The 57,671-nt window shown below is 36.7% G+C and carries 56 protein-coding genes and 2 pseudogenes (1 of these 58 running past the window's edge); 19 read left to right on the plus strand and 39 right to left on the minus strand.

Annotation, left to right across the window (positions count from 1 at the left end; all coding sequences use genetic code 11):
• From N0M92_RS06955 to N0M92_RS06965, 3 genes are all read right to left on the minus strand, one after another.
• Positions 1 to 346: IS110 family transposase (locus N0M92_RS06955; protein WP_260285078.1), on the minus strand; the 346-nt coding region annotated here is incomplete at its 3' end.
• A gap of 478 nt (positions 347 to 824) precedes the next feature.
• On the minus strand, positions 825 to 1,574 hold the full coding sequence (locus tag N0M92_RS06960; protein WP_260285079.1) for a DUF3888 domain-containing protein: 750 nt from the start codon (positions 1,572 to 1,574) through the stop codon (positions 825 to 827).
• A 181-nt stretch (positions 1,575 to 1,755) separates the two neighbouring features.
• Positions 1,756 to 2,364, minus strand: a complete 609-nt coding sequence (locus N0M92_RS06965; protein ID WP_260285080.1) for a DedA family protein — start codon at positions 2,362 to 2,364, stop codon at positions 1,756 to 1,758.
• 928 nt (positions 2,365 to 3,292) lie between these two features.
• On the opposite strand from N0M92_RS06965, the gene N0M92_RS06970 reads away from it, so the two are divergent.
• Positions 3,293 to 4,720, plus strand: a complete 1,428-nt coding sequence (locus N0M92_RS06970) for a PQQ-dependent sugar dehydrogenase (protein WP_260285081.1) — start codon at positions 3,293 to 3,295, stop codon at positions 4,718 to 4,720.
• Positions 4,721 to 5,020: 300 nt separating this feature from the next.
• Here N0M92_RS06970 and N0M92_RS06975 read toward each other — a convergent pair whose 3' ends face one another.
• The 4 genes from N0M92_RS06975 to N0M92_RS06990 form a co-directional block, all read right to left on the minus strand.
• A complete protein-coding gene (locus N0M92_RS06975) occupies positions 5,021 to 5,572 on the minus strand; it encodes a hypothetical protein (protein WP_260285082.1) in 552 nt (183 codons plus the stop codon).
• A 450-nt stretch (positions 5,573 to 6,022) separates the two neighbouring features.
• Positions 6,023 to 6,412, minus strand: coding sequence for a cupredoxin domain-containing protein (locus tag N0M92_RS06980; RefSeq protein WP_260285084.1), 390 nt, complete (start codon positions 6,410 to 6,412; stop codon positions 6,023 to 6,025).
• Positions 6,413 to 6,783: 371 nt separating this feature from the next.
• Positions 6,784 to 8,373, minus strand: a complete 1,590-nt coding sequence (locus N0M92_RS06985; RefSeq protein WP_260285085.1) for a bifunctional metallophosphatase/5'-nucleotidase — start codon at positions 8,371 to 8,373, stop codon at positions 6,784 to 6,786.
• A gap of 307 nt (positions 8,374 to 8,680) precedes the next feature.
• Positions 8,681 to 9,286, minus strand: a complete 606-nt coding sequence (locus tag N0M92_RS06990) for an FMN-binding negative transcriptional regulator (RefSeq protein WP_260285086.1) — start codon at positions 9,284 to 9,286, stop codon at positions 8,681 to 8,683.
• Positions 9,287 to 9,451: 165 nt separating this feature from the next.
• On the opposite strand from N0M92_RS06990, the gene pdxR reads away from it, so the two are divergent.
• On the plus strand, positions 9,452 to 10,831 hold the full coding sequence (gene pdxR, locus N0M92_RS06995; RefSeq protein WP_260285087.1) for a MocR-like pyridoxine biosynthesis transcription factor PdxR: 1,380 nt from the start codon (positions 9,452 to 9,454) through the stop codon (positions 10,829 to 10,831).
• 297 nt (positions 10,832 to 11,128) lie between these two features.
• Here pdxR and N0M92_RS07000 read toward each other — a convergent pair whose 3' ends face one another.
• Entirely contained in the window at positions 11,129 to 11,647 is a 519-nt protein-coding gene (locus N0M92_RS07000) for a GNAT family N-acetyltransferase (RefSeq protein WP_260285088.1), read from the minus strand.
• A 48-nt stretch (positions 11,648 to 11,695) separates the two neighbouring features.
• A pseudogene (locus N0M92_RS29430) lies at positions 11,696 to 11,779 on the minus strand (MarR family transcriptional regulator); the annotation flags it as partial.
• Positions 11,780 to 11,893: 114 nt separating this feature from the next.
• Between N0M92_RS29430 and N0M92_RS07010 the strand changes: the two are divergent.
• A complete protein-coding gene (locus N0M92_RS07010) occupies positions 11,894 to 12,538 on the plus strand; it encodes a YczE/YyaS/YitT family protein (protein WP_260285090.1) in 645 nt (214 codons plus the stop codon).
• Positions 12,539 to 12,846: 308 nt separating this feature from the next.
• Here N0M92_RS07010 and N0M92_RS07015 read toward each other — a convergent pair whose 3' ends face one another.
• On the minus strand, positions 12,847 to 13,320 hold the full coding sequence (locus N0M92_RS07015) for a MarR family winged helix-turn-helix transcriptional regulator (RefSeq protein ID WP_260285091.1): 474 nt from the start codon (positions 13,318 to 13,320) through the stop codon (positions 12,847 to 12,849).
• A gap of 150 nt (positions 13,321 to 13,470) precedes the next feature.
• On the opposite strand from N0M92_RS07015, the gene N0M92_RS07020 reads away from it, so the two are divergent.
• The 3 genes from N0M92_RS07020 to N0M92_RS07030 all read left to right on the plus strand — a co-directional run bounded on the left by N0M92_RS07020 (position 13,471) and on the right by N0M92_RS07030 (position 15,486).
• The gene (locus N0M92_RS07020; RefSeq protein ID WP_260285092.1) at positions 13,471 to 14,055 is read left to right on the plus strand and encodes a DUF3238 domain-containing protein; all 585 of its coding nucleotides are present in this window, start codon (positions 13,471 to 13,473) and stop codon (positions 14,053 to 14,055) included.
• A gap of 148 nt (positions 14,056 to 14,203) precedes the next feature.
• Positions 14,204 to 14,788 carry a DUF3238 domain-containing protein gene (locus N0M92_RS07025; protein ID WP_260285093.1) on the plus strand — a complete coding sequence of 195 codons (585 nt, stop codon included), beginning with the start codon at positions 14,204 to 14,206 and terminating at the stop codon, positions 14,786 to 14,788.
• A gap of 71 nt (positions 14,789 to 14,859) precedes the next feature.
• Positions 14,860 to 15,486: an FMN-dependent NADH-azoreductase gene (locus tag N0M92_RS07030; RefSeq protein WP_260285094.1), complete on the plus strand. Its 627-nt coding sequence runs from the start codon at positions 14,860 to 14,862 to the stop codon at positions 15,484 to 15,486.
• Positions 15,487 to 15,893: 407 nt separating this feature from the next.
• Here N0M92_RS07030 and N0M92_RS07035 read toward each other — a convergent pair whose 3' ends face one another.
• Together N0M92_RS07035 and N0M92_RS07040 are read right to left on the minus strand one after the other, a co-directional pair.
• Positions 15,894 to 16,277 carry a YkvA family protein gene (locus tag N0M92_RS07035; protein WP_260285095.1) on the minus strand — a complete coding sequence of 128 codons (384 nt, stop codon included), beginning with the start codon at positions 16,275 to 16,277 and terminating at the stop codon, positions 15,894 to 15,896.
• A gap of 286 nt (positions 16,278 to 16,563) precedes the next feature.
• A complete protein-coding gene (locus N0M92_RS07040) occupies positions 16,564 to 16,968 on the minus strand; it encodes a DUF1259 domain-containing protein (protein WP_260285096.1) in 405 nt (134 codons plus the stop codon).
• Between the two features lie 846 nt (positions 16,969 to 17,814).
• Between N0M92_RS07040 and N0M92_RS07045 the strand changes: the two genes are divergently transcribed.
• Both N0M92_RS07045 and brnQ read left to right on the plus strand, forming a co-directional pair.
• On the plus strand, positions 17,815 to 19,494 hold the full coding sequence (locus N0M92_RS07045; RefSeq protein ID WP_260285097.1) for a NucA/NucB deoxyribonuclease domain-containing protein: 1,680 nt from the start codon (positions 17,815 to 17,817) through the stop codon (positions 19,492 to 19,494).
• Positions 19,495 to 20,231: 737 nt separating this feature from the next.
• Positions 20,232 to 21,575, plus strand: coding sequence for a branched-chain amino acid transport system II carrier protein (brnQ, locus tag N0M92_RS07050; protein ID WP_260285261.1), 1,344 nt, complete (start codon positions 20,232 to 20,234; stop codon positions 21,573 to 21,575).
• 134 nt (positions 21,576 to 21,709) lie between these two features.
• Here the strand turns inward: brnQ and bla are convergent, their stop codons facing one another.
• Entirely contained in the window at positions 21,710 to 22,642 is a 933-nt protein-coding gene (bla, locus tag N0M92_RS07055; protein ID WP_260285098.1) for a class A beta-lactamase, read from the minus strand.
• Between the two features lie 316 nt (positions 22,643 to 22,958).
• Here bla and N0M92_RS07060 point away from each other — a divergent pair, with 316 nt between their 5' ends.
• Together N0M92_RS07060 and blaI are read left to right on the plus strand one after the other, a co-directional pair.
• Positions 22,959 to 24,770 carry a BlaR1 family beta-lactam sensor/signal transducer gene (locus tag N0M92_RS07060; RefSeq protein WP_260285262.1) on the plus strand — a complete coding sequence of 604 codons (1,812 nt, stop codon included), beginning with the start codon at positions 22,959 to 22,961 and terminating at the stop codon, positions 24,768 to 24,770.
• Positions 24,751 to 25,131, plus strand: coding sequence for a penicillinase repressor BlaI (blaI, locus tag N0M92_RS07065; RefSeq protein ID WP_260285099.1), 381 nt, complete (start codon positions 24,751 to 24,753; stop codon positions 25,129 to 25,131). The genes N0M92_RS07060 and blaI overlap by 20 nt, the downstream gene beginning before the upstream one ends.
• A 329-nt stretch (positions 25,132 to 25,460) precedes the next feature.
• Here the strand turns inward: blaI and N0M92_RS07070 are convergent, their stop codons facing one another.
• The 4 genes from N0M92_RS07070 to N0M92_RS07085 all read right to left on the minus strand — a co-directional run bounded on the left by N0M92_RS07070 (position 25,461) and on the right by N0M92_RS07085 (position 30,341).
• Positions 25,461 to 26,294 carry a class I SAM-dependent methyltransferase gene (locus N0M92_RS07070; RefSeq protein WP_260285100.1) on the minus strand — a complete coding sequence of 278 codons (834 nt, stop codon included), beginning with the start codon at positions 26,292 to 26,294 and terminating at the stop codon, positions 25,461 to 25,463.
• Between the two features lie 773 nt (positions 26,295 to 27,067).
• Complete coding sequence (locus N0M92_RS07075) at positions 27,068 to 28,342, minus strand: IS110 family RNA-guided transposase (RefSeq protein ID WP_260285102.1); 1,275 nt, start codon at positions 28,340 to 28,342, stop codon at positions 27,068 to 27,070.
• 809 nt (positions 28,343 to 29,151) lie between these two features.
• The gene (locus tag N0M92_RS07080; RefSeq protein WP_260285103.1) at positions 29,152 to 29,832 is read right to left on the minus strand and encodes a hypothetical protein; all 681 of its coding nucleotides are present in this window, start codon (positions 29,830 to 29,832) and stop codon (positions 29,152 to 29,154) included.
• 263 nt (positions 29,833 to 30,095) lie between these two features.
• Positions 30,096 to 30,341 carry a DUF5412 domain-containing protein gene (locus N0M92_RS07085; RefSeq protein WP_260285263.1) on the minus strand — a complete coding sequence of 82 codons (246 nt, stop codon included), beginning with the start codon at positions 30,339 to 30,341 and terminating at the stop codon, positions 30,096 to 30,098.
• A gap of 371 nt (positions 30,342 to 30,712) precedes the next feature.
• On the opposite strand from N0M92_RS07085, the gene N0M92_RS07090 reads away from it, so the two are divergent.
• Both N0M92_RS07090 and N0M92_RS07095 read left to right on the plus strand, forming a co-directional pair.
• Entirely contained in the window at positions 30,713 to 31,324 is a 612-nt protein-coding gene (locus N0M92_RS07090; RefSeq protein ID WP_260285104.1) for an undecaprenyl-diphosphatase, read from the plus strand.
• A gap of 406 nt (positions 31,325 to 31,730) precedes the next feature.
• A complete protein-coding gene (locus N0M92_RS07095) occupies positions 31,731 to 33,248 on the plus strand; it encodes a COG4705 family protein (protein WP_260285105.1) in 1,518 nt (505 codons plus the stop codon).
• A 406-nt stretch (positions 33,249 to 33,654) separates the two neighbouring features.
• Here N0M92_RS07095 and N0M92_RS07100 read toward each other — a convergent pair whose 3' ends face one another.
• Together N0M92_RS07100 and yeiL are read right to left on the minus strand one after the other, a co-directional pair.
• Positions 33,655 to 33,804, minus strand: a complete 150-nt coding sequence (locus N0M92_RS07100; RefSeq protein ID WP_260285106.1) for a hypothetical protein — start codon at positions 33,802 to 33,804, stop codon at positions 33,655 to 33,657.
• Positions 33,805 to 34,078: 274 nt separating this feature from the next.
• The gene (yeiL, locus tag N0M92_RS07105) at positions 34,079 to 34,750 is read right to left on the minus strand and encodes a transcriptional regulator YeiL (RefSeq protein ID WP_260285107.1); all 672 of its coding nucleotides are present in this window, start codon (positions 34,748 to 34,750) and stop codon (positions 34,079 to 34,081) included.
• Positions 34,751 to 34,827: 77 nt separating this feature from the next.
• Here yeiL and N0M92_RS07110 point away from each other — a divergent pair, with 77 nt between their 5' ends.
• Together N0M92_RS07110 and N0M92_RS07115 are read left to right on the plus strand one after the other, a co-directional pair.
• Positions 34,828 to 35,523 (plus strand): YjjG family noncanonical pyrimidine nucleotidase, encoded by a 696-nt coding sequence (locus N0M92_RS07110; protein WP_260285108.1) that lies wholly within the window; start codon positions 34,828 to 34,830, stop codon positions 35,521 to 35,523.
• A gap of 2 nt (positions 35,524 to 35,525) precedes the next feature.
• Positions 35,526 to 36,155, plus strand: a complete 630-nt coding sequence (locus N0M92_RS07115; protein ID WP_260285109.1) for a YczE/YyaS/YitT family protein — start codon at positions 35,526 to 35,528, stop codon at positions 36,153 to 36,155.
• A gap of 503 nt (positions 36,156 to 36,658) precedes the next feature.
• Here the strand turns inward: N0M92_RS07115 and N0M92_RS07120 are convergent.
• Both N0M92_RS07120 and N0M92_RS07125 read right to left on the minus strand, forming a co-directional pair.
• A complete protein-coding gene (locus N0M92_RS07120; protein ID WP_260285110.1) occupies positions 36,659 to 37,495 on the minus strand; it encodes an alpha/beta fold hydrolase in 837 nt (278 codons plus the stop codon).
• A 124-nt stretch (positions 37,496 to 37,619) separates the two neighbouring features.
• Positions 37,620 to 37,745: a hypothetical protein gene (locus N0M92_RS07125; RefSeq protein ID WP_260285111.1), complete on the minus strand. Its 126-nt coding sequence runs from the start codon at positions 37,743 to 37,745 to the stop codon at positions 37,620 to 37,622.
• Between the two features lie 301 nt (positions 37,746 to 38,046).
• On the opposite strand from N0M92_RS07125, the gene N0M92_RS07130 reads away from it, so the two are divergent.
• A complete protein-coding gene (locus tag N0M92_RS07130) occupies positions 38,047 to 38,205 on the plus strand; it encodes a hypothetical protein (protein WP_214792004.1) in 159 nt (52 codons plus the stop codon).
• Between the two features lie 360 nt (positions 38,206 to 38,565).
• Here N0M92_RS07130 and N0M92_RS07135 read toward each other — a convergent pair whose 3' ends face one another.
• The 3 genes from N0M92_RS07135 to N0M92_RS07145 all read right to left on the minus strand — a co-directional run bounded on the left by N0M92_RS07135 (position 38,566) and on the right by N0M92_RS07145 (position 42,554).
• Entirely contained in the window at positions 38,566 to 39,060 is a 495-nt protein-coding gene (locus N0M92_RS07135) for a hypothetical protein (RefSeq protein WP_260285112.1), read from the minus strand.
• Positions 39,061 to 39,618: 558 nt separating this feature from the next.
• Positions 39,619 to 40,872, minus strand: a complete 1,254-nt coding sequence (locus N0M92_RS07140) for a cytochrome P450 family protein (RefSeq protein ID WP_260285113.1) — start codon at positions 40,870 to 40,872, stop codon at positions 39,619 to 39,621.
• 173 nt (positions 40,873 to 41,045) lie between these two features.
• Entirely contained in the window at positions 41,046 to 42,554 is a 1,509-nt protein-coding gene (locus N0M92_RS07145; protein WP_397443820.1) for a DHA2 family efflux MFS transporter permease subunit, read from the minus strand.
• A 221-nt stretch (positions 42,555 to 42,775) separates the two neighbouring features.
• On the opposite strand from N0M92_RS07145, the gene N0M92_RS07150 reads away from it, so the two are divergent.
• Complete coding sequence (locus tag N0M92_RS07150; protein ID WP_260285265.1) at positions 42,776 to 43,375, plus strand: TetR/AcrR family transcriptional regulator; 600 nt, start codon at positions 42,776 to 42,778, stop codon at positions 43,373 to 43,375.
• A gap of 351 nt (positions 43,376 to 43,726) precedes the next feature.
• On the opposite strand, the gene N0M92_RS07155 is transcribed toward N0M92_RS07150, so the two are convergent.
• From N0M92_RS07155 to N0M92_RS07205, 11 genes are all read right to left on the minus strand, one after another.
• Positions 43,727 to 43,903, minus strand: coding sequence for a DUF4083 domain-containing protein (locus N0M92_RS07155; RefSeq protein WP_260285114.1), 177 nt, complete (start codon positions 43,901 to 43,903; stop codon positions 43,727 to 43,729).
• Between the two features lie 326 nt (positions 43,904 to 44,229).
• Positions 44,230 to 45,030, minus strand: a complete 801-nt coding sequence (locus tag N0M92_RS07160) for a CPBP family intramembrane glutamic endopeptidase (RefSeq protein WP_260285115.1) — start codon at positions 45,028 to 45,030, stop codon at positions 44,230 to 44,232.
• Positions 45,031 to 45,538: 508 nt separating this feature from the next.
• The gene (locus N0M92_RS07165) at positions 45,539 to 45,883 is read right to left on the minus strand and encodes a hypothetical protein (RefSeq protein ID WP_125163626.1); all 345 of its coding nucleotides are present in this window, start codon (positions 45,881 to 45,883) and stop codon (positions 45,539 to 45,541) included.
• Positions 45,884 to 46,071: 188 nt separating this feature from the next.
• The gene (locus tag N0M92_RS07170) at positions 46,072 to 46,239 is read right to left on the minus strand and encodes a hypothetical protein (protein WP_260285116.1); all 168 of its coding nucleotides are present in this window, start codon (positions 46,237 to 46,239) and stop codon (positions 46,072 to 46,074) included.
• 156 nt (positions 46,240 to 46,395) lie between these two features.
• Complete coding sequence (locus tag N0M92_RS07175) at positions 46,396 to 46,512, minus strand: biofilm-forming protein (protein WP_260285266.1); 117 nt, start codon at positions 46,510 to 46,512, stop codon at positions 46,396 to 46,398.
• 298 nt (positions 46,513 to 46,810) lie between these two features.
• A complete protein-coding gene (locus N0M92_RS07180) occupies positions 46,811 to 47,245 on the minus strand; it encodes a hypothetical protein (protein ID WP_260285117.1) in 435 nt (144 codons plus the stop codon).
• A 169-nt stretch (positions 47,246 to 47,414) separates the two neighbouring features.
• Positions 47,415 to 48,206 (minus strand): phosphotransferase, encoded by a 792-nt coding sequence (locus N0M92_RS07185; protein ID WP_260285118.1) that lies wholly within the window; start codon positions 48,204 to 48,206, stop codon positions 47,415 to 47,417.
• Between the two features lie 170 nt (positions 48,207 to 48,376).
• Positions 48,377 to 48,865, minus strand: coding sequence for a DUF6584 family protein (locus N0M92_RS07190; protein ID WP_260285267.1), 489 nt, complete (start codon positions 48,863 to 48,865; stop codon positions 48,377 to 48,379).
• Positions 48,866 to 49,009: 144 nt separating this feature from the next.
• Positions 49,010 to 49,870, minus strand: a complete 861-nt coding sequence (locus tag N0M92_RS07195; protein ID WP_260285119.1) for a transporter substrate-binding domain-containing protein — start codon at positions 49,868 to 49,870, stop codon at positions 49,010 to 49,012.
• A gap of 152 nt (positions 49,871 to 50,022) precedes the next feature.
• Positions 50,023 to 50,847 (minus strand): SAM-dependent methyltransferase, encoded by an 825-nt coding sequence (locus N0M92_RS07200; RefSeq protein WP_260285120.1) that lies wholly within the window; start codon positions 50,845 to 50,847, stop codon positions 50,023 to 50,025.
• 437 nt (positions 50,848 to 51,284) lie between these two features.
• Positions 51,285 to 52,376, minus strand: coding sequence for a GerAB/ArcD/ProY family transporter (locus N0M92_RS07205; protein ID WP_260285121.1), 1,092 nt, complete (start codon positions 52,374 to 52,376; stop codon positions 51,285 to 51,287).
• Positions 52,377 to 52,905: 529 nt separating this feature from the next.
• Here N0M92_RS07205 and N0M92_RS07210 point away from each other — a divergent pair.
• Complete coding sequence (locus tag N0M92_RS07210; protein ID WP_260285122.1) at positions 52,906 to 53,268, plus strand: hypothetical protein; 363 nt, start codon at positions 52,906 to 52,908, stop codon at positions 53,266 to 53,268.
• 112 nt (positions 53,269 to 53,380) lie between these two features.
• Here N0M92_RS07210 and N0M92_RS07215 read toward each other — a convergent pair whose 3' ends face one another.
• Together N0M92_RS07215 and N0M92_RS07220 are read right to left on the minus strand one after the other, a co-directional pair.
• On the minus strand, positions 53,381 to 53,554 hold the full coding sequence (locus N0M92_RS07215) for a hypothetical protein (RefSeq protein ID WP_260285123.1): 174 nt from the start codon (positions 53,552 to 53,554) through the stop codon (positions 53,381 to 53,383).
• A 141-nt stretch (positions 53,555 to 53,695) separates the two neighbouring features.
• On the minus strand, positions 53,696 to 54,136 hold the full coding sequence (locus tag N0M92_RS07220) for a cell wall hydrolase (protein WP_192206696.1): 441 nt from the start codon (positions 54,134 to 54,136) through the stop codon (positions 53,696 to 53,698).
• 422 nt (positions 54,137 to 54,558) lie between these two features.
• Between N0M92_RS07220 and N0M92_RS07225 the strand changes: the two genes are divergently transcribed.
• On the plus strand, positions 54,559 to 55,740 hold the full coding sequence (locus N0M92_RS07225) for a YhgE/Pip domain-containing protein (protein WP_260285124.1): 1,182 nt from the start codon (positions 54,559 to 54,561) through the stop codon (positions 55,738 to 55,740).
• 46 nt (positions 55,741 to 55,786) lie between these two features.
• A complete protein-coding gene (locus tag N0M92_RS07230) occupies positions 55,787 to 56,317 on the plus strand; it encodes a PadR family transcriptional regulator (RefSeq protein WP_260285125.1) in 531 nt (176 codons plus the stop codon).
• A 350-nt stretch (positions 56,318 to 56,667) separates the two neighbouring features.
• Here N0M92_RS07230 and N0M92_RS29435 read toward each other — a convergent pair.
• Positions 56,668 to 56,899, minus strand: a pseudogene (locus N0M92_RS29435) (DMT family transporter); the annotation flags it as partial.
• Between the two features lie 362 nt (positions 56,900 to 57,261).
• On the minus strand, positions 57,262 to 57,671 hold the 3' portion of the coding sequence (locus N0M92_RS07235; protein WP_260285126.1) for a hypothetical protein. 46 nt of this gene lie beyond the right edge of the window; 410 of the gene's 456 nt are visible here — the last part of the coding sequence; its start codon lies beyond the right edge, outside the window; the stop codon is at positions 57,262 to 57,264.

A 57,671-nucleotide genomic window follows, 5' to 3' on the forward strand; every position in this document is an offset into this window, starting at 1 on the left:
GTAAATTATCGTCTAGTTCCTTCGATCGTTTGACATGCATTGGATTCACCATGACTAGTGGGATACCGTAATGATCTAAGAAATTAGCTAAGTTCATCCAGTAGTGGCCTGTTGGCTCAATTCCAACAATTACTTCTGTTTTCTTAGCTTCCTTCATCGTTTGACGAATCTTTTCATACAGGTGTTCAAAGCCCTCTTTTGATTGATGAACAGCGAAGGCTTTTTCTATCACGCGCCCTCGTTCATCAACAAAACAAGCGTAATGAACACGCTTGGCAATATCCATACCAACAACGAGTGTATTTTCAGTAACTTGATTAATTTTTTCATTCCATTTAAACTGCATAGAGAAGTCCTCCTTGTTTGATGCTGGGTCAATGGTCGTTGACACTCATGCATCATACAAGAGGGCTCTTTTTCTTTCAAGACCTCGAACATCCTTCTAACAGGAATGCTGCCCCTTTAGTTCCATAAGAAAAAGCTGCCTTAAAGACAGCTCTGATCTTAAGCTAAAGCATAGTGTCATTAACATCTGTACTGTATTTAAAGTGTTTGATGGAATTGACGTTGCCATATCTCTCTTAAAATAATTGGTTATAAATGCGAGAATTCCTAAAATGATTACTATAATCCCTTGCAGAAACGTCCACCGTGAAAACATCAATACATACACACCCTCACTCTATATTCTACGGATAGAAAGCCCCAATAGTTTCATAATATTTCCTTCTAGGACTAATCTGCCCCTTTAGTTCCATAAGAAAAAGCCGCCTTAAAGACAGCTCTGATCTTCAGCTAACGCACCTGTTAACCTAATACTGATATTACATATACCAAATCAATTCATTTTGCATTTTCTTCCCTTGTTTGTTTTTCTTTTCTACGACCACCCATTCACCATTTTCCATAGCCACTTGAAGAACTATATTTGTTCCATCGGACCTTTTAAACAGAATATATCCTTGGGTACCCTTAATGAAAGTAACTGGGTCTATCACATTTTTATAAGGAGGTTTTATATCAGGATTTAAATCATGAACTATAATGTCAGTTGCAATATTTGAAAGAACTTTGTATTCTTTTTGTTTTTCTGATTTATATAGTAGTTGTTGATAACTAAATTTTGAAAAGGATTCCAACCTTAAATTAAATGTTTGCAGTATATCTAAAAGAACGTTCTTGTAAAACTCATTTATTTTCATTTCCTCTTCATCCCCTTCATGAACAAAATTAATCACTTTTACACCAAAAGGGCTTACATCAAAAGTGATTGTTTCTTTGCCATATGGAGGATTATGAGCGTGTTCAAATGTAATTACTTGAACTGTTACCCTAAAACTAAAACTACCTTCACTTTGCCTAATTATCCTTATGATTTTGGCATCAAATAAACCGTACTGTTTATAATAGCCATAATAATTAACTACTTCTTCTGAAATGTATAGGTCAAGTGAAGTCAATAGTGCATCATAAATTAACTTATTATTTAATTCAGTTTCTGCTGAATTAATCCTATTAGGTTGAGCACTCAATAGTAACAAACTTATGGACAGACCTAAGAAAAGTTTATTCAAGATATAACCTGCCTAATATTTTTTAGGTTTACTGTTCCCATAAGTTTTAAAAATAATTATTTGTATTTTCTTCATGAACTAAACTGCCGTAAAGACAGCTCCGATCATCAGCTAAAGCACCCGATCGTTCTATAAGCACTAAATATAATTTTATTAAAGTCCTCCATTTAAACCGTCACTTTCATGAAATACCCCTTTTTAATCGGTTTCTTCTCTTCCATAAAAAATAAATGAATATTGAAAGGATCAATAAACTCGTAATTATATAAATACTGTATGTTGACATATATAGTTCAACATTGTTCCAATTTTCCCCTAAGATTCTTCCTAATGTGATAAAAGTAAAACTCCATATTAATGCACCCGTATAGGCATAAACAACAAATTTTCTAAATGGGAAGCGATTGACAGATGCTATATACGCTGTAAGGTGCCGTACCCCAGGAATAAAATAACCAAATAATAAAAGATAAGGTCCAAATTTCTTGAATAATTTCTTTGTTTTATTAATTTTTTGTTCGGTTATGTGAAGTTTTGGTCCCAACTTTTCTAATAAAGGCAACCCAAATTTATAACCAATGAAGTAGCTAAGCGAAATCCCCCCCGTTGCTCCTGCAAAGGCACTTACTATTGAAATTAAGTAAGATAATTTACCCTGAAACACATTGTAACCAATATATGTAAGAAGAACCTCATCGGGTATAGGAAGTCCTACAATACCTCCAATTAAAGCAAATATTATTCCGAAGTACCCGTAATGTTCTAGAAGGTAAGTAACATGATTTTCCACTTTCTCACTCCAACTTTTAGGTAATGTCTAACAATCATTTCTGATTATTCATTATCAGCAGTATTTAAATAATAAAAGGCTGTTTTCGCATACTTTGTTGCGATTTAACAAGTAATGCGGTGTGGTTGATTTCCCCTCCAGATGCTCGCTTTCCGCGGGGCGGGCGCTGCTCCCGCAGGAGTCTCGCACTTGCGCTCCAATCAACCTTAAATCGTTTCGTTTTAAAAACAACAATCTTTACGAAAAGAGCCTAATAAAAAAAGAAAATTCACTCTTCATTGGGGATAATACCTTTAATATTATCCCCAATTTTTGATTTTCTTATTGCACTAAGCTCCCCCGTTAGTTTAAGTACATGCTTTCAAGATCCCGATAGATGTGTCTCATATGACCTGTATCAGAACGCTTACTGTTGTAAACAGGTTTTCTTGATGCTCCTCCTTAAATGGCCCTGATATGAAAATAATCGCTTATCCTTTTCAGGATAGCGTCCTTTAATGGAATAGCTTGAATTTATTTCATTCTTATAAATTTCACTTATTTTAGTTCGACTAACGCAACTAACGCACTCTTTTAGTTTAATTACGCTCATGCGGAAAGTAGTGCATTGCCTTATCAGGTTCGCGGCCTGATTTGGTACTAATAGACGGTTCTAATCATATTCTTATAAGAAAAGGCTGTTTTCGCATACTTTGTTGCTATTTACAAAGTAATGTGGTGTGGTTGATTTCCCCTTCAGATGCTCGCTTTCCGCGTGGCGGGCGGTGAGCCTCCTCGGCGTAAACGCCTGTGGGGTCTCACCTGTCCCGCTGCTCCCGCAGGAGTCTCGCACTTGCGCTCCAATCAACCTTAAATCGTTTAGTTTTTAAAAACAACAATCTTTACGAAAAGAGCCTAAGAAAAACAATAAGAAGGAGTGCAAAGTCATTTGATAAAAGTTAAGGTTGGTTTACGGCCCATTGTAAGTAATATTAATTTACCAACTGTTTTAAAGACAACTATACTTCCAGGTGACTCAATTGAAAGATTATTTATTGCAACCCAGGTAGGAGAGATCTTTTACATAGGAAACGGAGTTATTAGGACTTTTTTAGATATTCGCCCGCGAATTTTAAAATTAGGTAGTTCTGAACAAGGGGTTTCAGGTAGGGGATATGATGAACGTGGATTAGTGGGGCTAGCGTTTCATCCAGAATTTTATTATAACGGTTTGTTTTATCTTCATTATTCAGTAGCTGGAACACAAGGTCCAGGGGCCCTTACTGAACATTTTAGGCCTAACCCGTGTGATCCCAAAACTTTAAACCTAAAGTGGATAAATAGAGAAACTCAATATGATCATATTAATACAGTTGAAGAATGGATTTTACAATCGAATGGTCAACCTCAAAAACGACGGACATTACTTAACATAAGAAGACCATTTTTTAATCATAATGGTGTCAATAGCTTAAACTTTTCACCTGAAACCGGAAAACTTATTTTAACAACCGGTGATGGTGGAGCAGGCTATGATCCATTTAATTTAAGTCAAGATGATATGGAGATAGCTGGTAAAATAATTGAAATCGATGTAGATAAGAGCATATCCTTCAATAATCCACCCATTGTTACACGTTTTAATGAACTTCCTCTGCCTATTCAGGAAACACTTACGGTCATTGCAAAAGGGGTGCGCAATATAACAGGAGTTTCATTTCAAAGGTTTTATAATCAGTATATCAAATATGCAGGGGGTGTCGGACAGGATTTGGTTGAGTCGATTTTTTCATTCGTTCATTATAAACCAATACCGGTTACTGAGATTGTTCAAGCTTCTTTCATGAATTCTGAAGCTGACAAAGAGGGATTCATTAACTTTGGCTGGCGAGGTTGGGAAGGTGCTTTTCCTACTTCGACTATAAGAGGGTGCAATGAAAATAATAATTTGGATGAGAAAACAATTGCTTATTACAATGAAGCAGTAACACTTTCAGCGAGTCGTCTTCAGCCTCTAACCAGTTATTTTCATAAAGATACCAGACCTGATAAGTTTGGAGGAACTGCACTTACAGGAGTGCAAGCCTATATGGGGAATGCAATCCCTGGTTTAACGGGAAGCGTTGTGTTTACCGATCTTGCCCGGAAAGATTCTCAACCCTGGGTTAGAGGGGCTTTAGCTTATACCACCGTAAGACCCAATGGTGAACAAAATGATTTTAGTGTGATACAAACCGATTATGATTTTGGGTCTCAATCAGCCTATTATGTTAGTTTGGGAACGAATATGAATCAAACCAGCTTATATTTGGCGGCTTATGGCTCTATGAAAGTGACTGATTTTAACAAAGGCACTGTTTTTGAAATAGTTCCATAATCAATACAATACATTTCCACTTAATCTTGATAAATCGCTTATATGGATTTGTAATTAGAACCATGTGATGGAGAATTATTAAATTAGGCTGTTTTCGCATACTTTGTTGCCATTCACCAAGTAATCTGGTGCGGTTGATTTCCCCTCCAGATGCTCGCTTTCCGCGTGGCAGGCGGTGAGCATCCTCGGCGTAAACTGGGGGTTCTCACCTGTCCCGCTGCTCCCGCAGAATCTCGCACTTCCACTCCAATCAACCTTAAATCGTTTCGTTTTAAAAACACACTCTTAACGAAAAGAGCCTTAAATTCTAATCATTTTTAGTCTTTTAAAAAGGCTTAAAGCAATTTCAACCCATAACCAGCTATAAATGAAGGCAAATAAAAAGCCAAATATAAGAAATGAAAAGGAAACAGAGACGGCCGGACCTAAAACTGGAAAGTGAAAAATAACTATTAAACTCACAATTCCTAACATTAAAAGAATGGCACCAGTAGCAATAATACTTAACCTCATCTTAAAAAGGTGAAAAGATGCCCCTATTCCAAGTCCTAACAATCCTGTTGTAAAAGGAAATGCAATTATTTCCGTTGGCTGTAGGATGAATAACAGCATAATTGTCAGAAAGTAGGACATTGCTCCAAATGGAATGGAAAACATGGAACATAACAGGATAGGTGCAGTGGACAGCGGACTTATACAATATCCTATCCCTGGTACTGCTCCGGCAGCCTGCAGAATGGCAGCCATACAAGAAAAAATCGACACTAAAATGAGCTTCATCGTTTTTTTATGTTTATTGAATATTTTTTGAGATAAACGAACCTCATCAGAAATAGGTTTTAAAAAATACACCTTTCCACCTCATTCTAAATGGTTTATACGTTACCTTACATTCTATTCTATTTACCATTTATTAGAGGTGGAACAATTATTATTAATCCAAGCATCAATATCCCTTGTAATGAAAAATAAGCTTGATAAAAAACCTTGCTAAAACTTAATCGATCATACAAAGTAGAAAAGTCCATTCGCAGAGGAAGTATTAAAAAAAGGCTGTTTTCGCATACTTTGTTGCTATTTACCAAGTAGTGAGGTGTGGTTGATTTCCCCTCCAGATGCTCGCTTTCCGCGGGGCGGACGGTGAGCATCCTCGGCGTAAACGCCTGTGGGGTCTCACCTGTCCCGCTGCTCCCGCAGGAGTCTCGCACTTCCGCTCCAATCAACCTTAAATCGTTTCATTTTAAAAACAATAATCTTTACGAAAAGAGCCTAAAAAAAACAAGGCCATATTGGCCCTGCATTTTATTCGGCAATTACTTTCCCAACCATTCCTTCCTGGAAATGGTACCGACATATCAGTTCATATGTACCGGGCTGTTTCGGATTCACGGTAATGTTTTTTTCTTCACCTGGCTGGATCTCAACGTCAATGCCGAGCTTTTCAACTGTGAAGGTGTGCTCTTTACTGCCTTTGTTTTTCAATATCACCGTTGTGGCTGTTCCATTCGGAATGGTGATGGCTTTCGGATTAAAGAAATCATCTTTCAACTCGACCTCAATCGATTTCCTCGTCTCCATAGGCTGATTTACAACACCGGATTCGGCAAATACACCGAGTGAGCCTAGTGTTGTCACAACTACAAACATCGCAAGTACACCGGCAAATCCTGTTACCCACTTTTTCACAAACATTCGCAATCCCTCCTTTCCTCTATTTTTTTCTAATTCATGAAATATTATTACGATAAATTTCGTTGCGTGCTTTCAGATAGTCACTTTTCTATCTGAAACGGTGAAAAGAAAAAGATTGACTCTAATGACGATCTTTTGGAATCCTATTCTTATGGAACTAACTGCCCGTTTAGCTCCATAAGAAAAAGAGCTGCCAAAGCAACTCCCTTAATGAAGTAGAGCACTTGTTATTTGAATAAGTAGTTACCTTTTATTTCTCGTTAATACCCATTGCCATTCAATATCTCTTGCTATCCCTAAAGCCATTTCATTCATTCCTCCAGCTTCATCTTCCTCAAAAGACACTTATGCAAGTCCTTGTATTTTCCCCTTCATTCTTTCAATGAACGGAGAGAAGTTTCATGGGGATACTTCTGTTGGATATAGCGTATAAGTGCAGTGACAACCTGTGGACCGGATTCCACGAGCCTACCTTGTTCAAATGCAGTGAAGTTATCACCGCCTGAAGCTAAATAATTACTAACCGCTACTTCATATTCGTTGTTTGGCTGAATCTCTTGACCCTTCATATCTTTCAGCGCAACAATGCGGTTGCCAATTGGAGCGTTTGGGTCCCAATTATACGTTAAACCAACCGTTTGTATCCTATTTTCATAATCTTTCGCCCACTGCTGTTCTAATGCAAGTTTTATTTGGTCCCCTGTTAAGATTAACTTACTGACACTATGATCCATAGGCAAGTCTGTATAAAGGTCTTCTACAGTGATTTCCCCTTTTTTAAAATTCTTCCGCATTTCTCCTTGATGGACAAAAGCTATATCAACCCCCATGGCTTCCCGCTCAGATTCTGCAATCATTTTCGCTAATGGGGATTCACCGTTTGCATTTTGTTTGCGTGAGATTTCTTCAGGCATTTCTCCTATTATCTGATTAAAATGGCTCCCCAATCTTTTTCTATATTTATTTAAAAGAGCAACCGTTTCTTTATCTGGTTTTATATGTTGATGTGAAGTGACAATAATCTTTGCTTGTTTCTTAACAATAATTTTAGTATGTGGTTCAATTTCAAGATTTACTTGAGAAAAGGCTTTCCCATTGGAATAAGCTTGAACGATCAGTTTGCCGGCTACAACGGTATTGGCATATTCATGGCTGTGACCGGCAAAAATGACATCGACCTCATCATCGATTTTTGGAGCCATCTCCACTAAAGCTCCACTGGAATTTGCTCCTGACTGATCTGATTTGGCTGAATCATGTGCAAGTACAACAATTACTTTGATCCCTTTTTCCTTTAAAAGCTTAACGGTTCGGTTAATAGCTGAAACTTCATCCGTAATTTCTACTTCTTTTCGATTTTCAGGTGCCACATACAGGTTAGTCTCTTTTGTGACGACACCGATAAATCCAATATTAATTCCGTCAATTTGTTTAATAACATACGGTGGTAACAAAGGAGTACCCGACTTTGTATCGATGATATTTGCAGAGCTGTAAGAAGTAGTGGCACCTTGAAAATAACCTGTTTTTTTATTGAATCCTCCATGAATAAGACGTTTCATTTCATTTACGCCTTGGTCGAATTCATGATTTCCAGGTGTCCCGGCATCAAAGTGCAGGAGGTTTAAAAATTCAATCGTGGGTTCGTCTTTAAATTGAGAAGAGATTGGAGGACTTCCTCCTACCATATCACCAGAATGAACAAGCAGTGTATTTGGGTTTTCTTGTATAAATGTTTTTAAATGGGCAGCCAGGTATTCAGCCCCCCCTGCCATGGTTCCTGAAACCATTTGATATTTGTTTAGTTGGCCGTGAAAATCATTAACGCCTAACAATTGTACTTGAATGTGTTGGCGGTTGGATGTGGAATGTTGGGATGAGTGTGCTGTGATTTTATAAGTTACGAAAATGATGATAAATACCAAGATGAACAAAGAAGTTATGGCCTGAAATTTTGACAACTTCCGATCCCTCCCTCTGGATGTAAATTAAGAATAACTCTGGAATTTTATATCCGTATAAAGGGACCTTGATTTTTTGTTATATTTTATATAATGATTGTTAAATTAACCCGGTACATGCATACCTTTTTAAAAATATTCATACGGCGTAACATGACTTAACATTTTGATTGGATTATTTAAAAGGCTCCAATTTTTCCTCCATGGTATTGAAATCCGCTCCGGTAGTAACAGAAGTTCAACAAAAAGAGTGTAAATCCTTATTGGATCAACACTCACGTTAGTGCAGTAACATTCAACGCCACTTTTATAGGTTTGCCTTCATTAAAAAGGAAATTTTTTGCTCATCTGTATTTTGGATCTTTTCCAGTTGATTGATAACCCGCTCTTGCCGAAGTGCTGAATGGTTTTGACTTAACTTCGCTTTTCCCTCTATCTTGTTGATTCTTATTTTGAAGCCTTGAATCCCTTTGTTCATCCCAGCGAGATAGTCAGCATCTAAATCTTGCAAATTGTATGAACTATCAGGGGCTTCATACTTCAATACCATGTCTTCCAAGGTATCCGTTAACGCCTGTTCATCCTCAATAAGTTCGACTTCGCCGTATACATGAACAGTCACGTAATTCCATGTTGGTACCGCTTGGTTCGTCTCATACCAAGAAGAGGAGATATAACAGTGGGGACCATGAAAGACTGCCAAGACTGTTTGATTTTCAATATCTTTCCATTGAGGGTTCGGACGAGCAAAATGACCATACAAATAGGTTTTCTCCTTATTCAACAGCAGTGGTAAATGTGTAGCAAAAGGCACGCCTTCATGCATCGAACACAATGTTGCAAAACCATTCTCCTGTATTACATCGTAGGCTGCTGCTAATTCTTTTATTTCAAATTGCTTAGGGATATACATAAAAAATCTCCTTTCATCCGTCAATATTATTCCATTCACAATATAGCGGCTTTTACTAAGTCTCATTTCTACTTGAGAAACTCATCTGTAAAATATGGTAATATACAAACTGACATATAAAAAGGTACAATTCTAAATAAATATACATGTCAAAGGAGATCGTAAATGATAAATGCCATTTTTGCTTTTAAGGAGGATTCCCCCAGATACAAACAAATTTACGAGCAGTTTAAGTTATATATTGAACGGGGGGACATACTTGCCGATGAACAATTGCCCTCCATCCGTCAACTGGCAGATTCCCTTCAAGTAAGTCGGAATACGACATTAATGGCTTATGATCAACTTGTAGCTGAAGGCTATATTCGTGGAGAAGGGAGAAAAGGTTATTTTGTAAATGAATTAGAGCCACTTTTATCCCAAAAAGAGTTAATTCCTCATAATAAAACGCAAAGAGAGCCAGTGACACCTACCCTCATTGATTTCCGGGCGGGTGCCGTAGATCAAGCACATTTCCCTTTGAAAACTTGGAGGAGGATTGCCAATCAAGTATTAACGTTACAGGAGAGTTTTCAATATGGGGAACCCTTTGGTGAGGTGTGCCTACGTGAACAAATTGCCACATACTTACTCCAATCCCGTGGGGTGAAAACAGATGCAAATGCCATTATTATCGGCAGCAGTACCCAACAAATGCTTATCAATCTTGGACAAATACTGAAGGATGATTTTCCAAGCATTACAGTAGAAGACCCTGGATATGATGGCGCAAGGGAAGCTTTTCAATTCCATTGTTTTACGATTGAAACTTTACCAGTTTATGAGGCAGGTGCTGATTTTTCACAATTGGAACAAATCAAATCACGATTAATCTATGTAACACCTTCCCATCACAGTCCATATGGGGTAAGCATGTCCATTCAACAACGGCAAATGCTTATTCATTGGGCTAACAAGATGCAAGGGTATATGATCGAAGACGATTATGATAGTGAATTTCGTTATACACAACAGCCATTTCCAGCTCTCGCTTCCATTGATTCTGCAAGAGTGATTTATCTAGGGAATTTCTCAAAGTCCTTTCTTCCGGGAATTCGGTTAAGTTATATGGTGTTGCCAGAGCCGCTTTTAAACCGTTATAAAAATCAATTTCTTCATTTCGAGAGTACCACTTCACTTCTAAGCCAGCTCGCAATGGCTAAATTTATGGAAGAGGGAGAATGGAATCGTCATATTAAACGTATGCGTCTTGTTTATAAACGAAAAATGCAGCACTTGGTATCCATAGTAAAAAAGCAATTCGATCAACATATATCCATTATCGGTGAGCAGTCAGGTTTGTATGTATTAATCAAAGTACACCTGGAACGTTCAGAAGAATGGCTAATAGAGCGCGCTTCCTTTCATGGTGTTAAAGTGTATCCCACCTCATTCTACTTCATTAAAAATAATACCGATAAACCAATTATCAAACTTGGTTTCAGTAATCTTTCTTGTGAGGAAATCGCGCTTGGCGTGGAGCTCCTAAAAAAGGCTTGGTTATAAAAAAACACCCCGTAATTCTAGCCAATGAACTAATAATTGCGGGGCAAAACATGGATTTTTAAAACACAGGTCCTCATTCCACTGACATGCCCCGTTAGCTCCATAAGAAAAGAGCTGATCGTCACAGCTCTAATGAACCAACGCACCCTGCACTTTATATACAACCCTTTACAAACTGAAGAGAAGCTGCCAATATGACAGCTCCGTTCCGTTCTTTAATTCTTGCATTTGAGGGGGAAATAAAAGTGGGCTTATACTTATTCACTTTTACATAATAGTTCCCCCTTCCAAAACAAGTTATAGAAGTGCTTTGGTCATTATAAAGTCCATTTGTTCTTCATCACCCATATAAAAAGAGTGGGCTCCGGTTTGAACAAAGCCAATTTTCTTATAAAAAGCAATAGCATTTTCGTTTTCTTCCCATACGCCGAGCCAGATTTTCTTTTTATTACTTTCCGTCGCAATTTCCATTGCTTTATTTAGCAGATATTTACCAAGCCCATGTTTTTGATATTTTTTCTTTATATAAATCCTCTCGATTTCAAGTGATTCATCACCCATTTGTTCAGTCTGAGCATCATTGGTATTGACCTTTAAATATCCAGCGACTTCATTATTAAAATAAACAAAAAAGAATTGCGAAGAACTATTCGATAATTCTTTTTCTAATTGTATTAAGTCAAATGCCTTTTCCAAATAGGCATTCATATTTTCGGCTGAATTCTGATGCTTAAATGTCTCATTGAATGTTTCATAACTAATTTCTTGAAGTTCACGTGAATCTTCAAGGGTACACTTTTTTATATTTTTAGTCATTTAAATATGTCGCTCCTTCATATAATCAATAATTTCTCTTGTTTCCCTTTTTAACAAACTCCCATTCTTTATCTCTATTTCTTGATCTAATGCCCTTGCTATCATTCCAATTTCACGAAGAATTTCCTTCATAATTAACTCCACGGCTTAAAATTTTGTTGTAAATGCAATAAAAATAACATATATTAAATGTAACCTTACTTTGTTGCGTTTGCAACAAAAAAACATGTAAAGGGGTCGAGTACAGTGAAATATGTATTTTATGTCTTAGGAATTTTACTATTAACTCTTGGTATTTCTTTCACTATACAATCAGACCTTGGAACTTCACCTTTTGATGCACTTTTGGTAGGACTGTCCATAAATGTGGGGCTTACTGTCGGAAGTTGGGAAATACTAATAGCTCTACTATTAATATGTTGTAATTCATTTTTAAAAAGACAAAGACCAGAATTTTTAGGGTTGTTAACCGCATTTATAACGGGTATTGGTATTGATATGTGGCTTTTTTTATTGCACAATTCGATAACACCTGAACTATGGTACAGCAAAGTTGTTTGTTTTGGAATCGGCTTAGTTGTTATAGGATTAGGAACTGCAACATATTTACATACAAATTTTGCACCGATTCCAGTTGACCGATTAACATTAATCATACAAGAATTAACTAGAACAAATATATTTTTTTCGAGAACAATCATTTACCTCTTATTCTTGCTAATGGCAATGATCCTAAATGGCCCCATTGGCGTTGGAACTTTATTAACCGTTTGTTTAGGGGGGCTAATACTTAATTACTTTATGCCATTTACTAAAAAGGTATTAGACCGCATATTAACACACTCCAATCCATCACCAAATTATGAGAAAGATAAAAACCATTCATTATAGAATGCTCTCTATTTAACTTGTTCAACAAACCCGCCCCGTTAGTGCCATAAGAAAAAGCTGCCTTAAAGGCAGCTCCGATTTTCAGCTAACGTACCTGCCAGTTCATTAAGAAAAGCGAACCTTCTTCAAGAATCGCGCCCTTAATGGAACAACGAAAATAAAAACACAGATGTTAGCTTATTTTTCTTGAACTAACGCTCCCGTACAATTCTCCACAAAACTTGCTGCTAATTTAAATTATTACAGGAATACTGTACTGTTAGTACGAATTTAAGCACGATTAAAAGTTCCCTTTATAAACTCTATAATTACCAGACAGGTTTTAACCTTGATGATAGTTTATCTTCATTTTCTTCATAAACTAATTTTGTTAAATCTTCTTTGAGCATCTGCAGGCGTTCAACACCTATGTTTTCAATCCAACGTTGCTCAATCTCAGTTAATATCTTCTCTTTTGCTTTCACAACTAACCAACCTCGTTCGGTCAAAACAATAATTTTCCCTCTCTTATCAGTGGGATGAGCTTTGCGCATTACATAGCCACTTTTCTCAAGATAATCCACCATTTTACTCACAGCTTGCTTTGTAATTCCTAAGTATTCGGCTAGTTCTATACCTGTTGCTCCATTGGGAGTGATACATTTAAACATAAAACCATGTGCAGGTCTAATATCTCCAAATCCCAATTCACTCAATCTGTCATGTAATTCATTAATTGATGTACTAAAGGATAATGATAAAAGTGATGTAAGATCCAATTCACTAAATACTTCATGATTCATACATAAAACCTCCTTAAATAAAGTCAAGTAGGTTGACTTTATTCGAAACCCATTGTACTATACGTATTGTAGTCAATCAAGTTGACTATAATTCAATTATAAACAAATTGGATTCACCGAAACAAAATTAATACATTATGGAGGGTTCTCATGGCTAACATCGTTAAAATTAGAGGAAGTGTATTTGCACCGTATGCTTGGTTGGAGCCCATTAAAGATCCTGCAACAGAAAAGATATTCGAATACACTGGTGATGCACGTGAATTTACACCATACGCTGTAAACACAATGCGGTCAAGATTAGAGCAAGAAGTGATTATTGATTTTTATAAAAAAGAAATTTTCACATATACAAATGCTTGTATCGTAACTGTAAAAGTTACAAATCCTGATGGCTCTATTGATTATAAAAAAAGAAAATCAAGTACAGAAAATATTGTATGTACTAATGTTATGTGGGCCACTGATGAAGTTTCTTTTAAAATGAGTGCTAGTGCCAGCAATCCTTTGAATAGAGCAGCACCTGCAGCTGACTATGTATTAACTATAAACTTAAACAAAAGTGGGGTTGCATATATTGAAGGTTCCCATGATGGATTCCCCTGTTATGAATTTTATAAACAAACAGATTTCGGTCCATTTGAATTAATATATACACATGATTTCAGAAAAACTGGTGACACTCCGGCAGCACTAGCTGGGGAAATGGAATACAGTTTTAAAACGACAATCTAGATATAAAAATTAAATAGACGATTACAAGCAGCAGCAAATATTAAATGAAAAGCAATTGATCATACGAAAGAAATTGTGATCTGTTTTGCTCAATGGGTCAATATTATTATTACCCAAAATAAAATTAAGAATTACAGAGGTGTGTCTCATGACTAATATCGTTAAAGTTAGAGCAAGTGTATTTATTCCAATGTCTTGGACTGAACCTAAGAAAGATATTCAAACGGGAAACATAATCCAATTCGAAGGTGATGCACGTGAATTTACACCTTATGCAGTAAACGCTATGCGTTCTAGAGTGGAACAAGAAGTAGTTGTAGATTTTTACAAAAAAGAAATTTTCACATATGCGAATACGGGCATAACAACAGAAAGAATCACAACTCCTGATGGTTCCGTTAATAAAAGAACAGGAAAAGCTAATACGGAAGGCATCTTGTGCACTGATGTTGTATGGGGGTCAGATGACGTCAAATTTCAAATGAGTGCAAGTGCTAGCAACCCATTAAATAAATATGCACCTCCCGTTGATTATCTATTAACGGTACATGTCAAAAAAGAGGGTACTGTCGATATTCAAGGTGCACATGACGGATTCCCTTGTTATGAATTTTATAAGCAGGTAAACTTTGGTCCGTTTGAGAAGATTCATACACATGACTTCAGAGAAACTGGTGATACAGCTGAAGCTCTAGGTGGAGACATGGAATATAGTTTTAAAAAGATATTGTAAAGACAATAGGATTCCCTTTTTAGTGAATAAATATATAACAACATAAGAGTGAGTAACAGGAGGAAAAGAGAATGACAACAGTTTTATTTGTAAAAGCAAACAATCGCCCCGCAAACCAAGCGGTGAGTGTGAAATTATATGAGGCTTTTTTAGCAAGCTATAAAGAATCACATCCAAATGATACAGTGGTAGAACTTGATTTATACAAGGAAGAATTGCCATATGTAGGAGTAGATATGATTAACGGTACATTTAAGGCTAGTAGAGGATTTGATTTAACAGCAGAAGAAGCAAAAGCAGTAACTGTTGCTGATAAATATTTAGAACAATTCCTTGCAGCTGATAAAGTTGTGTTTGGATTTCCATTATGGAACTTAACAATTCCGGCTGTACTACACACATATATTGATTATTTAAACCGCGCGGGCAAAACATTTAAATATACGCCAGAAGGTCCAGTAGGTCTGATTGGAGATAAGAAAATTGCATTATTAAACGCAAGTGGCGGTGTATATTCTGAAGGACCAAAAGCTGAAGTAGAAATGGCTGTTAAATATGTAGCAAGTATGATGAGCTTCTTCGGTGTAAAAAATATAGAGAAAATAGTGATTGAAGGTCACAATCAATTCCCAGATAAAGCAGAGGAGATTATTGCTGCAGGGCTTGAAAAAGCTGTTAAAATAGCAAGTACGTTCTAATTAATAAAAACTTGTCAATCAATATAGCAGTACCAACACTTTTATAGCGGTGGTACTGCTTTTTTTATTCGCTTATCTTGCTACTTTCGGGGGAGTTAGAACCAATTGATGTAATATTCCATTTTAATCTTATAAAAAGATAGAAAGAAGGATTACATTACATGGAAAGTTGATAGACAAAATATATATAAACTTGATTTCCTTCTTCAACTATTCTGTCCTTTAGATTAAGTACAATCCCTCAAAATCTCATCGACAAATATCGAACTTTCTTTTTAAATGATCTTCAGCAATCTGGCCCAATTGTTGAATAAAGATCAAACAGCACTCTTCAACTAACCTGCCCCTTTAGTCCCATAAGAAAAAGCTGCCTTAATGACAGCTCCGATGATCAGCTAACGCACCCGTTATTTCATTAAGCGATAAATATTTATAATAGCCCATATTATAATCAAGCCCCAAATCAATACTATTATAGAGCCCACTATCCAATTCCTCGGCTTTCCGTTTTTCATCATTTCCTCTGCCTTAACTTCACAGTCGGTCAATACATTCTTTCGTATCAGCTTTAATGCAATCATTATCCCTATTGGAACGAGAATTACATCGTCTAAGTAGCCAAGAATGGGTATAAAATCAGGTATTAGGTCAATCGGACTGAAAGCATAAGCTACAACACAAGCCGTAAATACTTTTGCATACCAAGGCACTCTTGGATCTTTACAAGCAAAGTAAAGGATAAAAATCTGTCGTTTTAGATTCCTCGCCCAGGTTTTAATTTTTTTGAACATTTTATCTCCTAATAATCGTTAAGAATTTATTTTCATTATAACAAAATGAAAATTACTAAAGATTGTTATTTCACTTCACTAGCCTGCCCCGATAGTCGCATAAAGAAAGAGCTGCCTTAAAGACAGCTCCGACCTTCAGCTAAACCACTCGTTCGTTCATTAAGAAAATCAATTCTTAGTAAAAAATCGCACCCGATTGTTAAAGAAAATCTTTTGTACACTATACTCGTAGTGAGCTATTTTACTTGTACTAGAATTGAATCCTTTTCATATAACTAAAACTTTCCTAAGCAACGGGATAACTGCGTAAAAATGAAAATGAGTGTACCATCTTTTTTGCAAAATTTAATGGAGGCTCAATAGATTGAATGTGAACATACATAATTAAAGGTTCAGTAAATAACCAGTGATTATGTAGGGCACTCACAATCAAACCCTGTTGGACAATTGAATAAATAAAACTAGGAATCTCTTCTTGTAAAACAGCGATTTCAGCCAAATTTAACGCATTACCACTTTGATCCAATGATTCAAATAAGACTCCTGCCGGCACAACAGAACTGCTTTGGCGCCCTTGAACTATCACCTTAAAATCACGGTGTAATGATACAGAACAACTACCTTGATTTACGTTACTTTTTCCTTTTAGGAGAGTAGCAAATTGTTCACAAATTGAATCAAAGTTATTCATCTAACTGGCCTCCCTTTACTAATAAAATTATGTTGTTTGACACGGTATTATGTTTAAAGAAATCCCCTTTCCCGTACAATCTATCAGTTTCCATATGAAAACACCGACCCAGAAACTGAAATAATCAAAGATATTCTTCCTAAACTGATAAGCCATAACCAAACAAAGCAAACCCTTTTCTATTTTTCAAACGATTCGAACGACGACCAGAGAAAAATTTGCCAAGGTTTCTGATGAACCATCTATAACCCCAATAATTAAAGGGCCAGACGAATGATTGGGATTAAAGGAGTCACCATATAGGTGCCCATATCTGTAAAAAAACTAACGAAGCTTAATATCCAATTGTTGCTGTTTTTCAATTCGAAACCGCCCCTTAAATATAAATTGCTGATGATCAGCTCCCGGTAATGAACTAATCACCCTTTCATTCAAGCGAACCACTTCACAATAATGAACGAGAAGCATTGGAATCTGAACGTTCAAAATATTTCATTTAATCATTAGTCTCCTCTACCTTGTTTTTTCTACATATAAAAGAACACAATCCCTGCTTCGAGTGTTATTGTACAATCGCCTTAAACATATCTCTGTTTTTAACCAATTTATTTATTGCAGCATCTTTATTGTCATTAATATTATCAGGTCTTTTGGATTGGCCACCATCTTCCTATTTAAAAAGCATTTGGTAAAAAATGTAGGTTGATAGCATTATTTGATTTGGAATGTATTGTCAAACATTTTATTTTGTAGTAACCTATCAGCGATTTAAATCGCACCGAGCTAATAGCGCACTAGTCCATGGGTAATAAACAGCTGTTACTATTCAATAAGGGAGGAATTGTAATGTCCCGGTTACACAAGCGTTGTTTTACAATTGTCCTTGTCATGCTTTTGACCCTTGGCATCTATGCACCTGTACAGACACAAGCAACTTCAGCAGGTGGAGGGTACTGGGTCCCAGACGACAAGATCAAGCAGGCAACCGAACTGATGAAGCAAGGCAAATCCCTCGGGGAGCTTGAAATCAAACAAGATCAAGTCCAGCAAAAAGAAGGCATTCAGACATTGGATGAATTGATGGAGGTCGACCAGCAAAGTAAAGCGACATACAGAGCGAACTTGGCACCTCCGATCAAGACCGCGGTCGGATGGGTGCCCCCGGAATTTGACTATGATCATATCCTGACTGTAGATGAATGCCGAAGAAGTCCTGACAGCAGTTCAGAAACAGGGTATATCAAGAACCGTTATTCCTTCTGTTGGTCCCATGTGGCGACATATCAAGTCCCTGTAAAATGCATCGCAGGGATCTGTATAAACGCAGGGGTTCAATTTCAATTCACGGAAATAGGTTATGGTTCCAACCAAAGCCGGAACATGAGAATCTATTATACACTTGACGATATCATCGTGACCGATCCAGCATTAAATGGAGCCAAGTTAAAAATCGATATGGTATGTGAATCGAAATTGAACGCAGGTGACTGTAAAGAGGATCCCGGCTATCCACCGACGGAACGAACGATCGCCCACTGGAAAAACACGAACTTCGATACAGAAATCTTCACCTCAGAAACACCCCCAGCAACTGATTCAAATCCTGACCAGTTGGGATACATGGAGTTTTGGCCGAAACTCACCCTTACCCATTCAGCAAGGAAATACAAAAAAAGCATAGATGGCATTAAACAGACCGTCCGTTATGACTCTGCAAAATACATGTTCGCTTTCCCAAATCAATATTTCCGGCAAGGAGCCGTATTCAGCAAAGCCACACCGGTCTTCAATGTCCCGATCACGAAGCCGGAATTCAAAATGCTAACTGAAGCCGGCCAGCATTGGAAGGACGCTATGGACCACCCAGAACAGACAAAGCCTCAAATGGTTGGAAAGAACATACCGGGAGCCGTAGGAGAAAGTACTCTGACACGGATGTATACAAAACGCCATCAGGATGAATACAACCGTAATAGGAACAAGACAAGAAGGATTTGTGACCGGGAGTTCGGAGATGAGGATCGGACAGGAAAGCAGTGTGACGAATATCCTTTCGCTTCCACCTGGGAAGGTTCATCGACGAACGGATCGGATAATTTTTCTGTAAGAATGATTTCCGCTGATTCGAACGGTGCTGCAGGGACATGGCTTGGTGCCTGGTACGCCTATGACCGGATTCTGGATGGGGATGCTTTTAATGTGGATGTCGAAGCTCCTGAGAAAATCGCGACGATCCGATCGGAAGGTCAGCCTCAGGACGGCCAGGATAACCGATCAAGTGATAACTTCACGATCGGGAACATCCCTACTTACGCGACCAAGTTACAATGGAAAATCATCGACGGTCCTAAAGATGCAAAATTCGATGTCATGAAAGACATCAGCTTCGGTATCGACGAAACGATTTTCTATGATCTTACAGACGGGTCCGAGTCAGAAATCAAAACGAGTGAAGATTTCTACATCGCCAGACCGGAAAACACCGATGGAGAAAACTTCACTGTCGAAGTCTATGCAATCCCTTAAGAATAGAAGATTAGTTGAATAAAAGACGAAGGCTAGTCAATAGAGCTTGGAGACTCCAATCTAAGCTCTTTTGACTAGCTATTTATAGTGACTACTACCATCATATCCCCGATAACGTAATAAGCAAATTATGCATGTTTCACAGATGACATTCCAATTAATTTTTAAAAGTCTTTTTCATGTTTAAGTGTCCTATTATTCTCAACACGCATTTTTGCATTTTCAAGCGAGTTGGAAACACTCCTTAATTTATGTCTGCATTAATTCTCTTCTATATTTAAATCTCCTTAATTCTTGTTTCACTAATCTATTACGCTGTTTTTTTCACAGCTGCCACTTTTATCCCCCTCCAAAGACAACTTTATTTCTTGTTTTTTTCCTCCTTTGTGTCCTTTAAAGAATAAGAAGTATGTATTACAATATACCAATAGTTATAAAATGGTATTTTAGTTAATGATTACATATCACTAATAGGGGGCTAAGTAGGGGAATTTTCTGCATTTCATAGCGATTATCATTTGAATCGTAATCATGGTAGTAACAACAATTTGCTTGTCGTAAAAAAAGAACCTTATTGCATATTAAATAAGGCCGCCCAAAAGGAGAAACTTAAAATTTATATTGAAATCAATTTATCAGGTCATAATACAATCTTATGTATTTAGTCTGTTATCAATTTTTTGAAAATTATTTCTTTTTTTAATAGTAAAATTCAGTTCTTTCATGGAGGTTTTAATTTGGCTACTAGAGTACCATTTTCATTTATATTAGTAATTGGTTTAATGTTATTTGCTCTATTTTTTGGGGCAGGAAATTTAATTTTCCCGCCAATGCTTGGTCAATCAGCAGGAATGAATGTCTGGCCAGCAAATGCAGGGTTTTTATTAACAGGAGTTGGCTTACCGTTACTTGGTGTGTTAGCACTTGGTTTTTCGGGGAAAGATGATTTACAGTCGTTAGCAAGCCGGGTCCATCCTGTATTTGGTATTGTATTCACAACCGTTCTTTATTTAGCCATTGGACCTTTATTTGCTTTACCTAGATCAGGAAACGTTTCTTTTGAAATCGGTGTAAAACCTTTTTTATCAGACAATCCTGGCTCTGCACCTTTACTTATTTTCACAATCATCTTTTTTAGCATTACGTGCCTTTTTTCGATCAATCCCGCGAAAGTTGTCGGAATTGTCGGGAAAATATTAACACCAATCAAGATAACGTTCATTGGAATCCTGGTAGTGGTTGCTTTTAAACATCCAATCGGAGATTTTCAAGCACCTGTTAAGAATTATTCAGTTCAACCATTTTTTAATGGGTTTAGAGAAGGTTATTTAACAATGGATACGCTTGCCTCTTTTGTTTTTGGCATCATCATCATTAATGCCATTAAAGAAAAAGGTGCTAAAACAAAAAAACAAATTATGGTGGTTTGTGCAAAAGCAACTGGAATTGCTGCCTTTCTCCTGGCAACCATGTATTCAGCTCTTTCTTATATGGGTGCTTCAAGTGTAGAAAAACTTGGGCACCTGGAAAATGGAGGCACCATCTTGGCAAAAGTCTCGGATTATTATTTTGGGGCTTATGGCGGGATATTATTAGGGTTAATGATTACAGTAGCTTGTTTAACAACAAGCGTAGGGCTTGTTACATCCTGTTCTTCATTCTTCCATAAACTATTTCCAAAGGTACCTTACAAAAAAATTGCTATTAGTTTATCTATTTTTAGTGCCATAGTTGCCAATATTGGGCTAACCCAGTTAATTGCTGTTTCCATTCCTCTCTTAACAGCTATTTATCCATTAGCCATTGTATTAATATTCTTGACATTTTTCCATTCTTTATTTAAAGGGAAGGCTGAAGTGTATCAAGGAAGCTTACTTCTAACATTTATAGTCAGTTTATTTGATGGATTAAATCGAGCTGGCATACACTTTTCTTCCATTAATAATTTTTTTAATGAAATTCTTCCTATGTATGATGTCGGACTAGGGTGGATCATTCCAGCGATTGTTGGAGGATTAATAGGGTTTAGCAGTAGCATACTACGAGGAAAATTCGGTCTTAATCCCCCAACCAGTAGCTAAATAAAATAAGGTCAACCAGTGATTTTCTACTGGTTGACCATTTAAAATTGAATGTTGAAGCTAGGAAGTCCCTGTTTCCACGGCCATAACAATCGTTTTGGGAATGAATCTACTAAAAAAGGCTGCTTAACGTTCTATTTATTTTTGACTTTAAGGGCCTTTATTACTTCTTTTGTGGCCTCAGCAACAAGGTCGTCATTGTAATCGGCATCTTTTTTATCACGACTTGAAAGGACAGCAAGAACAATCGGGTCTCCTTTTGATGGCCAAATGATCGAAATGTCATTTCGCGTACCATATGAGCCTGCTCCAGTCTTATCAGCCACTACCCAACCTTTCGGAACTCCAGCACGAATTAACGCATCTCCAGTAGTATTTCTTTTCATCCAGTCTATTAAAAGTTCACGTTTCTCAGTTGGAAGTGCATCTCCCAATGTAAAAGCCTGAAGACTAGTGGCAAGTGCTCTTGGTGTACTTGTATCATGCGTTTCACCAGGATTAACTTCATTTAAATCTGGCTCAATTCGCTCAGGGTTGGTGACTTTATCCCCGATTTCCTCCAGTGCCTTTTTAAATCCAGCCGGGCCGTCCAGTTGTTTAAGGATAAGGTTTCCAGCAGTATTGTCACTGTATCGAAGAGAAGCATCAGAAAGCTCCTTAAGAGTCATCCCCGTATCGACATGCTTTTCTGTAATCGGATTATAATTAACAAGATCCTCACCTGTATAGGTAATTCTTTGATTAAGATCTTCTATCGATTTCTGTTGTAAAAGTGCTCCTACAGCTAGAGCCTTATGAGTGGATGCATATGCAAAACGCTCATCTGGATGATAGGTCACTGTTTGGTTTGTGCCAGTATCCAACGCAAAGACACCAAGTTTAGCATCAAATTTTTCTTCAAGCTTAGCAAAAGCATGGTTATCGGCAGTTTCTTGTTTTTTAGGTTTAGTTAATTCCGTATTAACGTTATCGTTTGAACAACCTACAAGCGTTGCACATGAAAGAAATAGAACAGGCATAATTTTTCTGAATGCGGAAGTACTAAAAATGTTGCTCAATGATTTCATAAGATTCAACCTCTTTCTAAAAATATATTTATTATGTATTCTCCTGGGATAGCAGCCGGATCTTTAACTCTTCCACCCTATCTTTTGTTCATGATGATGCAGACCTCCTGATTATTTGATTAGACACTTATGCACGAATTGAAAAAAACAAGGAGTTTTTACGGATTACATTTGTAGTCTTATTACATCTGTAGTACAGTATTACATATGTAATCAATTAAAGTCAATTCTTTATTTTTTCACCCTCAAGCCAATATAAATATGCTATATACCTGTTTTTAAAATTTAAAAGTCAAGAGAGTTGGTATTGAAGGACATGTATTTAACCCATTTTATAATAGGTCTATTGGTGTCTTCATTTTCCGTTGCTGTTATTCTGCTTATACGAAAATGGTTTGGAAGACGATTAACAGCAAAATGGCACTATCACTTGTGGATGTTTCTTTTTATGGCTTTAGCACTTCCATTCATACCCACTGATTTATATAATTTTAGTACCCTCTTTAGCGGTGGGGATACATATCAGGCTAATGCACCCAGCTCTAATATGAAAATGACTGGAACTGATATGATACAAGGCCTGCAACTAATCCAAGACTTTTCTGTATCGGTCAATCGGCCGGACCTGTCCTTACTTAATATTGGGGTGATGGGTTTATGGATGTCAGGGATGCTTTTATTTACCTTTACTATGGTTCGTGGATGGCTCACACTTAGAAGGATAAAGAATTATTCTTCTCCGTTTTCCAACCAAGAAGCTCTCGTGCTTTTCGAAGAATGCAAAAAAAGACTACAGATTAAAAAATCAATAAAGATTGTCATTTCAAAAAGAGTCCAATCTCCAATGATATTCGGACTTTTTCAAACATATATCGTATTACCTTCCCAGCATGAAGACTGGCTTAGCCTGAAAAATTACGAGTATATCTTTCTTCATGAACTGAGTCACTATAAAAACAAGGATCTGCTGACAAATTACGTGATGATGTTCTATCAAATCATTTATTGGTTTAATCCCCTTGTCTGGCTCGCTTTCAGAGAAATGAGATTGGATCGGGAAATCGCATGTGATGCATCTGTTTTACAGTTACTAGATGATCATTCATTTAGTGAATATGGAAATACAATCATTAATTTTTTGGATCTTTCAAAACGGTCAAGTAAACTACAGATGGTGACACATTTAAATGGTTCGAAGCTTCAAATCAAAAAACGAATTGAACGAATTTCTGCCTATGAACATTCCACAAAAAACTCAATAAGAAAAAGCGTCTTTATTTATGTGCTGGCCAGTATCATTTTGACAATCCAATTACCTTTCGTTTCCGCATTTGCGACGGAAAACGACCGATACTATTTTAATAATGATGGAGTGGTTTCCGAGGATTTACATCAATTCTTTAAAGGGTATGAAGGAAGCTTTGTTTTATATGATCATGCCGCACAGCAATATCGCATTTATAATGAAGAGAAAAGTACATTGCGGGTATCACCTGATTCCACATATAAAATCTATAGTGCCTTATTTGCACTAGAATCAAATGTGATATCTCCCGAAGAATCCACCCTTTCATGGGATGGGACGAAGCAACCCTATGACGCTTGGAATATGGATCACGATGTCTCATCTGCTTTACAAAATTCTGTAAACTGGTATTTCCAAGCATTAGATCGCAGAACAGGATTCGAAACAATACAATCCAATCTACAAGCGATAAACTATGGAAATTCCGATGTATCTGGGGGATTGGGTGAATTCTGGCTCGAATCCTCATTGAAGATCTCTCCAGTCGAGCAGGTCCAACTGCTGCAAACCTTTTATTACAATCAATTGGGATATAAGGAAATGCATAGCCAAGCTGTGAAGGAAGCCCTCCTCTTAGAAAAGAATGAGGAAGCTCGACTATCAGGGAAAACAGGCACAGGAACAGTGAATGGAAAAAACATCAATGGTTGGTTTATCGGATATGTAGAGACGAAGAACAATACTTATTTCTTTGCTACCAATATACAAAATGAAGATGGTTCATCTGGAAGCAAGGCGGGAGAAATCACTTTATCAATTTTAAAAGATTTAGGAATCTATAAAGAAAATGGTGGGGAGAAAAATGGAGAAAAACATTCCTAGCATATCAGAATCAGAATGGGAAATCATGAACGTGCTTTGGGATAAAGCCCCTCAAACAGCAAATGACATCATCGTTTCCTTACAGGAGAGTAGCCAGTGGAAGCCGAAAACCATACGCACTCTTCTCGATCGATTAGTTCAAAAAGATGTAGTAGGTGTCAATAAAAATCTAAGAGTTTACACCTTTTACCCGCTCTATACACAGGAAGAGTGCCGGCGTGCCGAGACCGAATCATTCATCAACCGTATCTATGGAGGTACCTTGAAATCCATGCTTGTCCAATTCATTCAGGAAGATACCCTATCTGATGATGATATAAATGAACTACGCTTTATTTTAAATAAGAAACCTAAAAAGTAATACTATAAAAAAAGCGATTTGGAATTTTTCCAAATCGCTTTTTTCGGTCGAAATCGAAATAGCTGAGGACATATTTCTCATGTAATTATCGCTTTCTTCTCTGTAAATACTACGTCCGTTAGTCATAAACTAAAAAACAAGTGCAGAGCTACATACGAAAGGAGCCATTAACGATGAAGGATGTATTTATTCAACTAACCTGCCCCGATAGTTCAATAAGAAAAAGCTGCCTTAAAGACAGCTCCGATTTCAGTTAACGCACCCGCTAGTTCATTAAGACAAGCGATTTTTATTAAAGAATAGCGCCCGTTTCTTCCTTTTAGTTCAATTTATTCTCGTTTTTCTAACAATAAGGCGATTGTTTGACTACCTTCATTATAAGTTTCACCAGAAACATCATTGTAAATTTCTTTTACAGTAAACCCTACAGTAGTAACCTCTTTGATAAATAATTCTTTTGTGAAGAATTGGTACCAAATGTAGTAAGTTTCTGTTCTATCATCGGTAACCACCGTTGTTTGCTCTAATGTTACCCTACCAGGGTATTTAAGATTTCTACCGATTGCTATATAAGGATTTTCCGACCAGAAACCGCCATTTTCGTTAAGGTTCCAATATTGTTCTTCTTTGAACTCATCAAATTTGTTTTGCGAGAAAACATCTAATAGCAACTGTCCACCATTTTTTAAGCTATTCCAAATGTTATAAATTAATTTACTGCGATCTTCTGATGCAAGGGCACCATAATCACAATAAATCAATAGGGCTAAGTCAAAGATATTTGAATCATCTAATGCCATATAATTCTCATAGCGATATTCAATATCAAGTCCTAGTTCTTTTGCTTGTTCTTTGGCATAATGAATTGAGTTTTCAGAGAAATCTATCCCTGTTACCATATAACCTTTTTTTGCAAGACGCTCGCTATAAAGACCTGGACCACAACCTAAGTCTAATACTTTTTGATAAGATTTTCTTGGAGCAACTTGTTGAATAAAATCAATAGATTTATCAATAAACGTAAAACTTCTACTAGCTCCTTCCGTATCAGGACTTAAATGAGCTTCTAGTAATTGTTTGGCAATATAAGGATCTTGCCAAAAAACCTTATCTGCTTTTTCAAATCGTGAAGGTACGTACAACTGGTTTAATAAATCTTTCATGAAACATCCTCCTAAAAATTTTAAAACACAAAAAACCGCAGAGGTTTACTCTGCGGTTAAAAAAGAGAATAAGTCCGTAGAGTAAAAAATCAATAGGCACACTAAATAAACATATAAAAATGCTTATTTAAGTTTGCTTCACATTGATTTTTTTACTCTTTTCCAGTCATAACAAAGTCCGTGAAAATTAAACTTCTGCTATGCCGAACTTCTTCACCTAGCTTTCTTGTGTTTCCGTAAACATAACAGACAATAAACTATGAAGTCAACCATCAAATTTAACCTCTTATTCGAGAATATTGCCCAATTGTTGAATAAAGGTCAAAGAGCACTCTTCAACTCCCTCAGTTTGATGTGAATATCTCTCGAATGCTCACTTATTCGCAGGATTTCATAACCCTTGATTGTAAGGTCACGTTTAAATGGAGTGATTTCAGGACATGAAGATTTCGTGAAGGCATAGTTAAATAAAGGAGTTGTACAAGACCCCACATTTTACCATATAATGTACATTCTCCACACCGCCCCTGGAGGCTTTCCCTCCCATGTCTCAACGGGTCAATTGCCCTATCATTCCTTCGTCATGCCTATCCAAGGGGTGGAGGCCAGTTATGCTAACCTGATGGGTCAGTGCCCTTTTGTTGAAGAAATCTGGTACTCCGTACATATTTGAAATCCTACGAATAAGTCAACTTTCGTAAAAAGAAAAAGTCTATGAAAATTAGTTTATGAAGCTTCTCTTCGAGAACCTAATTAAAAATCCCCCTTTAAAACTACGCAACCAGTTCAGTAATAGGTTGAACTTTATCTGCACAATAAGCCTCGTTTCTGCGTGCTATTCCAACAAATATCCTGGCTAGCTTACCTACCAATTTCATAATCGATTTCATTTTCTTCATTTTTTTAACCTTAACATTATGGGAGTGAATAGCTCGAAATTCCGTGTTATTCATCACAAGGCTCATGGTGGCTAAGTAAAGGAAACGTCTTAGCCTGGATCTCCCTCTCTTAGAGATGACAATTTGACCTTTCCACTTACCAGAGCTTGCTTCAGCCAGATGCAACCCAGCGTGCCGAAGTAAAGAATTACCGTGTGAAAAACCACTTAGATCTCCTGCTTCACCTAATATTCCGGCTAAAGAAATTTCACTAATTCCCTTAATGGCAAGCAGCTTCTTGGCAAAAGGTATTTGTTTTAATACATCCTTAACCTCTTGTTCCACTCTTTCGAGTTGTAAGACTGCGAGATCATACTCCTCTAATAATTGTTCCAAATGAAATTTATACGCTTCAAGTGCTTGTCTTGTGCCGACAGATTTCTTAGCTAACTGAAGAAGTAATTGAGCTTTCTTTAATCCAGGCTGCCTCTTCATTATTGATTTCCATCCTGAAACAACATCATCAGGTTTCAGGGAACGCAGTTCCATTGGAGATGGAAATAAACGAAGTGTGGCGATTGCCCCTTTAGCAGTAATGTCTTTAAATACTTGCCTGAGTTCGGGAAAGACGATATCCACCCAACGGTTTAATTGATTAATCGTGCTAACGAGTCGTTTAACTACCACATCACGGTTAGACATAAGGACCCTAAGTATTTCAAATGATTCTGAAGTGTTCCTGACAAAGGCGTAGTAACCGTTCTTCACCATATCAGCGATGACCAGGGCATCTTTCTTATCACTTTTCGACTGAGTATTGTCACGGTTTTCTTTATTCCTTTTTACTAAGTGAGGGTTTACCGTTACTACCTCAATTCCTTGTTTAAACAGCCATTTTGAAAGATTAATCCAGTAATGGCCTGTAGGTTCCATTCCCACGATGGCTACCTCCAGTTTATTTAATCTTTGAAGCTTATCCATCCATTTTAATAAACTAGCAAATCCATCTTCATTATTTTCAAATGTAAGTGGATCTCCGACTACAATTCCACGGAAATTCACTGCTCTAGCCACATGTAATTGTTGGGCAATATCCACTCCAACAACAAGGTGTTTATCGGAAATTCTTTCTATTAGTTGATTTTGTTTATCTTGCATTTTAAACTTCATATTAGGGTTCCTCCTAAGGATCTGAGTTAGAGTGGTGTCTTACTCATATCTTACTGAGGAGCCCTATTTTTTTCAAAGCTGAAAAATAACGAACTACAGGAATGCTAACCTGCCCGATAGTTCCATAAGACTTATTGAAGAGCTGACACAAACTATGATGCAAATGAGACGGTATGAAATTTAATTATAGGAGTTCGATCTGTTTTGTTTCTTATGTTGGGATAAACGATAAAGGCCACTAATGAGATAGTACAGAAAGAAGTAACCAAAAAGAATAATGGTAGGTACTATATTGGTAAAGATATTTATAAAAATAAAACCTAAAATGAGAAAAATTAAAGAAACTATAAAATTAAATTTAAAACTTTTATTTCTATTCAATAAAATCACCCCTAACTAATTTTACCATTAAAAAACTTTTTTAGAAATAATCCTCACAGACGAAGACACTATGCTTGTTGAACTACCCTGCCCCTTTAGTTGCATAAAGAAAGAGCTGCCTTAAAGACAGCTCCGATCTTCAGCAAACGCACCAGTTAGTTTAAGTGTATCTCTTCACAATTCCAATCGTCGTTATTTATTTATGTTCCCTTCTTTGATTTTTATATTAAAAGCATCATAATCCTCTTTTTCAATTATGCCCTTTTTTTTCACTATAAAAAACACAAGAAAAGACAGTCAGTATAATAAAAATATAACAAGTAATCATCTTTGCCAATTTTGGTATGAATTCTAGAATATCTGTAAGAGAGAATACTATTAAACATACGAATGGTATGAAGGTAATTAACCATATATACATTAATGTATCAATAAGACCATTTCTCATCATCTGTAACCCACTGATTTTTCTTTAAATCAAAGGATTCATAATCATCGTGAAGAGAAAAGTAGGCTGGCAATGTGATTGCTTGTCCATCTGCTTTTTTCCAGCAATCTGCGACCCAAGTAGCAAACGCTTGTTTTTCTGCAAGGTTAAGTTCCTCTTCATTTTTTTCGTAGAAATCCCAAAAGTCATCTGTTTGATTACCTAAAAGGTGGGTGTATCTTACATTTTCAATCATACCCAGACTACCTGCAAAGATAGAAGAATCCTTACTCTCGTTAAAGACTTCATTAGCTTGTCTATCCATTGAGAACATAGTAATGGATAAGTTAAACTCGGAAGGATCTTCTACAAATGCCACAAAATCCAATAATTCCACTTTAGAGTAAATGGTGTATTTATGTAACTCCTTTATATTACTGATTAATGTTTCCGATTTTGCATCAAGGTTTTCTTCGACTGACTTTATATAACTGTCCACCGTATAAAGAGATTTAGTTTCGTTTACTTCTTCTGAAGAGAGCTCTTCAACATTTGTCGTTTCCTCAGCATGTGCACTTTCTTCGACTGGAGCCTTTTTGTCTACTGCTTTTTCTTCTTGCATACATGCACCAAGCAATCCAATTGAGATAACACTTGCTGCTAAAATAAAATAATTTCTCATAACAGTTTTTCCCCATTTTCTCTCATATAGTAAATATTAACTAATCCATCTTAATCTAATTGAACTAGAAAAGCACTAGGATTATATAGAGTACCTAAACAAAAAACTTTAATAAATAAATAGAAAGGGCATGTTTTGAAAAAAGATTATCAAAACATGCCCTTATACTACTATTAAATTGGATTATTTTTTTATAAAAACGCTGATCTTTTTTGTCTTCCTTAATCAACTAACGTACCCGTTAGTTGATTTATAATTTTCTTCTAATCCCTTCTGAAATCATAAGTTTCACTTGGGACTTCTAATTGGTGACCATTAATTATTACGGTATCATTATCAACCCATTTTATATTTGCTTTTTCTTCATGATAGTTCCAATAAATATTCTTCGGTTTTCTTTTCTCTTTATTAAAATTTATCTCAAGAACACTGAAATCTGTTGTTGCTCCTCCAGATGAAACATAAGCTTTAAGCGTATAAGTTTCATCTGGGAAGGTAACTGTTGATATTAAATCGCCTTTGGTAGTCGATTCATATCAAGAAAGCCCAGTATATACCGTATCCCGATAGTCCAATTATTAATAAAGAGATAACGATGTTTAGTTTCTTTTTCATATTTTCGATTGAATGGACAATTTCACAACCGTCGCTTCCAAAATACATCAAGAGTCCTTTGCACATGCAATTGCTTACTATTTGTTTTTGCCTTCATTTTTAAAAGACTATAGCACTAAACTCGCATTTATTTTTCTTTTTTAATTTATTTTTAACGTAATTTTCATAGGATGTTCAGGTTCCTTCGATACACTTAGAATGCTGTTTCTGGTCAACTTGATTTTAAATGAGAAACCAAAACCATATAAGCAAGGAGATGAACAATATGAACTATGAAATATTTCAATGGATTAACGGTTGGTCCGGCCATTTCTCTTATCTAGATAAAGGAATGATATTCATCACTAATAGCGTTCCTTATGTGGTAATCGCACTTATGTTGTTCCTATGGTTTATTGCAAACAAAGAAAAACGGGCGGAAAAACAGTACACAGCTATATACGCTGTTTTTTCTTGCTTACTTGGATTGTTCATAAACGCAATCCTTCACCTTGTCTACTATCATCCACGTCCATTCGTGGCATACCATGTTCATCAGTTAATACTGCATCCTGCTGACTCTTCGTTTGTAAGTGATCACTCGGTATTAGTATTCTCCATAGCATGTACGATGGTGCTACGAAACGACTCGTGGAAGTATCCCGTATTAGTATGGGCTATTATTGTTGGCATATCGCGTATATTCGTCGGAGTCCATTATCCTGCAGACGTGATTGGTGGCGTCCTTATTTCATACGGGGCAAGCATATTCGTTATGCAGTCTTCCAAAAAATTGGAGCCTTTGGTACAAGTAGTGTTCTACATGTATGACAGAGTAACGAAACATATCCCTTTCCTTGCTAAGTACAGCCATAAAAACCTAAGTCAAGAAAGATAAGGATTTTTTCTAATGGAAAATCGGCTGTAATAAGAGTTGAAACCCTATGGTTAATTGATAAACAGACTTTTTCTTATTATGGGGAAATGTTGTATTTTCTATTTTTGTCAGAGATGGAAATTGCTTTGTAACAAGGACCACTTCCAAAAAGGAGATGAGTTCCATTAAAAAAAACTTAGCATTTTCTGAACAAACTGAAATGGTTCAACCTTCAGGTCGGTAAATGATAAGCAAAGAATCACAACTCACCATATTTTTTGGAATCGTCAAGATTATGTACAACCACTGTTGGAGAAACAGCCCCAGACTTCCTTGATGATTAACTTGGATTTGGATGGGCATCCTTATTTAGAGAGAGAAGTAAAATTAAGTTGTGGGAAACCACTTTAAAGAAAGGAAATTATATATGCAAGAAAACCAAAGTAAAATGAAAATTTTACTTAACAAAGTGCCACAAGTGACGATTTTCTTTTGGATCATCAAAGTTTTGTGTACAACTGTTGGTGAAACATTTGCTGATTACATCAATTTCAACATTGGACTTGGTTTAACTCTCACTACCATTATTATGGGAGTTGCGTTTTTTATTGCATTGTTTTTTCAATTTAAAGCAAACAAATATGTTCCAGCCATTTACTGGGTAACAGTTGTTCTTATAAGCGTATTTGGAACACTTGTAACGGATTATTTGACAGATAATATGGGCGTACCACTTGAGGTTAGTACAGCTATATTCTCGGTGTTGCTGGGACTGACTTTTCTATTTTGGTATCTTAGTGAAAAAACACTATCGATCCACTCGATTTTTACTAGAAAAAGAGAAGTTTTCTACTGGCTTACGGTCCTTTTCACCTTTGCACTTGGAACAGCGGTCGGCGATTTATATTCCGAACAACTTGGTTTTGGTTATCTTAACACAGGAATAGGCGTTGTTATTATTATTGCTCTTGTGTTCTTAGCTTATAAATTTTTGAAACTTGACGGAGTATTAGCTTTCTGGATTGCTTATATTTTAACTCGTCCGCTTGGAGCGTCAATTGGAGATTACCTATCTCAACCAAAAGTAAATGGCGGATTAGGACTCGGGACAACCGTTACGAGTGTGATTTTTCTTATCGCTATTTTAGCAATCATCGTTTTCCTTGCCGTTTCAAAAATTGATACAAATGCTAAAAGTGATATAGCGGAAACAAACCAAAGTAATGCAAATAAGAAACATGTGCTAACACAAACGCTTGTTGTACTCGTAATTTTCTTAGTTGTTGGTATAGGTGGTTATAACTGGCGCAGTAATAATATTGCATCACAAGGTGCTGCAGAGCAAGCTACATTAGCGGGTCAATTAAATGATTTTGTTAAAATTGAAAATGATATGCTAAACGCTGTAAATAAAAACGACTTTGCTTCAGCAAAAAAAGGCGCTGATAATTTGGAACATCAGTGGGATACACAAGAACCTAAGCTTCGAAAAATTGATAGCACTACATGGACAAAAATTGATGGAACAATTGACTCTGTGCTAGCAGCGGTTCGTTCTTCAAAACCTGATATTAATCAAAGCAAAACAGCACTTACTAATTCACTTAGTGTCTTAAAAGGTGCAAATAAATCAACATCAAAATCTGGTGCCTCACAAACTACATTATCTGGACAGTTAAACGATTTTGCAAAAATCGAAAAAGATATACTAAACGCTGTAAACAAAAATGACTTTGCTTCAGCGAAAAAGAGGGCAGATGAATTAGAACATCAATGGGACACACAGGAACCAAATCTCCGAAAAATCGATGGGGCTACATGGACGAAAGTTGATGGAACCATTGATGTTGTATTAGCAGCAGTTCGTTCATCGAGTCCTGATGTAAACAAGTGTAAAACAGCACTTAACAATTCACTTCGTACCATAAACGCAGCAAATAAATAATAATCTTAGGAATCGCCAATCGCGGTTCCTTTTTAAATGGAACCCTCATTAAACTAACCTGCCCCGTTAGTGCCATAAGAAAAAGCTGCCTTAAAGACAGCTCCGATCTTCTGCTAACGCACCCGTTAGTTCATTGAGAAAAGGTTGCTTCAACAACCTCCCTTATTGATGTAAAGCACATTCCCTGACTTTCTTTGAGTGTGGGGTGTTGAAAAAGTATCTTGCTGAAAAGATCGAGACTTATCTTTTTATTCAGCTACCTAAGCCAAATGAGTATCCAAATGTTTTAAAAATTTCTGCTGGAGATTACTGGTGTATCCAAAATAAATTCTATCATCAATTGAAAAAAGAACTTCGAATAAGAAAAACATAGGGAGATTTTAGTCTTCCTATGTTTTCATTCATATTATTTATCTGTTTGTTTTTGCTTCTTTTTCAAATACTCTGCACGTATTTTTTCAATTTGCTGCTTTTTATCAAATTTGGCAGGCCTCTGTTTTTCATGAAACTTTGTCACAGCTACCTGACCTTTGGTATCCAATTGATATTTTCCCACTTTGTTCACCTACTTTTCTTGTCTTTAAAGAGAATCTATTCAACAAATATAATATACCTTATTTTACTGAATTAAACCTTATTACTTCATTAGTGTACTGCTAACTTTGCATATATCAGTAAAAACAATAAAAACTTAGTAAAATAATTCATCGCCAAATGGTATTCATTTCATTGCTATAATCAAAATAAAATGCCTTGACACTTATAAGCCTCAATAATTTTATAATCAGTATTCGTTTCTGTGATATTTCAAGTTATCAAATCATACTACATTAATCCTTTTTTGAACTCAATCTTTCTAACTTTTCTTTATTAATGATAAAATATTTCCTTCCTTTTTTCTCTAATAATCCGTCTTCATGGAATTGGTTAAGTGTGTATAATAAATGTCGATAGCTTACCCCCACGTATTCTGCTGTTTCGGTATGCTTCTCTTGAAAGCATCCATCGTTTTCTATTTCAAGAATATATTTGGCCAATCGATTTTTGAATTCATAATCCTGCATAGCTGTGTAATGATCCGTTCTTTTAAGTAATTTATCACCTAAATATTTTGATAAATTACTGAGAAAAAGATTGTCATTTAACAGATGCTCTTTCGATGAAGCCAATGGAACCGCTAAGCAAGTGCAGTCATTTATAGCCACAACATCTTTTAAATTCTTTTCCACCTCAATCAAGGATAATTCACCAATAAAGTCATCTTTCTTTAGGAACTGAATCAGCGCACGTTTTCCATTTTCGTGTACTATATATATTTTTGCCCGCCCATCCAATAATAAAAATAAGTACTGAATATCTTCATCAAAGCGCACTATATATTCATTAGAAGAAAACTTACAAATAAAAGCCTCCTGTAAAACTGCTTTCGGAAAAGTTTTTTGAATATCATTATATATATCCACAAAATTTTCAGCGTAATCCTTCCAATTGATTCTTTCCATTTTATCACCTCAATATGAGATATCTCCTATTATTATATTCTTACCTTCGATATATTACTACCAAGAGGTGGATAGGAATGAACAAATACAAACATATTATTTTTGACTTAGATGATACGATACTTGATTTTCAAGATTCAGAAGAAAAGGCTTTAAAACAAATTATTACGCTATACGAGTTGCCCTATAACAAACAAACCATTGCATGTTATAAGCGCATTAATGATGGATTATGGCAGCAATTAGAGGAAGGCTTGATTTCTCGTGAAGAAGTGCTGACAACGCGTTTTTCACTTTTTTTGAAGGAATTTCATATAGATGAAAACGGAGCAAAAGTTGAAGCTATGTACCGTGAGCATTTAAGCCAAGGACATAAGACCATTACCCATGCACATGAATTATTAAATGCTTTAAGTAAGCAAGGTTATAAATTATATATTGGAACAAACGGTGTAGGAAAGACTCAAAGAAAAAGATTAGGAGGTGCCAAGCTACAAGGATATTTTGAACAGCTTTTTATCTCCGAAGAAATTGGCCATGAAAAACCGAATCCGCATTTCTTTTACCATATTTTTGATGCCCTGCAAACAAGCCGTAAAGAAGAATTTTTAATGATAGGGGATCGTTTAACATCGGATATTCAAGGAGCTATCAATGTCGGAATTGATTGTGTATGGTTTAACCCTAAGAGAAGCATGCCTAAATCATGTTTACCTAAGAGCACATATACGATCCCAGATTTAATGCAAGTAATGGACTTATTAGAGGAATAATCATGAAAAAAGTAATTCAATCGATTCTACTCTATATAGTAAGTGCTATTGGCATTAGTCTTACATTAAAAGCCGATGTTGGTGTCAGCAGTTTTAATGCGATGAATTTATCCATATCTGAATGGACTTCCATCAAAGTTGGCACAATTACATTCATTGCAAATCTCATTTTTCTATTCGGTTATATCTGCCTATGCGAAAAAAGGGATTTTAGAAAATTCACTTTGATGTTCATTTCCATCTTGTTCTTTGGAATGGTTATTAATTTTTTCCTCTATACTATTTTCGGTTCGATTCACGTAGAGAATTATTTAGTAAGAATCGGACTATTTATTTTCGGTGCGATACTAGCCGGTGGAGCAACAGGCATTATTTTATCATTAGATATTATTCCTTTTCCTATTGAAAGTTTATGTTTACGAATAGCCGAGATAACAAAACGCCCTTTCTCTCAATACAGATATTGTGTCGATTTATTCTCCATTATTCTATCAATAACAATATCACTACTATACAATTTACCCATCAATATTCGGGAAGGAACGATTATCAGCTTCTTCTTATTGTCCGGCATTATTTCTTATACACGATTGAAATTTAAAAACTATCAGCAGAAACAAGAAACTCAATAAAAAGCATAACTAAAAAATAACCTCTTACGGATAAGAATCCAAAGAGGTTATTTTTATCAAACTTTATTCTAAATGATCAATCTTTTTTTGTAAAACTACAGTTGAACTAACCTGCCCCTTTAGCCCATCAAGCAAAAAGGCTGCCAAATGGCAGCCCTGGAACTGAGCTGCCTTCACATGAGAAGATTAGCTGGGTTTTTTAATTATTTTTATCCAATTCGGATCCGACTAGTAAAAAGGCGACTGCTCATTGTCCAGCAATCGTCCCAGATTGTTGATAAACGTATACTCGCTAAATAGAAAGGGCATGTTTTGAAAAAAGATAATCAAAACACGCCCTTATACTTCTATTAAATTGGATTGATCTAAAACGCTGGCCCTTTTTGTCTTCCTTAAAAAACAAACGCACCCGTTTTTAAAGTGGCTCTGTTATATTCATTGTTGAATTTATCAAAAAAACGATTTCTATCGATCAGTTTCCAACAATCTATGGGCATTTGTAATCAGCCCTTTAAAAATGTTAGCAATGCTTCATTAAATTCTTTGGCATGTGTTGCATTGAACCCATGTGGACCACCCTTTATTAAGGTTACCTTTGAATCAGGAATTGCTTCATGTGTCTGCTTCCCACTATTTTCAAATGGAACAATTGCATCTGAATCACTATGAAGAACGAGGGTAGGTATATTAAACTTGGCTAAATCCCCTCTGAAATCCGTTTTGCTGAAAGCAGCGATGCAATCCAGTGTCCCTTTAGGCGATGCACCCGCTGCAATATCCCTATTGTAAAGTCGGAATGGTTCACTGACTAAGTCTGTTCGATCTCCAGCAGAAAAAAATCCTTTCGTAAACTCATCAAGAAATGCCAGGCGATCATTTTTCACTCCATTTTCCAATCCTTGAATGTCTGCATCATCAAATGCTCCCTCAGGATGTTCTGCTGACTTGTAAAGAAATGGTGGTACAGCTCCTGCAAATACAGCCTTCTCTACTCTATCTGTTCCATAAGTTCCGATATAGCGGGCTACTTCTCCACCCCCCATTGAAAATCCGACCAGTGTCACACGTTGGATATCCAAATGCTCCAGTAACTGGTGTAAATCAGTAGCGAATGTGTCATAATCGTAACCGTTCCATGGCTGCGAAGAGTTACCGAACCCTCGACGGTCATAAGTTATGACTCTGTATCCAGCCTCAACGAGAGCAGGAACTTGATACTCCCAAGATCGGCCACTTAATGGCCAACCGTGAATTAATACTACCGGCTTCCCTGTACCATGGTCCTCATAATATAGTTCGATCGGTGTTTCGTTTTCGGTCCCTACAGTAATTTTCGCCATTTTTCTACCTCCCAGAAATATTCCGATATATATCCTATTCTCCAATAATACGGATGAATCCCGTAGCCTATTTCACGTTTTATATTGCGGACTCCAAGCATAATAATCCTTTTGTTCCGATGATTCATTTTCTCTTTTTTGTAACAACGAAATGGGCTGAACCATCCATGACTGCCAATGATTCAGCAATGATTCGATTATAAGAATTATTGCGTAAACTAGCACAAATAAGGCTAATGGTTTTGGTCATATCCCCTCCTTGTTTGTCATACCTATTCATGATACTATACTTCATCAAGTGTGGGAATAGGTACCAATAATGGTATAAAAAAGCCAAACGGAAATGAGATTACATTTCGAAAAGCCTTAAATTCAATAGAATCTAGGGCTTTTTGTGTATGGGTTCCATTAATATAACGTCTGGATGAAAAGAATTGAACAATAGGAAAGACAAAGGGCTGCAAAATTAAAATCCGCTCAGATCCTCGGGATATACTGAGTGCCATTTGTGAATAATAAGAGTGTTAAACAATGAACTAAGGAGGGCTTGCATGCAACAGGATCAACAAGCTAAAAAGAATTCGGGCTCAATCATGAAACCAGGATTTTCAGGAACTGATGCACAAAAAGTAAAACAAGAAATTCAAAAAGATGTAAGCGAAGGACAAGGTGCAATGACTTCCCGAGAGGCAGGAGCAATGCGGGATTAAAAAACCACTCTAAGAGTGGTTTTTTATATGCTTTAACGCAAGTTTTAAAAGGAGTAAATACAAGGTCAAATTAAGTTTTCTTGTAAATAAATCATATCTATTACTTCATGCATACTATTCGGCCCTCTTCCTTTCACTCTCCGTTCTCTTATTCTTATCTCTTACAGGATGTTGTAGCACTCGTGAAATTGAAGAGCAAAGCACAGGTAAAGGTTTGGCATTCGATAAATGCAAGGAGTCCATCATAACTTATTCTTCATAGAAGATTAACTTCCCTTATTAAACTAACCTGCCCCGGTAGTTCCATATGAATAAGCTGCCTTAAAGACAGCTCCGATATTCAGCTAATGCACCCGTTAGTCACATTCCAACCATGGGTACAACCAATTCATGTGACATGCCAAAATGGTGGTATTTAATTATGACTCTCTCAATACTATGTTCATGCACTAACGAAAGGGCATAAATAGTATCATTTTCTGTTGCAGTACCAGCATTTACTTTATCGAGCTGCATTTGTGGGTCAGTCTTTGGTTTAAGAGTTATAGAATCTAATCCTTTGAAGGTATATTCACCTTCTTCTTCGCCATTAAAATGATCAGAGATAATAAACCCTTTTGGATGATAACTAACCTGTAATTTCACTTTGGAGGGTACAACTTTATCATTGACAAGAACTTCTTCAATTTGAATATTCCCAAATGGACTTTTATTTCCTACCGAAACCAGTTGTACCTGTTTATCATTCGCTGAGGCACTTGGATAAGCTACTAAGGGTTGATTTAATTTCAGAAAAAAGAAAAAACCTATAAATAAAACCACAATACTAATAATACCTATTAACACCTTTTTCAAAAAAACACTCCTTTATTATCCTGCCCCTTTAGTTCCATAAAACATATTGCAGAGATGACATAAGCTGTAAAAAAAGACGGTTTTACCGTCTAATAGATTGCACTAGTTTTCTTAGTAAAAACAAAACTAGTATTGCGAAAAGAGAAGTTAGAATTAATCCTGGAATATTTATAGTATTTAACAAATTTACACCGCCCATTAATTTCAATAGCTAAATTTTAGATGTTATTACAAAAATATTCAATGAACAAAGTTCGGATAAGCTACGCTTCTAAAAATCCCTAAGTTTAATTCTATTTCCTCACAAATACCCGGTTATTTGCAGGATTTCACCACCCTTGAATTTAAGTTCATGGTTAAACCGGGTGATAAGGCTTCATGAAGGCATAGGAGTTGTACAAGACTCTACATTTCACCAAATTATACTCATGCTCCACGCCCCAGAAATCAGGCCATAAAAAAAGCCGCCCATCATTTGAGCAGCTCTTTATCAGTATTTTACATGTAAAAGGTTGGCTTCAGATCTTACACAGTCAAATAGGGAGTTCTTTCTCTTCACTAAAAAGCGACGGGCAGGGTTTTTAACCCTTGTGAACTCAGCATGAAGTGCCAGTTGACGTTCTCCCGAGGAATGCTGAGGCGTAGGTTGGGCATGCGTTTCAACAGGGTGGAAAACGCAACGTCTCCTTCCACACGGGCTAGCGGCGCTCCCAAACACATATGAATGCCATGTCCAAAGGCGAGATGACGTTTGATTCTGCGCGTAATATCCAGCTCCTCTGGGTCCGTAAACTGCATCTCATCCCGATTCGTTGATTTTAAGACGGGAATGACCATGTTCCCTTTTTTGATTTGCTGCCCACCTAGCTCGATATCTTCTGTGGCAAAACGCGGTCCCGCGATTGTGGCAGGCCCATTGAAGCGCAGCAGTTCTTCCACAGCTGCAGGAACGAGACTGAGGTCGGCTTTTGCCATTTCCAGTTGCTCAGGATGATCCAGCAACATCAAAGTGCCCGTAGCGATCAGATTCGAGGTTGTCTCATGACCCGCAAAGATTAATAGCGAGATCATCGAGATCAACTCTGCTTCGTCGAGTCGATCTCCCTCCTCTTCGATGGCAATTAACTGACTAATCAAGTCATCAGCAGGATGCTGGCGTTTGTCGGCAACAAGCTGCACGATGTATTCCCCGAAAGCTCGAATCTGCTCTGCGACCCCCGGATCTTGCCTTCCTAGGCCCAGACCGTGCGCTATGACTTCAGACCAGCCCCTAATCCGTTCCTTGTCTGCTTGAGGCACCCCAAGCATGTGGGAAATGACGTTGATTGGTAAGGGATAGGCATAGTCCTTGACTAGGTCCATCTCGCCTTTATCTTGTACCTGGTCAAGTAATTCGTCAGCAATTTCCTGTACGCGAGGGCGTAAGCTTTCCATATATTTAGGAGTAAAAGCTTTGGACACCAACCTGCGCAACCGTCTATGATCGGGTTCGTCGACAGAAAGCATGGATTTTGCGTTAAGGAAGGTAGGGGGAGCAGATGGATCAGCATTGTTTTGCCTGATATCACTATTACCACTGATGGAGCTCCCGTCTACAGTAAAGTGGGCATGGTCTTTTAATACTTGCATTGCATCTTCCATACGTGTAACCATCCAGGTTTGGCCATCCATGCCGCTAATCGGAGACGGGATGGGAATAACGGCTCCCATTGTCCGCATCTTGGCGAATATCGGAAATGGGTTTTCACCACTTTCACCACTAAATACGTCCAATATGGATTTATCTGGTAAGTGTTGATCTGAATTATTCATGACAACCTTCCTTTCTCATTGTGCCCCTTACTGGAGTCATCTGTTTGTTTAAATATTGTCCAGGTAATTATCTGTTTACCTAAATACTATTTTCAAAAAACAACAGGATGATAATCTTTAGCGTTTATTTAACACCCCCTTAGAGTATAACCAGGATAATTTTTATGCTAATTTCATATAGTTGATTCGCCTTCTAAATTCTTACTGGCTTCTTTAAAATTATGTTGTCTTCCTTCGGAAGCGTTCTTAACACGTTTAATAAAGAAGGAAAGCAATAAACTAAAAATTCCGATGATAAGAATAACAAAGTATGCGTCATTTATCCCCTGGATAGAAGCTTCCATAACCAAATGTTGTTGTGTTTCACCACGTGCTCCTCCAGTGGCTAAGTCCTGAAGATGATTCGTTGTACTGTTTGTCATTACTGTCACAAGTAGTGCAGTGCCTATTGCACCGGCCACTTGCCTGATGGTGTTGGAAATAGCTGTACCATGTGCATAAAGACTTGATGGTAATTGATTTAAACCTGCAGTCTGTACAGGCATAAGGAACATAGCCATCCCGATACGACGAACTGTCGACATCACAATGAGAAACGTGTAGCTGGTCGAGTCCGTCAAATCTATAAAGCCAACGGTTGAGATGATAATAATTGCTATACCGATAATAGTAAGCCATTTGGCTCCAAATCGGTCGAAGAGCTTTCCAACTGCAGGACTTAGCAACCCCATTAGGAGTGCCCCTGGAAGCATCAGTATACCTGACTCCAATGCAGTAAAACCGCGGGCATTTTGAAGGTACAGAGGAAGCAGCATCATATCTGCATACATCATCATGGTAACACCTATACTTATAAGGGTAGTCAAGGTAAACATATTGTATTTAAATGCTCGGAGATTCAGTAGCGGATTTTCGGAGATCAGCTGCCGCCAAGTAAACAGGACAAGGGCCAGGATTCCTATAATTAGAGAAACAACTACCACTGTACTTGACCAACCAGCATTGCCGGCTTCGCTGAAGCCGTACATTAAAGCACCGAATCCGATGGTCGAAAGGGCTACACTAACAAAGTCCACCTTGGAATGAACAGGTTCTGATACATTTTTCAGATAAATAAAACCGCAGATGATAACAATGATTGTAAATGGAATCATGCCATAAAACATGGCTTGCCAAGGAAATGTCTCAAGAACATACCCGGTAAGTGTCGGTCCAATTGCAGGCGCAAAAATAATCGCTAACCCGACGTAACCCATTGCAGATCCTCTCTTCTCTGGCGGGAAAAGGGATAACACAACATTCATGAGCAAAGGCATAATAATGCCAGCACCGGCTGCTTGAATCAATCGCCCAGTCAGAAGTACAGGAAAATTGGATGCGACTGCAGAAACAATCGTTCCGGCTAGAAAAATAAGAATCGAAGTTTGGAACAATTGACGAGTGGAAAATCTCTGGATTAAAAAGGCTGTAATAGGAATTAAAACGCCATTCACCAACATATAACCTGTTGTAAGCCACTGAGCTGTTGAAGCTTTAATATTAAAATCATTCATTAATTCCGGAATGGCAACGCTCATGATTGTTTGATTAAAAGTGGCAAGGAAAGCACCTATTATCAACACAAACATGATTGGTCCCTTTTTGATAGAATTTTTGCTTGTTGCATTCTTACTCAATTTCATACATCCTCTCATGCCACCGTGGATTAAATTTACACCGTGTTGTATAGTTTACAATGTATAAATGAGATTATAAGTACAATTTATAATGTTTTCAAGCTACAATATTCCAAAAAGTGTATATTAATTTACAAAAATAAGGTTTATGTTGTTTATCGAGAAGAAATACAACGTAACACTATGAAATGTAGCTTACTATTTGATGAGAAAGGAAAGAGATTATGATGGAAAAGAAAAAGCTTCACACAGACCCTCGCATACTCCGTACAAGACAATTAATTAAAGCTGCATTTGTTGAACTACTTGAGGAAATGGATCTCCAAAAAATAACGGTTAATCGATTGGCAGAGAGAGCAACCATCAATCGTGTTACCTTTTATCTACATTACCGTGATATTCCAGATATGTTAGAAAAGATGGCAGACGATATGATTGAAGACATTTCAACGATTTTTAGTAATAAAACAACGGACCAGACATCCTCTGATGAGATTAGTTGGAGAATAGTCGAAAATTTACTTGAGCATATAGCTGAACATTCGAATTTTTATAAGAACCTTCTGGCTTCTAAGAAAGTCCCTATCTTTAGAGAACGTCTAACCATGCTTTTAAGGGAGAGGATAGTTACTAAGATAGAGGAAAACGGTAGGTCATCCCACATTCTAACTGAAGTTGTAAAGGAAGACATTTTGATATGGTATGAAACTTCCGCTTTAATAGGCACAATCGTTTCATGGCTTCAAAATGATATGCCATATACACCGGCTTTCCTAGCGAAACAATTCTCTTTGCTTCACCAAAGGCGGATAAATGTAGAAAGTTAATCATTTATAAAATGTACCTATAATAGTGTAGATATATAGAACCTTTGCTCACACATTATGGTTTCTAGCTCTTGTTTATCAAATAGATTAAGCAAAAAAATGGTTTAAAAAACTCCAAATTCCAGAAGGTTTTCTAAAATCAATGGCTTATCTTTAGTGGGACCGGAATTTAAATTAATTTACTAACACACCTGAAATGTGTTTCCGTTCAGAACACTGAACGGTTTTTCTTTATTTTCGTCATTTATCTCCCCCGTGCAACAAGGTTTCTTCTTCAACTAGTTGCATAAAGTAAGAGCTGCCATAAAGACAGCTCCGATTTTCAGCTAGCGTACCTGTTAGAGAAAAAGATTAATTTTTCTTATCCTTTTCAAGTAAATCAATAATTCTATCAAGCTTTTGTTCGATATTTTCCGACCTTCTTGGTTGTTTGATAACGAGAGAACGAACAAGAAAAAATACACCAGAAAATATTCCAAATATAAAAATAAGGAAAACTAGTTGAAAAAATACATCGCCAATATTCAATTTCATTCCTACCTTTACAAGTATTGGTGATAGTGTACCATATTTTTTACTGCGCAGTTCTTTAACACTACGCTTAATGAACTAAACTGCCCCTTTAGTTGAACATGTAAAAATGCACACTAGAGTCATTTAATGCTTTCATAACACAATTGCACAATTATGCAATAACACAATTTAGTGATGAAAAGTTCAAATAAAAAAAGACAATTTCCCAAACAAACTTAGAAAATGTCCTTTGATATAATGGATTCGCCACTCCTGCAAGGACGTTTCGTTTATGTAAACGGCTATTCAACAAACTGGAATTTGGCGAACACGGATTATACTTATACTATTCGCCTTTTCTTTTTGTCGTATATCAAAACGGTTACAATTGAAACAAGAACAATCACAGCATTTGCGGCAATGGTTCCCGCCCAAGTCATAGTCATGGTTCCGAAGATGGGGGATGCCGCATTGAACATGGTGTGGAATAATACGCACATAAACACACTGCCTTTTCCTGATATTTTGTAGATTGTCCCGTTGAAAAACCGAAACGCAATGAGTTGAACTGCAAACATCCAAAAGTTAATGAGTCCCTCTCCGTGATTCGTCCCCGGAATGAAGAAAAGAGGGATATGCCATAAAATCCAAATAATTCCAACAAAAACAGAAGACAAAACAAAACCGTATTTTTTGTCAAGCTCAGGCTGCAATATGTACATCCAGCCAGCTTCCTCCAAGCCACCGATAATAAGATTACCAGGCAGGGAAAGGAAGAACATATAAAATGGAAGCACCATTTCCGTGCGGCCTGAAACTGCAATATGTATCAAAAAATACAGTGTAAGTCCTGCAACAACGAACAAATAGAGAGATATGCTATTTTTGGCATAAAAAACAGTTCTCAACCATTCCTTGAAACCTGCTATTTTGTTATTTTTCTTCAGAACGATATATGAAGCAATAGCCGGCGACAAAATATAGATTGCAAAAGGGATATTCATCCCGAATTGCTGTAACGAGTGAACCCAATTGTGAACCGAATATCCGAATTGCCCGAGAGCAATCAAAGCACCTGACACAAGATAGGCTATGCAAAATGTCAGCATCGTAAATTGTACTGTGATTTTTTTGTCTGTCACGATTTCTTCACCTCACATTTTAAATGTATACATTTAAATTTTAACGGATGGACGCTTTGACTTTTATCACCTAATGTTTGCTTTCTGCCAATTCAAAGTTGCGCTCCGCACAAAATATAAATAATCTCCATTACAAATTCTAATTTATCGACTTGTTTCTAAGCCCAATTATGGCACTATTTCGTGATACAGTTATTTTTCCGGTACTTCATTAGCTCATGCTTTATCAAGTAGTTAAGCATTACTTCCCAACTTATTAAACTAGACTGCTCCGTTAGCTCTATAAGGAAATAAACAACTTTATTATTTTTTAAAGGACTTTATTGTAAATTAAACTACTTTATTATCACTCTACAATTAGAATTCAAGGTACTAATTTCTATAGGATGAAGTCTAATTCCTTGTTGAACTATCCTGCCCCGTTAGTGCCATAAGAAAAGGCTGCCTTAAAGAAAGCTCTGATCCTAAGCTAAAGCACACGTTAGCCGAATAAGATATTTCCTTTATATTAATTCACTTTAAGGATGTCTAAATGCTTCGTTGTAGAAATCAAATCTATTTTATGATTTCCTTTTGTGTAAAAAACGGAAGCCCCTTCTCTTTCTCCCTTTTTCCATCCATTCGATTTAAGGACTAATTCATATCCAAATGGTATTCCATTTTCTTCCGATGCTTTTGACCAATCATAACTTTTCCCTTGTTCATTTTCCTGGACTAGCTCAGCATTTTTAGGAACTGGGAAGTCAAATGCATCTTTTGATGGTTCGTATAGGGATAACGTTATGAAATAATAAATGACTCCACCTATCAAAAGCGTAGCTAAAGTAAGTGTCCAACCAACCATTTTCTTCATTTTACTTACCCTTCCTTCATAGGTTGTTATTTGGATCGATACTCCAAACAACTATTTGTTTTCTACATATTCTATTCAAATTGTGGATTATCCTTGTTCAACTAAACTGCCCCTTTAGTTAATTAAGGGTTCTTTTTTTACAATCAGAAGGCCACCATTTGGCGGCCTTCTAAAAGAACTAAAAACAGTTAAAAGGCTTTAAAAATAATGTAGTTTGCCCAGTATGCAACTAAAATAATAATAATTGTAGTAACAATAACAAGCATTTTTTTACTGTGATTTCCAAATTCTTCCCTTTCCCTTATTTCCTCTCTGTATTTCATTTGTACCTTTTTCTTTTTATCATCTAATTTCATAGCAGGTAGACCCCTTAATGAAAATAATTTAAGTATATTTTACCATAAAAAACCATATTTGTTCTTCAACTAACCTGCCCCGTTAGTTCATTAAGGATTATTGTAGAGTTGATACAAACTGTGCAACAAAAAAAGGAACCAAAAGGTTCCTAATCATTACTTGTTATCCTTTATTTGATGTTTTTTAGGATTGTCTACTTTGAAAGTAGTTTCGGTTTCATGATCTTTATTGATTTGTTCCATACTTGAATTTTGAATTTCCTTCTTTGTCATTGATGCTTGGCTGGTGTTCGTGCTGGTGTTGGTGCTTTTGCTCGTGTTGATGTTTTTGCTGGTGTTGGTGCTTTTGCAGGTGTTGGTGCTTTTGCTTTCAGAGTTATTCACCACCTTATTTAATATTCTAATTATTTTGCCTAACAATTCTAGAACCATTCATAAAATAAGATGACAATTTCATCAATAATTAATTCAAACAAATATTAATGAACAGTCCGAATACCCTGTGCTTGTTGAACTATCCTGCTGCCCCTTTACTTCATTACCAGGAGCTGCTGATCAGCTCCTGAGCAATTTAATGGTATTGGAACCAAACAAACCATCCTTTTTCCTTACTTTTGGCTAAAAATATTTGACCTTGGGCTAAGTTAGCTCCAGGTGCTCTGGGAAAATCTAAACGTACAAGCCATGATTTTTCAGCAATTTCTTTGCCACAAAAGGTCTTTGCCATTCCAAAATAGTCTTCTTCTTCTTTATTGCCAACTGTTTTAGGAAAAGGTTTGGCGGTTACTACATCCCACTTAGTATATATGTTAGGAAAATCATCTAATCCAGTTCCATAAGTTTTTGGAATTAAAGTATTTAACGCTTCTATTACCTCTTTTTTATCCTTAATCGTTGTTTTCTCTAATTCACTTAACACAGGACATTCCTTAGGTTGTGCGTATCCTTGAATTGAACCAAAAAAAAACATCGGAATGGCAATGATCAATATATATAGCATTTTCATAAAACTCACCTCAGAAGTTATCTTTCCTAATTTTAAGAAAAATAGTCCAGTTTTTGAGGTGTAAAAGCTCAATTGTTCTTCAACTAACCTGCCCCTTTAGTTGCATAAAGAAAGAGCTGCCTTAAAGTCAGCTCTGATCTCCAGCTAGCGTTCAACAAATAATCCACACTTAAATCCACTCTTTTCCATGTTCACGAATGAATGTAATATCGTTTTGATAATGTTCAAGATGCCCTTCATCTATCATCATTTGAAAGGCAATGTCACCTTCACTGGCTTTTCTTGTAATGGTTTTACATAACCCTTCCAATCGCAGCAATACCATTCCCAAATAATCTTCTTCTATTTCCTCACCGTAAGATTCAAAAAACAATCTAACTCTTTGTTTTATACGGTTAGCGTGCTGTAATGAATCATAATTAACTTTCTCACCAGTTTCAGAAAGATTAAATCTACTTAAGGGGACAACCGTATAAAGAGTGTACGCTATATCCCAAAGTTTTGGACCAGGTCCAGCGACATCGAAATCAATAATACCTATTGGTCTTTCATGTTTAAAAATAATGTTATATACCGCAAAATCATTATGGCATAGTACCTCAAATTGTTGGGGGGTGTTATCTATCGATTGCCAGCTATCATCAAATGAAAAATCGCTGACAGAATCATGATAAAGACGGAGCATTTTCGCTATTTCCATTAAGACATCATCAGACCGCATGTATTCTTTTAAAGGATAATTACCAGCTTCTCCTTCAATAAATGATAATACCTCCCTTCCTTTTTCATCAATACCTAAAAACTTTGGAGCATAGCTGAAACCCTTGTTCTCCAAATGCTTTAATAGCTTATGAACTCTAGGACTATCTGGCTTTAATTCCCGTCGCACAGTATCTCCCGAACGATAAACGTTAGAGAAATTCCCTCCTGTCAGCATTTCTTCGTTATCATGGTTTGACATCTAAATATCCCCCTAAATATGACTTTCCTTAACCCGTAAAATAAATCCTATTTGTTAAACTAACCTGCCCCATTTGTTGCATAAGAAAAGGAGCCTCCTGGTAATGAAGTGAAGGACTGTTAGCTGAAGAACAACTACTATAAATACCTTTCTTGAAAAGATTCCAGGGATCAAAAAATCCAGCTAAAGAGGGTGTAAATTCCGATTAATGTAAAGAAGATGATTAATATTAATATCGTGATACACCCAATAGGAAATAACTTATCCCCCAATGTCTCATCAGGTTCTTCCGTCAACTTTTCTTTAACTTTATTTTGTATAGGAGAACCTGCTTCATCTTGCAGTCTTTTAATAATTTCACTATCTCCTTTGAACTTTAGAACTCTGGCTATTCCAATAGGATCGTTACCCATGGATTTTTCGAACTGAATGCACGCATCCACCATTTCAGGTGTCTTATTCTTTTCTAGATACCAATAGCGACCGGCCATCGAGGGATATTTTAATGCAAAATAGATATCGCCTAACTTTTTGCGGAGTTCCAATTCATCTGGATAGGTGATAATTAACCCGTGTATTCTATCTCTTGCTTTGCCTAAATCATTATTTTTAATGTCCTCTTCTATCTTCTTTAAAGTTTTAACAGGTATTTTTTCTATGAATACTCCTCCTTCATCTATTTATTTATAGTTGAAATAATCCGAAACAAATTCTTTTATTTATATACTGCCCCTATACTTCCTGAAGAAAAAGGGGAAGTAATTGCTCTTCTATCCTAGAAACTGACCACACATCTCTATATTCTATTCCATCCACTTTTTGTAGAGGGCATCAAATTTTCCCTGTAGCTTCATTTCATCCATCCACATTTCCAAGTAGCTTGCATAAATGAAATCACCTCTCGGGATCATATAACCTTTTTCACTGTTTGTGAAAGGCTTGTCAGTTTGAGCCGCATACAGTCTGGAATCAGCTTTTGCATACAGCATTGCTTCTACTGTATCAGTGATCATGACATCATACGTACCTTCTGCCACAAGATGTGGGATATCAAGGTTGTTTTGTACAACGGTTACGTTAGCATTGCTTAGATACTGACGGACAAATTCCTCGTTTGTTCCGCCTGGATTTACGCCGATGCGTACAGAAGACTTGTTGATATCCTCAATGGAAAGATACTTGTCTTTATCTTCTTTGCGAATTAATGGTACCTTACCGAATGAAAGGTAACCTTGGGATACATAAGCGCTTTTTTGTCTCGCTGTATTGCGAGTCACACCGCCCACAGCGATATCGAATTTGTCCGCTTCCAGGTCTTTCAACATCGCAGGCCATGTGGTGGCGACAAATTTCACCTTTACACCAAGATCTTTGCCAAGTTCTTTGGCAGCGTCCACGTCAAATCCCTCATACTCATTTGTTTCCGGATTTAAATAGGTAAAAGGTTTGTAGTCGCCGGTCATTCCTACCCGAATGTATCCACGTTTGATTATTTCATCAAGCTGGGAAGCCTCGACCTTTTTCAAATGCCCTGGGGCCTTTTCTGATGCTGGTTCAGCCGAGACGTTTTGCGAGGAGATCAGATCGTGACCGACGTACCCTGTACCTAGCAAGGATAAGCTGATCACTCCAGCCATAAGTGTTTTTTTCCAATTGTTGAACATGTGATTTTACCTCCATTTTTTATATTTTTAATTCATCTACCAATTATTAAAAATACAACAAAATAAATGAATCACCTTCAAAAACAAACACTTTTTTATATTAAGGTTGAATTAGCGTAGCAGTTGAACTGAACCATCCAATGAGGAACTTATTACTTTGCACAAATAATGAAACTATTTAATGATTTTTCATTTCCATTTGAAGTGTTCATCAATTCATAATAACTAGTTATCAACGGTTGCATCATGGAAGGAACTTTAATAAAATCTGCACGGATGCTATTTGCATAATTTTTTTCCCATTGACCGTCTTGTAATAAGGTTGCATCGACTGTATGTTGTTTTACCACTTCAAAATTTGCTTGCTGGAGTAGCTGGTGAATTTGAGTTTTATGAAACAAGTTTTGGATATTCCCTTCATTCTTTACGAAGTTTGAATACAATGCCAAAATGGAAACTGCACAAAAATGGGAACGTTGCGTAATGCAGGTAAAATCGAGGTCCCATTCTGCAAAACATATATGTTTTGCCAAACCACGAATTTTTTTAAAGTAATTCAATAAATCTTCCGGTTGCTTGAAATACCATGAACAATGGGATAATACCGCCACATCAAATGGCATAGTCGATTCAAAAAAATCAAAATCCATTTCAAAATGGAAGTCAATACGTTCTCCTAATAGAGATTTCTCAATACGTTCAGCTGCTTGACCTAAAGTTAACGGTGCCCCGTAATCGGGACTAGCGATATCTATTGCGACAACACATCCGTTTTCTCCTACCGCATCGGCTAATGCAACGGTTGTATCGCCCTGCCCGCAACCTATTTCTAATACGCGCATTCCTTTTTGAATCCCAAATGCTTTTACTAATTCCAAACGGTGCTGCAACTGAACTTGTTGTATCGAATCATCGTCAAATAATGGATATTTCGATAAAAAGGACATTGTTTTTTCATTTAGTTGAAATGACTTCACGTATTATTCACCTCACATTTTTGTGATTGGTTCATCAACAATGAAAAAGACTGCCTCAGTAATCTCCCTTATTGAAGTAAAGCATCTAAATTGTTTATCTGTTAACTAGTAGCATAAAGATTGAATCATACTTATAACATCGTCATGATGATCATTTATGATTACATCCAAGGAAAGGCCTTTAATTTGTAGTAACTGGTTGTTTTCAACTCCTCAGTTCCTGTTACGATGTCTACCAATATTATACTTTAAATAGACTATATCCGAACTATCCTGCCCTGTTTGCTTCATAAGAAAAGGAGCTGCCAAAGCAACTCCTGTTTAAAGTAATAGTATATTTCACGATTTGTTGAGGTAATTATAACCATTACCGGCGAGGAGGCTTGTCAGACAGTCGGCGGAAAGGGAGCGGATTTCGGAATGGAATGATAATTGGATCATAAACGTTTCCTCCGCTTCTTTATGCTAAGTAAAACCAAAAGAAGAGGCAAGTATAAAACAAGGAAGGACACGCTGTATGGATTGATCATTTTATTTAATATATGTAAGGATTCGACATCGAAAAAGAATATATTGACGAGTAGTATGATCATGAACATTACCCATAAAGGATACTTTTGCTGGACGTTGAATAAGCGCTTGATCCCCCTGCTGGCAGCCCACAAAGGAAGGACCATGTTAGTTATAATAACAATGTTCCACCAAGAAACCGTTATGTATTCGAAACGTTGAATAAAGGGCAATTCAATGATGCTGGTCAATGTGAGTGTTGGCCATAGGGTAAGGGCCAACTGTTTCTGTGAATAAAAGACTGTCGAAACAAAATAAAGTAATAGGAGCAACAACGTAGTGGTCAAGGCCCCTCCATGGGCATACTTTTGTGATGTTTCAGGATTTTTGATGAACGGATAAAACATCAGGATCATTTCAAAACCAAGCATTGATAATGAAGTACTTCTGGTTCCTTTCATTATTTCGAATAACGTATGATCAAAAATAGGGAGAAAACTGGTGAAATCAGCGTATTTAAAACCATATAGAGGTATAAATAAAAGCCAGAATGAAACAATTACACTTAAGAAGGCAATACCTGTAATGGTTCGGAACCCTCCCGTAATGATGTAATAAATCATGGCCAGGAAAACCAAAGCAAAGGCCCAGGAAGGTACCTCTTTAAACATCCAAACATGAAGGACATTTATATAGCCGATTATGATCGTCATTCCTAGGACGAAAAAGTACAGAATGAATAAGAGACTAAAGAAATTCCCAATCCATTTACCCAATGCATGATTATTGGCAGAAATGATATCACCGGGAACAATACTGAAAATCTTATATATTAGCCAAATTAAAAGATGAACAATCAGTCCGGCTAGGATTATGGAGATCCAGCCATCCGTCCCCGTCGCCTTGGCTAAATCTCTTTGAAAGTTCAACACCCCTAATCCTGTTTGCATGGAATGCATGATAAAAAACACATAGAATGGCGATACCTTATACTTTTCATTCACACCAGCTTGGTTCATAATGTACCCTCATTTATATCAATCGTATTTCCTATATTAATAATCTGGCTTTTACAGGAGTAATTTATTCAAAAGGACACAAACGTTAAATACAGTTCGAACCACCCTCAATAAACTAATCACCATCTTACGACTGCTTTGGAATTCTTAGTATTTCAACAACAACGCCAACAGAAAGGAAGGTTGCATTTCTAAAATCTTTAACCTTCTTTTCTATCTAAAGATCATAGGTATCCTTCCTCATTTTGAAGGATCCAAGGTTTTCAATATCTATCTTTATATTAAATAATAATAAATTGGCTTAATTCGGATTAGCGGAAGGATCTCCCCAATTGAAATCCGGAGCCACGTCAATTAAAGGACAACCCAACACGAGGCCTGCTCTATAATGCAGCCCTACACTGATAATCATCACTTCCTTGTTACAGGAAAGCACGACCACTGTAAAGATGTTTAAAATATTGGCCCATAGCACAATAATATAAGCAACGTATATCTGTCTTTATTCCACCAAAGGAGGAAGAACCATTTGAAGATTTCATCAATATCATTCAAAGGACCTCCAGTTTCCCATGAATTTCCTACCCTCTATGAAGGTTTAGGGCTGCCTGAGGTATCTTCGTTCATTCAGCAACGATTTGAATTTGCATATACCTTGGGGGAAGTGGAAAGAATCGGGTATGGCAGCATTCGCTTTTATAAAAGGCAGGGGGATTTCGAAGTACATATATCTGATAAGTTGCCAGGAGTGGGGCCAATAAAGCTCCGGAAATTAAAGGGCCTGTTACTGGAGGAAGCCATAACGGCTTTCATCGAAAATATTGAATCCGAACCAGAAAAGCGGAAGGTGTACTACGCCGAATTTCGTCGCACTGGGAAAGACGCTGAATAAGTGTGCTGTTCCACAAACCAACGGCCTGTTTACGGAAGATCATTGTTATCTTGTTGGATTCGTTTTATTTATACGAATAAAACAAGGCTGCCGCAGCAACCTCCAACTCGTTTTATTTATCATTATCTAAATCATCATCAAGAAAAGACCTTTTATCTGCTTTAACTCCATACTTTTTTTCAAGCAATTGACCAATATTTGAATTGTTAATTCCTTTTCTTACTGCTGTTTCAATAACTATATAGAGAATGAATAAACCAACCACAAAAAATATAATATCCTTCACTAAAACTCCCCCAAATAACACGACATTATTCCCTTTATTTTATCATAAAATCCAGAATTCCCTGTTGAAGTGCCCGTTTGATGCATAAAAAAAGGAGCTGCTGTCCAGCTCCTTAAATGGTAATAATTGCACCTGGATCGCCTAACCGGTATAAACACTTTCACATGTTCCAGGTTTTGGTTCATAATAACAATGATTTTTAAATTGACCAGCAAATGGTTGATCGTACCATGTTGGAGGGCATGGAGCATATGGATTGAAATACCAAAGCGCATATTTCCCTGGATGTTGTCTCCAATATTCCAGATTCTGTTTTGCTAATCTTTTTTCAGCAGTTCTCGCTCTTTGATAGAATACATTGCCTTTTTGAACAGCTTCAAAAGAATAATTTCCTCCTTGTACATGAAAAATGACTTGTGGAATGGTTCTTAAATCTTTAAAGTCCAAACAATTTGCTTGAAGACGATTAACTATTACATTTCCAACATATAACATTCCTTGCAGTCCTTCACCTTCGGCTTCAGCTCTCATCATCCTTGCCATTAAGTCGACGTCCGAACTTCGGTAACTTACTCTTGCCATTTTTTCACCCCAAAAATATCGTATGAAAAAAAGCCTGCATTAATGCCATGGTTCATGAAATAAGCATGCTTAGATTTTTATAGCTTTCCGTTTTTAAACAAGACGAAAACTTAAGGACAGCTTAATCACACAAAAATTGTTCCGGCAGAGTAAATCAATAACAAACACATAATTAACCGAAATCGCTTGTCGTGTTTAGCGAAAAATTTGCAGCAATTTTAATGTAATGTCCTCAAAGAATGTAAAAGTTACTCCCAACAAAAAGAAGGTTTTTGCTGGGAGTTTTTTGTATGCATAAAAAATTTTCAATTGACTTTTTGAGTAAATTAAAATAAAATTCAAAGTACTTCATTTTAAATACTCTAATTAGAGTACTCTAAATTAAGTATTATACTATTAAATCAAAAGGATGGATCCAACATATGAAATTTACTGCATTCTTAAAAACAAGAGGTGCATCTGCGGCAATCTTTATGGGGATTTTCTATGCAATTGCCATGCTTGGCATCTTCTTGCCTGGGTATACAGCCATTCCAGGAAACGTCGATAAATTACCGATCGCCATCATCAATGATGATGCCGGGGAAAATGGGGCGATGATTGCCGATCAGTTAAAAGAAAATTTACCCTTTAAAGAAATCAAGACGGATATAACCAATAAACAAGCCTTACAAGATTTAGAGAAAAATGACTTAGCATTAGTCGTACACATCCCGAAAACCTTCTCTGCGAATATGCAAAAAGGTGAAGCATCATCAAGCATTGACTTTACAATCAATGAGGCAGGGGCAACAGCCGTTTCTTCTACCATGAAATCTGTCGTTACTGAAATTAACAATCAGTTAAGCACACAATTCTCACAGCAAACGGCCAAGGGCGTATTGATGAACTTTAATGTACCGGAAAAGCAAGCAGCTGAATTAGCGGAAAAGATTGAGAAATCCTATGTAGGAAATGTGGTTACAATTAACAAGATACCAGATGGCATGAATAACAATATGCTGCCTATGTTCTTGACAATGGCCGGTTATGTCGGGGCGATGATCGGTGCGATGCAAATAGTGGGTGCATTTAGAGCCAGCCGTGGAAAAGCTAGTAAAACACGTTTATTCATGTATGTGCAATTAACAGCGTTATTGATTGCAGTGGTTTCATCACTCATCGCTGTAGGTGTAGCGTATTTAATTGACAAGCCAAGCGGTGACCTATTCTTCGGTATAGTAGGTCAACAAATACTGAACTATATGGTTTGTTTTAACTTCACCGCGATTTTAATCTTCTTATTGGGTGAAGGCGGAATGATTTTAAACTTACCGATTTTATTAATGCAAACAATAGCAAATGGTGCCACCATCTCACGTGATATGATGCATTTACCATATGAATGGATGAGCCACATTTCCCCGATGTATTACTCGGTGCAAGCTTACTTTGCAAACCTATATGGCAGCATCAGTCCAAGTCCGTATATTTGGTCAATGGCTGCGGTTGGTGCCGCTGCGATGGCAATTAATATGGCGATTGTCGCGTTTATACAAAAACCGATGCCAGGAGAGGGTTCTGAAACAGAAGTCGAAAAGAAAGCGGCTGAAATCACAGCTTAAGTTTTGCTACAATAAGGAGATGATACTTCTTAAAGGAGCGTAGAAAATGTCCATTCAAATTTTTATATTGAGCAAGCTGATGGAAGATAAAAATTATCCTTATAAATTAAAAAAGCAGCTTTCAGAACCCATTCCGTTGGATCGCCTAGGCGGGTTAACAGAAAGTAAACTATACTACCATTTTGAATCATTGGTAAAACAAGGTTTAGTCGAACCAGTTGAAGTGATAAAAGAAGAACATCGGCCTGATAAACAAGTATATGCGATTACCGATAAGGGTCGCGAAGAACTACCAAAGAAAATCTATAAATTATTTGAAAGTGCGGATGAAATTAAGGATATGATTGTTGGTTTAGCCAACATCAAGTATGTAGATCGGGATAAACTAGTAGATATATTAGAAAAAAAGGTAAAGTCCATCAAGGCACTTTGGGAGCACCTTGGGAATTTCGAGCCGGAACCTAAAGGCAACGAGAATATTCGTGAATTTTTGGATGGCTATTTTTCGACCAAAACAGATCACACAATATATTGGTTTGAAGAGTTAATTAGAAGGATCAAGCTAAAGGAATTGTAAATTTCCCTTTTGGTGGGCATTCCAAGCTTCAGATTAAAAAACAAGATTTACGTGCAGATGGCGGTACTGCAACGAATGTAGCGAAATTAGCTCAATCACATAAACAATAATAAAAGCTATGTGAAAACTTATATTCACATAGCTTTTATTTTATATTACAAATAAAAAAACTTGCTTGGAATGAGCAAGTAACCATCAGTCAAAAGGAGTTCAATCCGTGGAAAAAACGTGTCCCATAGTTGTGAAAAAAAAGGCACAATTAAAAGTAAAGCCACCCATTCTTGTTACACTGACCTGCCCCTTTAGCTCTCCATAAGAAAAAGAGCTGTAAAAGCAGCTCCCTGTAAAGATTTATTTAATAACATTAACTGCGTAAAATGCAGGTGCAACTAACCCGAAAAGGATCCCAAGTAGCTCATCTTTACCAGAGGCGCTAATGCCGTTTCCCATAATCAATAATTTACCTAATCGCTACACCGATACAACAGCTTTTTTAATTGGTAAAAGCTCCTTAAGTACAAATGGTGAGAGGACCATGACAAACACTGGCGCAAAATAATAACCCAGTGTTGTATGATCGTATTATGTGCAATTAAAGAAGCTACACAGTCCAATTAAACTTTGTACTTGAACTAACCTGATTACTTGTATCCCTAGCTACCTGGAAATCAATAGCATTTCTACCTCCTTACTCCACGAGATCTGGGATTTCATTTATCATTTTCCCTGTTTCTTTTTCCTTCAAAATATATGAATGCCGATAGAACAATGATTGCAAGTAACACAATGTCAGTTAACCAAGATAAATCCAAATCCGTGATAAACTTAACCGTACTTATTATAGGAAGCCCTAATAAGAAAATTAGTAAGAAAACATCTTTTTTACTTTGTTTCCGTTTTTCAAAGAACAATCCATTATAAAACACCCCCTTAATTTTTCCATTCTAAAGTCCGCCGTCTAAACCGTCAATCTTTATCCCTCTGCTCCAATCACGGGTGACTTTTAATTCATTATCGATGATGGTTATCGTGAGCTCTCCTTCTTTCTTATAAATCTTGGATGAATTCTCGTCATAAACCTTAAATACCGTTGTGTATGTGTAATCCACTGTGCCATCTTGATTTATACTTTGTTCTTCAAGCTTCACACTTTGCACTTCGATGCTTTTCTTGATTTCTTTGGCTACCAGGGCAGGCATTGAATAAAAACGGTTAAGAATTTGGGCATTATATTCATCTTCTGATAAATATCCTTTAATATTTTCTGCAATTTCATCAAAGGTTGGAGGATTGGCCGGATCTTTAATGGTATATCGTGCAGTATAATAGCCTTTAAATAACTTTTCTGCCTCTC

The organism is Peribacillus aracenensis (genome assembly GCF_025175645.1).
Lineage (GTDB): Bacteria > Bacillota > Bacilli > Bacillales > DSM-1321 > Peribacillus > Peribacillus aracenensis.

Coding starts and splice junctions, on each gene's coding strand:
- N0M92_RS06980 (WP_260285084.1), bottom strand. CDS start 6,412: ATGTTTGTGAAAAAGTGGGTAACAGGATTTGCCGGTGTACTTGCGATG.
- N0M92_RS06990 (WP_260285086.1), bottom strand. CDS start 9,286: ATGTATATCCCTAAGCAATTTGAAATAAAAGAATTAGCAGCAGCCTAC.
- pdxR (WP_260285087.1), top strand. CDS start 9,452: ATGATAAATGCCATTTTTGCTTTTAAGGAGGATTCCCCCAGATACAAA.
- N0M92_RS07000 (WP_260285088.1), bottom strand. CDS start 11,647: ATGACTAAAAATATAAAAAAGTGTACCCTTGAAGATTCACGTGAACTT.
- N0M92_RS07015 (WP_260285091.1), bottom strand. CDS start 13,320: ATGAATCATGAAGTATTTAGTGAATTGGATCTTACATCACTTTTATCA.
- N0M92_RS07020 (WP_260285092.1), top strand. CDS start 13,471: ATGGCTAACATCGTTAAAATTAGAGGAAGTGTATTTGCACCGTATGCT.
- N0M92_RS07025 (WP_260285093.1), top strand. CDS start 14,204: ATGACTAATATCGTTAAAGTTAGAGCAAGTGTATTTATTCCAATGTCT.
- N0M92_RS07030 (WP_260285094.1), top strand. CDS start 14,860: ATGACAACAGTTTTATTTGTAAAAGCAAACAATCGCCCCGCAAACCAA.
- N0M92_RS07035 (WP_260285095.1), bottom strand. CDS start 16,277: ATGTTCAAAAAAATTAAAACCTGGGCGAGGAATCTAAAACGACAGATT.
- N0M92_RS07040 (WP_260285096.1), bottom strand. CDS start 16,968: ATGAATAACTTTGATTCAATTTGTGAACAATTTGCTACTCTCCTAAAA.
- N0M92_RS07045 (WP_260285097.1), top strand. CDS start 17,815: ATGTCCCGGTTACACAAGCGTTGTTTTACAATTGTCCTTGTCATGCTT.
- bla (WP_260285098.1), bottom strand. CDS start 22,642: ATGAAATCATTGAGCAACATTTTTAGTACTTCCGCATTCAGAAAAATT.
- N0M92_RS07060 (WP_260285262.1), top strand. CDS start 22,959: ATGTATTTAACCCATTTTATAATAGGTCTATTGGTGTCTTCATTTTCC.
- blaI (WP_260285099.1), top strand. CDS start 24,751: ATGGAGAAAAACATTCCTAGCATATCAGAATCAGAATGGGAAATCATG.
- N0M92_RS07070 (WP_260285100.1), bottom strand. CDS start 26,294: ATGAAAGATTTATTAAACCAGTTGTACGTACCTTCACGATTTGAAAAA.
- N0M92_RS07075 (WP_260285102.1), bottom strand. CDS start 28,342: ATGAAGTTTAAAATGCAAGATAAACAAAATCAACTAATAGAAAGAATT.
- N0M92_RS07080 (WP_260285103.1), bottom strand. CDS start 29,832: ATGAGAAATTATTTTATTTTAGCAGCAAGTGTTATCTCAATTGGATTG.
- N0M92_RS07090 (WP_260285104.1), top strand. CDS start 30,713: ATGAACTATGAAATATTTCAATGGATTAACGGTTGGTCCGGCCATTTC.
- N0M92_RS07095 (WP_260285105.1), top strand. CDS start 31,731: ATGCAAGAAAACCAAAGTAAAATGAAAATTTTACTTAACAAAGTGCCA.
- yeiL (WP_260285107.1), bottom strand. CDS start 34,750: ATGGAAAGAATCAATTGGAAGGATTACGCTGAAAATTTTGTGGATATA.
- N0M92_RS07110 (WP_260285108.1), top strand. CDS start 34,828: ATGAACAAATACAAACATATTATTTTTGACTTAGATGATACGATACTT.
- N0M92_RS07115 (WP_260285109.1), top strand. CDS start 35,526: ATGAAAAAAGTAATTCAATCGATTCTACTCTATATAGTAAGTGCTATT.
- N0M92_RS07120 (WP_260285110.1), bottom strand. CDS start 37,495: ATGGCGAAAATTACTGTAGGGACCGAAAACGAAACACCGATCGAACTA.
- N0M92_RS07125 (WP_260285111.1), bottom strand. CDS start 37,745: ATGACCAAAACCATTAGCCTTATTTGTGCTAGTTTACGCAATAATTCT.
- N0M92_RS07130 (WP_214792004.1), top strand. CDS start 38,047: ATGCAACAGGATCAACAAGCTAAAAAGAATTCGGGCTCAATCATGAAA.
- N0M92_RS07140 (WP_260285113.1), bottom strand. CDS start 40,872: ATGAATAATTCAGATCAACACTTACCAGATAAATCCATATTGGACGTA.
- N0M92_RS07145 (WP_397443820.1), bottom strand. CDS start 42,554: ATGAAATTGAGTAAGAATGCAACAAGCAAAAATTCTATCAAAAAGGGA.
- N0M92_RS07150 (WP_260285265.1), top strand. CDS start 42,776: ATGGAAAAGAAAAAGCTTCACACAGACCCTCGCATACTCCGTACAAGA.
- N0M92_RS07165 (WP_125163626.1), bottom strand. CDS start 45,883: ATGAAGAAAATGGTTGGTTGGACACTTACTTTAGCTACGCTTTTGATA.
- N0M92_RS07170 (WP_260285116.1), bottom strand. CDS start 46,239: ATGAAATTAGATGATAAAAAGAAAAAGGTACAAATGAAATACAGAGAG.
- N0M92_RS07175 (WP_260285266.1), bottom strand. CDS start 46,512: ATGACAAAGAAGGAAATTCAAAATTCAAGTATGGAACAAATCAATAAA.
- N0M92_RS07180 (WP_260285117.1), bottom strand. CDS start 47,245: ATGAAAATGCTATATATATTGATCATTGCCATTCCGATGTTTTTTTTT.
- N0M92_RS07185 (WP_260285118.1), bottom strand. CDS start 48,206: ATGTCAAACCATGATAACGAAGAAATGCTGACAGGAGGGAATTTCTCT.
- N0M92_RS07195 (WP_260285119.1), bottom strand. CDS start 49,870: ATGTTCAACAATTGGAAAAAAACACTTATGGCTGGAGTGATCAGCTTA.
- N0M92_RS07205 (WP_260285121.1), bottom strand. CDS start 52,376: ATGAACCAAGCTGGTGTGAATGAAAAGTATAAGGTATCGCCATTCTAT.
- N0M92_RS07220 (WP_192206696.1), bottom strand. CDS start 54,136: ATGGCAAGAGTAAGTTACCGAAGTTCGGACGTCGACTTAATGGCAAGG.
- N0M92_RS07225 (WP_260285124.1), top strand. CDS start 54,559: ATGAAATTTACTGCATTCTTAAAAACAAGAGGTGCATCTGCGGCAATC.
- N0M92_RS07230 (WP_260285125.1), top strand. CDS start 55,787: ATGTCCATTCAAATTTTTATATTGAGCAAGCTGATGGAAGATAAAAAT.